We start from the raw sequence: 57,046 nt of genomic DNA, 5'->3' as shown, positions 1-57,046 counted from the left end.
GTGGTCGAGCCGCCCCGCGAGCGCACCTGCCGGGCGGCCGGCGGGTTCATCTCCTCGCCCTCGTGCCAGCCGCCGGTGCCCGCGCTCACGCTGCGCACCAGCTGGTCACCGACCTCGCCGACCCGGTCCCGCACAGCCCGGGCGAGCAGCCGCTCGGCCATCGGCGACCGGCAGATGTTGCCCATGCAGACGTGCAGGACGGTGAAGGGCGCCACCTCACGCCTCCGGAGCAAGGATCTCGGGAACCACGTCGCGCAGCTTCTCGAACGGAATCGCGCCGCCCCGAAGCACCCGGGGGACGTCGCCGCTCACGTCGACGATCGTGCTCGGTGCCGGGTCGTGCGCGGAACCGGCCTCGAGATAGACCCGCACCGAGTACTCGAGCTGCTCACGCGCCTCCTCGGCAGTGTTGGGCGCGGGCCGGCCGACCTTGTTGGCCGTGGTGACGGCCATCGGGCCGACCTCACGCAGCACCTCGAGCGCGACCGGGTGCAGCGGCATCCGGACGGCGACGCGGCCGCCGGTCTCCCCGAGGTCCCACTGCAGGCTCGGCGAATGCTCGACATAGAGCGTCAGGGCGCCCGGCCAGAACGCGTCGGCCAGCTCCCGGGCCGCCCGGGGCAGCGAATAGACCAGGCCGTCGAGCGTGTGCCGGGAACCGACGAGCACCGGCGGCGGGGCCGGTTCGGTGGCGCCCCGGGCATGATGAAGGGCAGTGATCGCATGCGCGGTGAACGCGTCCGCGCCGATGCCGTAGACCGTGTCGGTGGGCATCACCGCGAGCTCGCCGCTCTTGACCGCCTCGACGGCGGCGGCGATCCCGCGATCGCGGTCCGCGGTGGTACGACAGTCGTAGAGCATCACACTGTGCAGTCTGCCATGCGACGGCTCGAACCGATCAGCTGCGCCGGGCCGTCGCGAAGCGGGGCCGCCCGGTCAGGTCGCGGTGGGCGGTCACCTCGGTGAACCGGCCGTCGTCGGTGAGCAACCGGGGAACGATCGATCCGTGCACATCGTCATGCTCAATCCCGATATGTCCCCCCGGTTTGAGTAGCGTGCCGGCCAGCCCGATGACCGGCCGGATCACCGACAGGCCGTCGGCACCGCCGAAGACCGCCTCGGCCGGGTCGTGGTCGGCGACCTCGGGCGGCACCGGGGTCCCGGCGGGCACGTAGGGCGGGTTGCAGAGCAGCACGTCGACGCGGCCACGCAGGCCGGCGAGCACACCGGGATCGGTGACGTCGCCCTCGACGACCCGCACCACCGGGAACCGGGCGGCGTTGCGGCGCAGGAACGACAGCGCGACCGGGGACCGCTCCACGGCGTACACCTCGGCGGGTCTGCCCTCGTCCGCGACGGAGAGGGCGATGGCGCCGGTGCCGCTGCAGAGGTCGACCACGACCGCGCCCGGCCGCAGGAGCGCGATTCCCCAACCGGCCAGCAACTCGGTCTCGGGGCGCGGAATGAAGACACCGTCACCGACCGACAACTCGAGATGGCGGAAGGCGGCCGTGCCGAGCAGATGCTGCAGCGGGATCCGCCGCGCCCGCTCCGCCACCAACGACGAGAATCGGCGCAGCTCATCGGTGCGCATCGACTCGGCGAGCAGCAGCCGGCCGCGCGAGATGTCCAGCACGTGGGCGGCGAGCAGTTCGGCATCGACCCGGGGCGATTCCACCCCAGCCTCGGCCAAATCGACTGTCGCCCGCGCGATCGCGGCCGTAACCGAGTGTCGGGAGGGGTGTTCGTCGTCCGGGTCCACGGCATAATCATCAAACGTCACGTGCGACACCGACCGGCCGGGTCGGTGCATCGATACACGGGCACGCGGTGGGAGGCGCCCGGTGAGTTGGTTGGACCAGCTCCCTGAAAACGTCGAGGAGCTGAAGCGTGCCGGGCACCTGCAACAAAACGGTCGATCGGCCGAGGCGCTCCCGATCCTCGACCGGGTCCTGTCCATCGCGACGGACCCGACCACCCGGGCGTACGCGTTGGTCCAGCGCTTCGGCGCACTGATCAATCTGGGTCGGGTCGCGGAACTGTCCACCTCGATGACGATGGCCGCCAACGCGGTCCGCGAGATCCCCGACGCCTACCTGCGCGGCCAGATGCACGCGTTCGCGGCGCTCGGCGCGCACCTGCAGAGCAATCTGGACCGTGGCATCACCCACCTGGTGCAGGCGTCGCGGGCGCTGGCCGCGGTGCAGGAGAGCGACCGGGAGACCGCCTGGGGCTGGCACGACCTCGCGATGGCCTATTCCTATCTGGGCTTTCACGGCCACGCGCTGGTCGCGATCGAGCAGGCCCGCCAGGTCGGCGCCGCGGTCGGCCTGGCCCCCGAGATCTTCGCGGCGCCCGGGATCCGGCTGCGCAACGCGGTCTCCCTCGACCACCAGGGCGACACCGACGGCTGCCTGCGCGTGCTGCGCGACATCGACGCCGAGCTGAGCCGCTACATCGCGATCGGCGCCGACCAGATGCGCCCGGGGAGTCGCGCCGCCTACGGCTACGCCCTGGCCCGGCGTGCCGCCCTCGGGGAGGAGACCCAGGCGAACGCCGCCGAATGGCTCACCGGCGGCGGTGACAGCATCCGCAGCCGCGATCTCGGCCACCTCGGCCGCGTCTGCCTCAGCATCGCGGCCGGCCGGCCGCAGCAAGCGCTCACCATGTTGGACACGGTGCCGGTCTCACCGGAGATCCTCGGCGCGGCCGAGCCGGCCCGGCTGCGCAGCATCTGCCACGCGGCGGCCGGCGACCACGCCGCCGCCCACGCCGCCGACCGGTACGCGTTCCGCCTCGCCGCCCAGCGCATCGACCGCCTGCGCGACGGCTACCTCGACGGGGTGGCGGCCCGGCTGGACGCCCAGGAGACCGGTCGCGACTCCGCCCGCTACGGCGACGAGACCCTGACCGACCCGCTGACCGGCCTGCCCAACCGTCGCCAGCTGGAGCGCTACGTCGGGTCCATGCTCGAGCGCGGCGAACGCGCGGCGATCGGCGTCTGCGACCTGATCGGCTTCACCGCGGTCAACGTGCGCCACGGCCGGCACTGCGGCGACCTGGTGCTCCAGCGCATCGCCGGGGTGCTCAACCGGGTGATGCGCCGGGGCGATTTCGTGGCCCGGTTCGCCGGCGACGAGTTCGTGGTGGTGCTGCCGGGTGCCGGGGCCGCACAGGCGGCCGAGGTGTCCCGCCGGATCACCGCCGCCACCAACGCGGAGAACTGGCAGATCCTGGTGCCGGGCACGCCGATCGGCCTGGCCGCGGGCTGGTCCGAGGTGGGCTCCAAGGGGCGCACCCTGAGCGCGGCGCTGGCCGCGGCGGCGGCGAATCGCGCGCCGACGAAATGACCACGCGGGAGCCCGGCGGCGGTGTGCTGACGACGATCGACCTGGGCGAGGTCGGCACCGACGAGACCGCTCCCCCGCCGGCACCGCTCGACATCCCGCGGTTGCGCCGGGTCGCGCTGGCCGTGCTCGCGCTGGTGGGAGCGTTCGCCCTGGCCGGTTCGGCACCGGCGGACACGACCGGGGTGCACCAGTTGTGGGCCACGCCGCTGCGTCAGGGTGAGGCCTGGTCGCTGTCGGCCGACACCGCCTATGTCACCCGATCCGACAAGGTCTCGGCCTACAACCTGGTCACCGGCGAGCTGCGGTGGAGCGTGCCGGCCCGCACCGCGCTCGGTGGTCGGAAACCCCAGCGGGTCGGCGACCTGCTGCTGGTACCGGCCGACCCGGTGATGATCTCCGACGAGGAGGACGACGGGAGCCGCTCCTACTACGAGACCGTGCACACCACGATCGCGCTGGAGGCGGCAACCGGGGACGAGCGGTGGCGGGTCGACGGGGCGACCGATGCGACCGAGACGGAGAGCACCACACTGGTCGCGGACGACGACGAGCAGGCCCGGACCGTCCGGTTGCGGTTGATCCGGCTGGCCGACGGCGCCGTGCTCTGGAGCCGGTCGACGCCCGCGACGGTCTCGTGGACCCCGATCCGGGCCGGCGGCCGCACCGTCGCGTTCGGCACGGTCACCCAGGACGGCCTGGTAGATGTCTACGACTACGCGAGCGGCCGGCTGCGACACAGCATGCGCCTGCCCGGGAAGAGCACCAAGCAGCGGACCAACACCTTGCTGTCGGCCGACGGCTACCTGGTGGTGATGCGCGACCAGATGCTCGACACCGAGTCCCTCGTCTACAGTGCGGCCGACTTCCGGCTGCTGTGGCGCACGTCGGGAGACGCCGGCTACGTCACCACCTGCGGCCACCTGCTGTGCAGCGTCGGGCCCACCGGGATCGCCGGACACGACCCGCTCACCGGGCGGACGAAGTGGGAACTGGCCGGCGTGCGCGATCTGTGGCCGGCCGGTCCCGACCGGATCATGGTCAGCCAGGACGAGCGGGCCGGCGGCAGTTTCCTTCTCGACCCGGCCACCGGGGCGAGGATCGGCGCGCCGGTCCCGGGCCGGGTGGCATATCCGCAGGAGGCCGGCGAGGTGCCGATGTTCCTGCGCGGGGTCGTCGACCCGCCGGGCCGGACGGCGGTGATCGCGATCGACCCGGCCGACGGCGCGCAGCGCATGCTGGGTGCCGTCGCCGACGTCACGAACGACGACATCTGCCGGACCACGTCCGGTTATCTGGCCTGCGTGCGCGACAGCACGCTGGACATCACGGCCGTCGGCTGATCTCCGTGTCGCCGGCCAGCCGGGCCTGCCGGTCGGCCTCGCCGAGGGCGTCCAGCACGGCGTCGAGCTCGCCGCCGAGCACGAGGTCGAGGTTGTAGGCGGTGAAGCCGATCCGGTGGTCGGTGATCCGGTTCTGCGGGAAGTTGTAGGTGCGGATCCGCTCCGAGCGGTCGACCGTACGCACCTGGGCCTTACGCGAGTCGGAGGCCGCCGCGTTCGCCTCCTCCTGCGCCATCACCAGCAGCCGGGACCGCAGGATGCGCATCGCCGATTCCTTGTTCTGCAGCTGCGACTTCTCGTTCTGGCAGCTCACCACGGTGCCGGTGGGCAGGTGGGTGATCCGCACGGCGGAGTCGGTGGTGTTCACCGACTGCCCGCCCGGCCCGGACGACCGGAACACGTCGATGCGCAGGTCGTTCGCCTCGATGTGCACCTCGACGTCCTCGGCCTCGGGCAGCACCAGCACGCCCGCCGCCGAGGTGTGGATGCGGCCCTGCGACTCGGTGACCGGGACGCGCTGCACCCGGTGCACGCCGCCCTCCCACTTCATCCGCGACCAGACGCCGTGGCCGCCCTCGGGCACACCCTTGGTCTTGACCGCGACCGAGATGTCCTTGACGCCGCCGAGGTCCGACTCCTGCGAGTCGATCACCTCGACCACCCAGCCGTGCCGTTCCGCGTAGCGGGTGTACATGCGCAGCAGGTCGCCCGCGAACAGCGCCGATTCCTGGCCGCCCTCGCCCGCCTTGATCTCGATGATCACGTCTTTGGCGTCGCTCGGGTCGCGCGGGATCAGCATCTCGCCGAGCTTCTCCTCCAGCGGCGCCAGGGCGGCCGCGACCGCGTCCACCTCGCCGGCGAACGCCGGGTCCTCGGCCGCGAGTTCCTTTGCCGCGGCCAGGTCGTCCCGCGCCGCCTGGAGCTCGGCGTGGGCCGCGTAGACCGGGGCGAGCTCCGCGAAACGACGGCCGACACGGCGCACGAGGGCCTGGTCGGAGTGGATGGAGGGGTCCTCCATCCGTTTCTCCAACTCCGCGTACTCCTCGAGAAGCATGCTCAGCCGGTCGTTACTCATCCCAAACCCCCAGACACGAACGGCGCCCGCCCCCTGTAGAGCAGGGGTGCGGGCGCCGTTGAAGCAGTTACTTCTTCTTGGCCGCGTTTACCTTGGCGTACTTGGCCTGGAACTTCGCGACCCGGCCCGCGGTGTCGAGCACGCGCTGCTTGCCGGTGTAGAACGGGTGGCAGGCGCTGCAGGTCTCGACACGGATGTCGCCCTTGGCGGTGCTGCGGGTGTTGAAGGTGCTGCCGCAGGAGCAGATGACCTCAGTGGTCGTGTACTCCGGGTGAATTCCGCTCTTCATTGCTCTCGGTCCCTCTCTGAATGTGGTCGCCGGGTCGCTGTCAGCACCGCGCCGCCCCGCCAGGGCGGTGGGCTCGGGCGTGAACCGGAACCTTGCCGATTAACCAGTCTGCCATGCCCGGCACTCCGACGAGAAATCGGGCGACTTTCCTGATCCGGTGTCGATAACGTGAGTGGCCCTCGCAGCATTCCCGCCGGAAGGAAAGGTCCCATGACGCTGCTCGCCGACATCCTCGATCAGGTCGAACTGACCACGGCGGTGGAAACCGGACTGGTCCGGCTGCAGCGGCACCCCAGCCTGCCCCTGGTGATCTACAACTACACCGAGGCGTGCCAGTACGCGGGGGCGTGGACCCCGGTCACGCTCGCCTGCCGGGGCCTGATCGTCGACGACGCGGGGCGGATCGTCGCGCGGCCGTTCGCCAAGTTCTTCAACCACAACGAGTCGCACGCGCCGGAAGTCGACCTTGACATGAAGGTGCGCGTGACCGACAAGGCGGACGGCTCGCTCGGGATCATCTACCACGACGGGTCGCGACTCGCCGTGGCCACCCGCGGCTCCTTCACCTCCGACCAGGCGCGGCACGCCACCGAGGTGCTGCGTACGCGGTATGCCGGGGTTGTCCCGCCGGTGGGCCACACCGTGCTTGTCGAGATCGTCTACCCGGGCAACCGGATCGTGCTCGACTACGACGGGCTGGACGACCTCATCCTCCTCGGCGCCGTCGAGATGGCGACCGGCCGCAGCTACGGACCGGAGGCCGTGCCGGACTGGCCGGGACCGGTCGTGGAGAGCTTCACCTACCCGACGTTCGCCGACGCGCTCGCCGCACCGCCGCGCGCCGGTCGGGAGGGCCTGGTCGTGCACTTCACCGAGCTCGACCAGCGGGTGAAGATCAAGTACGCCGGGTACGTCCGGCTGCATCGGCTGGTCACCGGGCTCTCCGCCCGTACCGTCTGGGAAGTCATGGCCACCGGCGGTGACCTGGACGCCCTGCTCGAGCCGCTCCCGGAGGAATTCCATCCGTGGGTCCGCGGCGTCGCCGACGAGCTCACCGCCACCGTCGAGGCCCACGTGGCGGCGATCGAGGCGGCGTTCGCGGAGATCGAGGCCGGGCTGCCGGCGGGCTGGGGCCGCAAGGAGTTCGCGGCCCTGGCGGTGCGCAGCGAACACCGGGGAGCACTGTTCCTGCGGCTCGACGGCAAGGACTACCGTCCGATGATCTGGCAGCAGGCACGTCCGGACGGCGACCGGACCCCGCACGGAGTCAAGGTGACCGAGGAATGACGAGACTGCTGATCACCCGGGGGCTGCCGGCGTCCGGCAAGACCACCTTCGCCCGCAAGCTGCAGCCCCGGGTGGTCCGGGTCAACCGCGACGACCTGCGGCGGATGCTGCACGGCGACCGGCTCTTCACCCAGTGGGCCGAATCCCAGGTGACGCATGCGCAGCGGGCCGCGGTCGAGGCGCTGCTGCGGGCGCACGCCGACGTGATCGTCGACGACACCAACCTGCGGGCCAAGACCGTACGCGAATGGGCCGAACTCGCCGCCCGGCACGGCGCCACCTTCGAGGTGCACGACTTCACCGACGTACCGCTCGAGGAATGCCTGCGCCGCGACGCCGACCGGCCCGAGTCCGACCGGGTCGGCGAAGCCGGCATCCGGCGCATGCACGAGCGTTACCTGGCCGGCAAGAATCTGCCGTTGCCGGTGCCGTTCGTCGATCCGGCCGGGCCGGGAGTCGGCTACGAGCCCGATCCGGACCTGCCGCCGGCGGTGCTCGTCGACATCGACGGCACGGTCGCGCTGATGGCCGGACGCAGCCCCTACGAATGGTCGCGGGTCGGCGAGGACAACCCCAACCCGGCGGTCATCGCGGCGGTCCGGGCCATGCACGCGGCCGGCTACGCCGTCGTCTTCTGCTCCGGACGCGACGAGGTCTGCCGGCCGGAGACCGAGGCCTGGCTCGAGCTGTACGTCGGTGTCCCGTACGAGGCGCTGTTCATGCGCCCGGCCGGCGACAGCCGCAAGGACGCGATAGTCAAGCGGGAGATCTTCGATTCGCAGGTCCGGGACCGGTGGCGGGTCGCCGGGGTTTTCGACGACCGCCAACAGGTGGTACGCATGTGGCGAGCACTCGGCCTCACCGTGTTCCAGGTTGCGGAGGGAGACTTCTGACCTTGAAGTACCCACGCACCTTCCATCTGCCCGATTCGCCCGGAGCAACCGCCGACGACCGGATTCAGCGTGATCTGTCGTGGTTGGACGGTGAACTGGTGGTGACGGAGAAGCTGGACGGCGGCAACCTGACATTCACCCGCGACGCGATGTACGGCCGGTCGGTCGACTCCGGCACCCAGCCGTGGGACCGGCCGGCCAAGGCGTTGTGGGCGATGACCTCCTACCGGATACCCGACGACTGGCGGGTGTGCGGCGAGTCGATGTGGGCGCGGCGCAGCATCGCCTATTCCGATCTGCCCGGCGTGTTCATCGTCTTCGGCATCTGGGACGAAACCGACACCCTGCTGGGCTGGGACGACACGGTCGATTGGGCGCGCCGGCTGGAACTGCCGGTGGTGCCGGTGCTCTATCGCGGCGGCAGCCTCAGCGAGGCCCGCGCCGCCTGGGCGGCGCAACGCGACCCCGAGAGATCGGAGGGCTACGTGGTGCGTGCGGCCGGTCGGATCCCGGCCGCCGAGTTCACCCACAAACTGCTCAAATGGGTACGGGCTGAACATGTGCGCACCGACGCCGCGTGGCGCCACCGCGACGACTTCGCAGTGAACGAATTCGCCTAGCCCCGGCTCGCGGCGACGGCCAGTTCGTCGTGACTGCGCAGGATGCAGAACTCGTTGCCCTCCGGGTCGGCCAGCACCATCCAGCCGGAGCCGTCCGCCTTGCGCAGGTCGTCGATCGGCTTGGCGCCGAGGTCGATCAGCCGGGCCAACTCCTCGTCCCGGGTGCCCGCAGCCGGCCGCAGGTCGAAGTGGATGCGGTTCTTCACCGTCTTGGCGTCCGGCACCTGGATGAACAACACCGTGTGCGACCCGTCCCGCTTCATGATCGGGCACTCCTCGTGTCCGGGCAGGTTGGGGTCATCGGCGTTCTCCACGTAGTCGAGGACCTGCCCCCACCACTTGGCCAGCGCATAGGCGTCGGCGCAGTCCACTGTCGTGTGCGAGATGAACGAAGTCATTACCGAATGATCCCCTATTTTCGGTACGGGCACCGGCTTCCCTCCCGAGCCAGCCGGGCCGCCTCGTCGTCGAGGTAGAACGCCGGACGCAGGTCCATCTCGTCGTAGTAGCGGTGGAAGACCGGGGTGATCCCCCCGGACATCGGTGGCACGATCCACGACCAGTCGGCCGGCACCGGCCGCCCGGCCTTCTCCTCACTGCGGATGTGCGCGAGGAACCGCTGCGATTCGGTGTGGTGGTCGGACATCCGCACGTCGGCCCTCTCGAAACTCCACAGCACCGCCCGATTGATCTCGACGAGCGCCCGGTCCCGCCACAGCGTCGATTCCCTTGTGGTGTCCAACCCCATCCGCCGGGCGACGGTGGGCAGCATGTCGTAGCGGTCGGTGTCGGCGAGGTTGCGCGCGCCGATCTCGGTTCCCATGTACCACCCGTTGAACGGCGCCAGCGGATAGTGCACGCCGCCGATGGTGAGCCGCATGTTCGAGATGGCCGGTACGGCGTGCCAGCGCAGACCCAGCTCGGTGAACCAGTCGTACTCGGGGTGGGCCAGTGGAACCTCACGCACGGCCCGCTCCGGGAGCTCGTAGAGGCGTACGCCCTCGTGGGGTGTCTCGATCGCCAGCGGAAGCACGTCGAAGTGGTCGCCCTTGCCCTGCCAGCCGAATCCATTCATGGCGGCGGTGAACTCGACCTGCCCGCCGTCCCCGACCCGGCGCCCGCCCTCGTCGCGGTAGCCGGCATAACGGATCAGCTGCTCGTTCCACACCCGGGCGAACGGCTGGCCGGGCTGGGCCGCCGCGAAAACGCTGAGCACCGGCCGGAGCGGGCCGGCCCCGGCGGCCTGCAGGTGATGCACGAGCAGGGAGAAGATCTCGTCAGCCGTACGCGCCCGGCGCCGGTCGAGCACCACCAGACTGCGCCAGTAGAGCCGCCCGATGCAGCGACTCGCGTTGCGCCACGCCATCCGGGCACCGTGCGTGAGTTCCTCGGTGGTGTGCACGTAGGTACCGGTGGCGGCGATCTGCGCGCGGACGATCGCCAGTCGCGGTTCGACCGGCCCGAGCCGGGGGTTCTCGAGGTAGCAGCGACGCAGGAAGTCTTCCGCCTCGGCCGGATCGGCAGGCGCGGTCCGGTCCCACGGCTCGGTCGGATGGTCCCGGTAGCCGGGCACGATCATCGAGTTACCTCCCACGGTGAGCCGAGTGGTACTCGGAAACTTGCCCGACCCCGGGAGTGGGAAGTCAGACACCGTGTGCGACAAAAGGGACGCATCCTCATCGATGTGATGAGGATGCGTCCCTTTTGTGCGTGCTATTCGCCCGGCGTCGACTTCGCGATCTGCATCAGGAACTCGACGTTCGTGCGGGTCTGCTTGAGGCGGTCGAGCAGCAGGTCGAGCGCGGCGCCCGAGTCCAGCGAGTGCAGGACCTTGCGGAGCTTGTGGATGATCGCCAGCTCTTCCTTGCCGAGCAGGATCTCTTCCTTACGCGTGCCCGACGGGTCGATGTCGATCGCCGGGAACACCCGCTTGTCCGCGATCTTCCGGTCGAGCTTGAGCTCGGCGTTACCCGTGCCCTTGAACTCTTCGAAGATCACCGTGTCCATCATCGAGCCGGTCTCGACAAGCGCGGTGGCGAGAATGGTGAGCGAGCCACCGTTCTCGATGTTGCGCGCCGCACCCAGGAACCGCTTGGGCGGGTAGAGGGCGGTCGAGTCGATACCACCGGACATGATGCGGCCGGAGGCCGGCGCGGCCAGGTTGTAGGACCGGCCGAGACGGGTCACCGAGTCGAGCAGCACGACGACGTCGTGGCCCAGCTCGACGAGCCGCTTCGCCCGCTCGATGGCGAGCTCGGCGACCGTGGTGTGGTCCTGCGGCGGACGGTCGAACGTGGCCGCGATGACCTCGCCCTTGACCGAGCGCTGCATGTCGGTGACCTCTTCGGGCCGCTCGTCGACAAGCACGACCATCAGGTGGCACTCGGGGTTGTTGTGGGTGATCGCGTTGGCGATCGCCTGCAACACCATCGTCTTACCAGCCTTGGGCGGCGACACGATGAGCGCGCGCTGCCCCTTGCCGATCGGCATGACGAGGTCGATGACCCGGGTGGTGAGGATGTGCGGCTCGGTCTCGAGACGCAGCCGCTCCTGCGGGTAGAGCGGGGTCAGCTTGTAGAACTCGGGACGACGGCGAGCCTCGTCGGGCTCCATCCCGTTGATCGTGTCCAGCCGGACCAGCGGGTTGTACTTGTCGCGCCGGTTGTCGCCGCCGCTGTCGCGCGGAGTGGCTCGCACCGCACCGGTCACCGCGTCACCGCGGCGCAGGCCGTACTTCTTCACCTGCGACATCGACACGTAGACGTCGTTCGACCCGGACAGGTAACCGGTCGTCCGGACGAACGCGTAGTTGTCGAGCACGTCGAGGATGCCGGCCACCGGGACGAGCACATCGTCCTCGTTGACGTGCGGCTCACGGCCGCTGTCACGCTGGCCACCACCGTCGCGCTGGCCCCCGCTGTCCCGCTGGCCGCCGCTCTCCCGCTGGCCGCCACCGCCGCCGACACTGCCGGCGGTGTCGCCGTCGCGGTCACGGCCGCGGCGACGGTCCCGGAAGCGACTGCGCCGGCTGCGCCGACCGCCTTCGCCGCCGTCGTCGTCATCGTCGTGACCCTGGTCACTGGTCCGCGGGCCGCGGTCATCCCGCTGGTTGCGGTCACGGTCGTCACGCGGGCCACGGTCGCGGTCGTCGCGCTGGTTGCCGCGCTGCCGATCGCGGTTGCGGTCGCCCCGCTCCGGACGCTCGGCACGCTGCTCGCCGACCTCCGGCTGGGGCGTGGTGCTGACCGGCTCGGCAACGGGCGTGGCCGCCGCGGCGGACTCCCGCTCCCGGTCACGGTCACGCGGGGCGGTGTTGCGCTCGCGGCTGCGGCGGCTGTTGCCACCCTCGGTCGCCGGAGCCTCCGTCGCCGGAGCGGCGGCGGTCTGCGGCGCCTCGGCCGGCTTCCCGGCGACCGGTGCCTGCTCGGCAACCGGCGCCCGCTCGACCACTGGCGCCCGCTCGACGACCTGGGCCTGCTCGGCAACCGGCGCCCGCTCGACGACTGGCGCCCGCTCGGCAACCGGCGCCTTCTCGGCGATCGGGGCCGGCGCGGCCTCGGCGGTTACCTCACTGGCACGGGGGCGCGGCGCCTTCTCGGCAGCCGGCGCGCCACCACTCTGCTTCTCGGTGATGGCCGTGATCAGCTCGCCCTTACGCATCCGGGCAGTGCCGGAGATGCCGAGGGACGCGGCAAGACTCTGCAGCTCAGGCAGCAGCATCGCGGACAGCCCGGTGCCGCCCCGGCGGCGCTTCGTGGCGGTCGCGGTGGTGCCGGCGCCGTCGTCAGCGACGTCAGAAACACCCGACGTCACGTCGGTGGTGTCGCTCAATGGATTCCTTCCGTCGGAAAAAGCCCGTGTCCCCCGGTGTGCAGCCAAATCGGCCGGGAGGCTCGGAACCCGCTTCGCCGGAGCGGCGCGGGAGTTATGCAGCACAGCAGCCCGACGGTGTCCCTGCCCGTCTTACGTTGACGAGTAGGTCTCGGCGAGTGCAGCGACGTGGGAGAACTGCTACTTCGGCGTGTGCCTTGCTAGAGAGACGGCAGAACCGGCCGGAGTCTCGGGGGTGCGCGCCGAACCGCAGGAATCGCTTGCTTCGCGGCTGTGCTAGGTCCTGAGCGTAGTCAACTCTTACGACCTGCGGCAACAGGGCCCCGCTAGGCGAGTTCCACCATACTCCCTTTGACAAGAGCACCGTGCGCATCCACGCCCAACATCTCGACGCGCCATTCAGCTCCGGCGTGGAAATCGGCCGGGACCTCGGACAATGCGATCACGGTCGGGCCCGCGCCACTCACCACCGCGGCCACGCCGACCGATCGAAGCGCCGCCACCAGCGACGCGGTGCCCGGCATGGCCACGGCCCGATAGCCCTGGTGCAGCCGATCCTCGGTGGCCGGCAGCAGATGACCGGGATCGGTGGTGAGGGCGTGCGTGAGCAGCGCCGCGCGACCGGCGTTGAACGACGCGTCGGCGTGCGGAACCTCGAAAGGCAACGCGGCGCGAGCGCTCGCGGTGTAGCCACGCTCGGTCGGGATGAAGACCTTCGGCCGTACGGCCGGGTGTGTGTCCAACCGCACAGCGCGCCCGCCGGCGCCCTCGGTCCACGCGATGGTGAAGCCGCCCAACAGGCACGGAGCGACATTGTCGGGATGTCCCTCGAGCCGGGCCGCGAGGCGCAGGGCGGCCTCGTCGTCCAGCAGTCGGCGGCCGCCCGCGACCAGCCCGCGGGCCAGCTCGATGCCGCCGACGATGGCCGCCGAGGAGGAGCCGAGGCCGCGGGCCTGGGGGATGCGGTTGACGCACTCCACCGCCAGCCCGGCGGGACGCCCGCCGAGCTCGTCGAAGGCCGCCAGCATCGCCCGGACGACCAGGTGCTGTTCGTCGCCGGGCAACTCGCCGGCGCCCTCACCGGTCACGGTCACCCCGAAGCCGCCGTCGGTGACCCGGGCGGTCAGGTCGTCGTAGAGGGTCAGCGCGAGACCCATAGCGTCGAAGCCGGGGCCCAGGTTGGCGCTGGTGGCCGGCGTGCGCACGGAAACCGGCTCGGTCACGAAGGTCAGGCCCATCGGCACATGCTAAGCGTTGATCACGCACGGAAATGTCGCACCCGACCGGTACGGTTCGCCGGTGATCTCAGTTGGCGCGTTCTTCGGGACCTTCCTGGTGCAGGCACCGGTCTTCGGCGTGCTCGTGGTGGGTCTGGTCCTGCTCGGCACCCAGGGCCGCCGCCTGCCCCCGCGCAGCCGGCAGCTGGCCCGCCTCGGCCTGGTGATCATGCTGGTCGAGGGCGCCGCGTCGATGCTGTGGACGGCCCTGCTGCCACAGCTGCTGTCGCGGATGTCCTATGAGCGAGGCTTCGTGCAGACCTACGGCATCGCCAGCGCGATCTTCGGCATCATCATGTCGCTGCTGGTCGCCGCCGGCCTCGGCCTGCTCATCGCGGCTCTGCTGGCCGCACGCCAGCCGGCTCCGCCGCCACCGGGAGCCGCCCCCACCCCTTGGGGCCCGCCGCCGGGCGCCGCCCCGGCCACCTGGGGCCCGCCACCCGGTGCCGTCCCACCCGATTCGGCCCCACCCAGCCCGACCCCACCCAGCCCGACCCCACCCAGCCCGGCCGCCCCCGGCTCAGTCCCGCCCGTCGGCACCGTCCCGCCCGCTGATCGGTGACGGCTGGTCGGTGAGCGAGAGCTTGCGGGTCGCGATCCGCCAGCCGATCGCATAGACGGCGGTGACCAGGCCACAACCGGCCAGGATCACCCGCTCGTCGACCCGGTCGACCACGGCGGTGGCGACCAGTTGGCTGATCGCGATGGCCATCGTCGCCAGCATCATGTCCAGGGCGAAGACGCGGCCTCGTAAGCGGTCCGGCACCTCGCTCTGCAGGGCGTAGTTCGACAGCGTCCAGTTGGCGCCACCGGCGAAGTGCGCCACGAAGACCAGCACGAGCACGAGCGGGAACCAGGGTGCGAAGGCCACCCCGAGATAGCTCACGCCGTAGAGCGCCATCGACAGCGCCAGGCAGGTCAGCAGCCACGAGCGGCGACCGAGCACCGGCCGCAACACGAACGGCCCGACCAGCGCACCGGCGCCGCGCACCGCGAAAAGCAGGCCGGCGCCCAGGAAACCGGCCCCGTGCAGGGCGGCGATCAGCGGAAACACGATGAGCACGCCGTTGCCGAGACCGGCCGCCGCCTTGACCGTGATGAGCGCCCGCACCAGCGGCCGGGCCCGGATGTAACGCAACGCCTCGCGCATCGCGTGCCACGCGGCCGGTCGTTCCGCCGAGCGGGGTGCCTGCAACGGGCGCCGGACCAGGGCGGTCAGGGTCGCGCCGAGCAGCAGGCAGACGGCGGTGATGCCGAAACTCGGGTACGGCCCCCAGACGCTGCCGACCACGCCACCCAGCGATGCGCCGACGATCGTCATGGTGCCCCACGTCGAGCCGGAGATCGCGTTCGCGGCGGCCAGGTCGGCCGGCTCGACGACGTTGGGCAGGGCCGCCGACGCGGCCGGCGTGTAGAACGCCTTGGCCACCGCCATCGCGCCGATCGCGACCAGGGCCAGCGGCGCGGTGGCCGCCGACCGCACCGCGAACAGCAGCAGCACCGCGGCGAACGCGGCGAGATTGGCGAGCATCAGGATGCGGCGGCGGTCGAACCGGTCGGCCACCGTACCGGTGAACGGCAGCAGCAGCGCGCTGATCCCGGTGTCGACCGCCAGCACCAGGCCGCCCCACACGCCGCTGCCGGTCAGCTCGGGCAGCAGCACCAGCAGCGGCACCATGACGAACCAGTCCGAGCCGAAAACCACCAGCTCGGCGCCGAAGAGGCGGCGGAAGTCGCGGTTGCGGGTAAGGACCGAAAGCATTGACGGCACGTACCGGAACGGTACGCGCCGTCAATTGCGGGCCCTACCTCATTTCGGCTCGTCCTTGCGCCGCGACACCTTCAGGACCTCGAACTGGTCGGTGTAGCCGCGCAACGCCCCGCTCGACGCGGCCGGCTCCACCACCGTGTCCGCCGGCAGCACGTCGCCCTTCTCGGTGGACTGCGGCGCCTGCGGGTCGGTCTCCGCCGGCAGGCCCTTGGCCGCCCGCTTCGCGGCCCGTTTGGCCTTACGCCGCTCCTTGCCGTTCTCCACCATCGTGTAGAGCGTCGGCACCAGCACCAGGGTCAGCAGCGTCGAGCTGACCAGGCCGCCGATGACCACAATGGCCAGTGGCTGGCTGATGAAGCCGCCCTCACCGGTGAGCCCGAGAGCCATCGGCAGCAGCGCGAAGATGGTCGCGATGGCGGTCATCAGGATCGGCCGCAGCCGGTGCCGGCCGCCCTCGACCACCGCCTCCTGAACACCCATCCCGGCCAGGCGGTAATGGTTGATCAGGTCCATCAGGACGATCGCGTTGGTGACCACGATGCCGACCAGCATCAGCACGCCGATCAGTGCCGGTACGCCGAGCGCGGTGCCGGTGACCAGCAGCAGGATGATGGCACCGGTGGCCGCGAACGGGATCGACACCAGCAGGATGACCGGCTGGATCAGGCTGCGGAACGTCGCCACCATGATGATGAAGACGATCGCGATGGCCGCGAGCACGGCGAGCAGCAGTTGCTGGAACGCCTCGGCCTGGTCGGCGCTGGCGCCGCCGAGCGACCACGACGCACCGGCCGGCAGGGTGAGCGCGTCCAGCTTCTTGCGCAGTTCCTTGGTGGTCGCACCGACGTCGGAACTGGTCGCGGTGCCGGTGACCGACGCGCTGCGGTTGCCGTCGACCCGGGTGACCTTCTCCGGCCCGGACACCTCGTTGACCTCGGCGACCTGGTCGAGCCGCACCGGGCCACGAGCGGTGGTGAGCGGCATCGCCTTGAGCGCGGCGGCGTCGGCCGGCGCTTCGCCGAACGAGATGACCACCTTTTCGCTGGCGCCGTCGACCGACACCTGACCGGCCGGGGCATCCCGGAACGCGGCGGCCACGCTCTGGCCGATCGACGCCTCGGTGAGGCCGTAGCTCGCCGCCACGTCCCGCTTCACCTTCACGTCGAGCCGCGGCACACTCGCGGCCAGCGTGGTCTTCACGTCGGCGACCCCGCCGGTGGCCGACATGGCCTGCTGCACCTGCTGCACGGCGGTCGAGAGCACGTCGTTGTCAGCCGCCTTGACCTGCACGGACAGCTCGCTGCCGCCCAGGCCGGAACTGTCGCCGCCGATGGTGACGTCGCCGACGTCGGTCATCGACTCGAACTGCTTGCGCAGCTCGCCGGTGACCTTCTCGGCGTCGGCGTCCTCGTCGAGCCCGACCTGGAAGCTGGCCGCGCTCGCGCCGGCGGAACCGGCGAACGGGTTGAAGTCGCTGCTGTTGCCGATCGTGACCTGGTAGGTCTTCACGTCGTCGCGGGCGGCGAGGACCGCCTCGATCTTCTTGGCCGCGGTGTCGGTGGCGGCGAGGCTGGTGCCGACCGGCATCTCCTGGGAGATGCTCAGCGAGTCCTGCCCCGACTGGTCCAGGAAGTTGGTCTTGAGCTGGCCCGCCAGCACGCCGGTGCCGAGGAGCACGAACACGCCGATCAGCAGGGTCGCGACGCGCCGCTGGGTGGCGAACCGGATCACCGGGAGGTAGGCACGCTGCAGCGGGCTGCGGAGCTCCTTCTCCTCCGCGGCCTTGCGGACCGCCTCGGTGTCCGAACCGGCCGGCGGCGGCTTGAGGAACCAGAACGCCAGGACCGGAACCACGGTCAGCGCCACGAACAGCGACGCGAGCAGGGCGACGGTCACGGTGATCGCGAAGGACGAGAAGATCTGCCCGACGAAGCCGCCGACGAGCGCGATCGGCAGGAAGACTGCGACTGTGGTGAGGGTCGAGGCGGTGACCGCACCGGACACCTCACGGACCGCCGCGATGATCGCGTGACCCTTCTGTTCCCCGTACTCGAGATGTCGTTTGATGTTTTCCAGGACGACGATCGAGTCGTCGACCACCCGGCCGACCGCGATCGTCAGCGCGCCCAGGGTGAGCAGGTTGAGCGTGTAGTCGCCGACCCACAGCGCGATCAGCGCGATCAGCACGGACAGCGGGATCGACACGGCCGTGACGAGCGTCGAGCGCACCGAGAGCAGGAAGATCAGGATGACGATCACGGCCATCACCAGGCCGAGCAGGCCCTCGGTGGTCAGGCTCTCGATCGACCGCTCCACGAACGGCGCCTGGTCGGTGACGACGGTGAGCTTCGCGCCGGAGTCCTTGGCCAGGTCGGCGAGCTTGTCGCGGACCGCGTGGGAGATCTGCACCGGGTTGCCGTCGGGTTTGGCCGTCACCGCGATGCCGAGGCTGTCATTGCCGTCGGTACGGGTGTAGGCGGTGGCGGTGGGCAGCTTGCTCTCCACCGCGGCGACGTCACCGAGCTTGACCGGGCCACGACTGCCGGTGAGGAAGAGGCCCTTGATGTCGTCGACCGACGTGATCGGGTTGCCGACCTGCACGTTCAGCGAACGATTGCCGTCGCTGACCGCACCGGCCGGGATCGAGATGCCGTTGGACTGCAGGAGCGTCGTCAACGCCTGCGGGCTGACTCCCGCCGCCGTCATCTTGGCCAGGTCGGGCGTGATGACGACCTGCTTGGCCCGGGCGCCGGTCACCTGGGTGTCACGCACCCCGGCGATCGCGTTGAGCTCGGGAACCACGATCTGGTTAAGCTTGTTGAGCAGGTCGCTCTCATCGGTGCCGCCGGAGGCCGCGAGGATGATCGCGGGGATGTCGTCGGTGCTGCCGGAGAAGATCTGCGGCTCGACGTTGTCGGGCAACTGCGGCTGGAGCCGGTTGACCGACGTGGTGAGCTGGTTGACGGCCTGGTCGATGTCCGTGCCGTAGACGAAGGACACCACGACCGTGGCGAAGCCCTCGCTGGTCGTCGATTGGACGGAGTCGATGCCGTCGGCACCCTTGACCGCGTCCTCGATCGGCTTGGTCACCTGGTCCTGGATGATCTCGGGACCGGCACCGGGCAGCGCCGCGCTGATGAACGCGGCGGGCAGCTCGATCGTCGGGAACAGCTGCTGTTTGAGAGATGGGATGGCGTAGACCCCGAAACCGCTGATCACGATCGCGATCAAGGCCACGAGGCCTCGGTTGGCGAGACTGAGCCGGGTCAGGAATGACATGGACGCTCCCCCCGTAAAAGTTCGGCCTGCACGAATAGTTTGCCTGACGCGAACAAATGATTTTTCGCCGGGGTCCGCTGGTACCGTCCGGCCATCAGAGCTTCACGAAGAAGGGTTGTCATTGGCCGGGAACGAACAGCTCATCGCGGACATTATGGGCACGCAGCAGCGTCTCCAGCAGTTGTTCGGGTGGGACCGCTCCGATCCGCTCTTCTCGTCCCACCTGACGCTGTCCCAGCTCAAGATCCTCATGCTGCTCGCCCGGCACGGCAATGTGTCGGGCGGCGAACTGGCCGGCCTGCTCGACGTCGGCCTGGCCACGCTCAGCGGCATGGTGGACCGGCTCGTCCAGCAGGACCTGGTGGCCCGCACCGAGGACGCGCACGATCGACGCGTCCGCCGGATCGGCCTGTCGAGGAAGGGCAGCCAGCTCATCGGGAGCATCTTGAACGCCGGCGAGTCGAAGATGCGCGCTCTCCTCAGCCGCCTCTCAGACGAACAACTCGAGATCGTGGCTCAAGCGTCGCTTCTTCTGCTGAAGGCGGCTGAGGAGGAGTCAGGCCAGGCCTAGCTCCCGCGCGGCGATCATCACGTCGTTCTGGATGGTGGTGGGCGACGGGGCGGTCGAGATCGCCCACTCCGGGTCCTTGAGGCCGTGCCCGGTGACCGTGCAGACCACCGTCGAACCGGCCGGCACCTTGCCCGCCTGCGCCTGCTGGAGCAGACCGGCGACGCTGGCCGCGCTGGCCAGCTCGACGAAGACGCCGACCTCACGGGCGAGCAGGCGGTAGGCGGAGAGGATCTCCCGGTCGGTGACCGCCTCGATGAGGCCCCCCGAGGTGTCCCGGGCGTCCAGTGCCTTGGTCCAGCTCGCCGGGTTGCCGATGCGGATGGCGGTGGCGATCGTCGACGGCTCCGGAACGACCTCGCCGTTCACGATCGGGGCCGCGCCGGACGCCTGAAACCCGTACATCTTCGGCATCTTCGTGGCGTTACCGGCGTCTTTGTCCTCGAGATAGCCCATCCAGTAGGCCGAGATGTTGCCGGCGTTACCGACCGGCAGGCAGTGGATGTCGGGTGCGTCGCCGAGGGCCTCGACGATCTCGAAGGAGGCGGTCTTCTGCCCGTGCAGGCGGAAGATGTTCACCGAGTTGACCAGGGAGACCGGGAAGTCCTGCGACAGCTTGGCGGCAAGCGCCAGGCAGTCGTCGAAGTTGCCGTTCACCTGGAGCAGCTTGGCCCCGTGCACAAGGGCCTGGGCCAGTTTGCCGAGCGCGATCTTGCCCTGCGGCACGAGCACCGCACAGGTCAGGCCGGCCCGGGCCGCGTACGCCGCGGCGGACGCGCTGGTGTTGCCGGTGGAGGCGCAGATGATCGCCTTCGAGCCCTCCTCGACCGCCTTGGACACGGCCATCGTCATGCCGCGGTCCTTGAACGAACCGGTCGGGTTGGCTCCCTCGACTTTGAGGTAGACATCGGCGCCGACGCGCTGGGACAGCACCGGCGCGGGCACGAGCGGGGTGTTCCCCTCGTGCAACGTGACCACCGGGGTGGTGCCGGTGACCGGCAGCCGGTCCCGGTACCGCTCGATCAGTCCCCGATACATGGCCATTCTCAATCCCTCACTCCGGACGGTGGCTTACAGCCTCGACATTGTTGCCGTCCGGATCGCGGACGAACGCCCCGTAGTAGTTCTCGTGGTATTCCTCGTGGATGCGGGGCTCGTGCAGCACCTCGGCGCCGTTTTTGACGGCGGCCGCGAAGAAGGCGTCGACCTGGGCCCGGTCGGCCGCGACGAACGCGATGTGCGACTCGCGGAAACCCTGGCCCTCATTGAACTCGCCGATCCAGAAATCCGCGTGCTCACCGGAGCCGTAACCGAGCGCGACCCGGAAGTCGGCCAGCCGGCGCACCCCGAGCGGCGCCAGCACGGCGTCGTAGAACGCCCCGCTCGCGGCCAGATCGGCGCATTGGAACCCCACGTGGTCGAGCATGGCTCAGGCCCCTCCCTCGACGCGCAGCACGCTGGCGATGGATCGGACTATGTCCAGTTGCGACAGAGACTCGACCGTAGCGGCAAGGTTCGCGTCGGGGGCGCCGTGGGTGACGATCACCAGCTTGGCGTCGTCTTCCCGGCCCGACTGGCGGACCGTGGCGATGGACACCTCGTGCTTGGCGAAGACGCCGGCGACCGCGGCCAGCACGCCCGGCTTGTCGTCGACGTCGAGGTTGATGTGGTAGCGGGTGACCGCCTCGCCGATCGGCCGTACCGGCAGGTGGGCGTAGTTGCTCTCGCTCGGCGCCCGGAAGCCGCCGAGCCGGTTGCGGGCCGCCGCGACGATGTCGCCGAGCACCGCGCTCGCGGTCGGCGTGCCGCCCGCGCCCCGGCCGTAGAACATCAGCTGACCGGCCGCGTCGGCCTCGACGAAGACGGCGTTGAAGGCGTCGCCGACACCGGCCAGCGGGTGCGAGTACGGAATCATCGCCGGGTGCACCCGCACACTCACCGACTCGTGGCCGGCCGAGTCGGGGCCGCGCTCGGCGATGCACAGCAGCTTGATCGTGCAGCCCATCTCCTTGGCGCTGGCCATGTCGCCGGCGGTCACCCCGGTCATGCCCTCACGGAACACGTCGGCCGCGGTGACCCGGGAGTGGAACGCCAGCGAGGCGAGGATGGCCGCCTTGGCCGCGGCGTCGAAGCCCTCCACGTCGGCGGTCGGGTCGGCCTCGGCGTAACCCAGCTCGGTGGCCTCCTCGAGGGCCTCGCTGAAGCCGGCGCCGGTGCTGTCCATCGACGAGAGGATGAAGTTGGTGGTGCCGTTGACGATGCCGGTGACCCGGGTGACCCGGTCGCCGTGCAGCGACTCGCGCAGCGGCCGCAGCAGCGGGATCGCACCCGCCACCGAAGCCTCGTAGTAGAGGTCGGCGTTGCCGTCGGCGGCGGCGTCGTGCAACGCGGCGCCGTCCTCGGCCAGCAGCGCCTTGTTGGCGGTGATCACACTCTTGCCCGCGCGCAACGCCTCCACCAGCCAGGTGCGCGCCGGCTCGATGCCGCCGACCACCTCGACGACCACGTCCACGTCGTCCCGCTTGACCAGGCCGAGCGCGTCGGTGGTGAACAGGTCCGGGTCGACCGGGAGATCTCCGCGCGCCCGGCCGAGCCGCCGCACCGCGACGCCGACGATCTCCAGCGGTGCGCCGATCCGCGCGGTGAGGTCGCCGGCCTGGTCGTGCAGCAGGCGGATGACTTCGGAACCGACCGTCCCGCACCCGAGCAGCGCAAGGCGGAGCGGTTTCTCGTCGCTTCGGTTCCGGGGTTTGCCGCTGCGGGCAGACTCAGAGCTCATCCAACATCCAATGCGAGCAGGTCGTCCTCGGTCTCCCGGCGCACGATCACCCGGGAGGCGCCGTCGCGCACCGCCACCACCGGCGGCCGAGGCACGTGGTTGTAGTTGCTGGCCATGCTCCGGCAATAGGCGCCGGTTCCCGGCACCGCGATAAAATCTCCGGGCTGCACGTCAGCGGGCAGGAATTCATCCTTCACGACGATGTCCCCGCTTTCACAATGCTTTCCCACGACGCGGGCCAGCATCGGCTCGGCGGCGCTCGCCCGGTTGGCCATCGTCGCCGAGTAGGACGCGTCGTACAACGCGGTGCGGATGTTGTCGCTCATGCCGCCGTCGACACTCACGTAGGTCCGGATGCCGTCGACGTCCTTGACCGTGCCGACCTCGTAGAGGGTGAAGACGGCGGGGCCGACGATCGCGCGACCGGGCTCGATGGAGAGCCGGGGCCGGCGCAGATTGGCCAGCTCGCACTCGGAATCGACGATCTTGTTGATCCGCTTGGCCAGGTCGCCCGGCGTGGCCGGGTCGTCCTGGGTGGTGTAGGCGATGCCGAAGCCGCCGCCCAGGTCGAGGTCGGGCAGCTCGACCCCGCGGGCGTCGCGGATCTGCGCCTGCAGCTCGACGATGCGGCGGGCGGCCACCTCGAAGCCGCTGGTGTCGAAGATCTGCGAGCCGATGTGCGAGTGCAGCCCGATGAGGTCGAGGACGCCGTCGTCGAGGATGCGCACGGCGGCCGCGAAGGCGGCGCCGCCGGCCAGCGAGAAACCGAACTTCTGGTCCTCGTGCGCGGTCGCGATGAACTCGTGGGTGTGAGCCTCGACACCGACCGTCACGCGGATCAGCACTCGGGGTCGTTTACCCTGCTCACGCGCCAGCTCGGTGAGCCGGGTGATCTCGTCGAAGGAGTCGACGATGATCCGGCCGACCCCCGCTTGCAGGGCCCGTTGCAGCTCGCGGGGCGACTTGTTGTTGCCGTGGAAGCCGATCTTCTCCGGCGGGAAGCCGGCCTTGAGGGCGACCGCCAACTCGCCACCGGTGCACACGTCGAGGAACAGGCCCTCCTCGTGGACGATCTTGACGACCGCCTTGCAGAGGAACGACTTGCCGGCATAGAAGACGTCCGCGTCGGCGAACGCGGCCACGAACTCCCGGCATCGCGAACGCAGGTCGGCCTCGTCGAGGAAGTAGGCGGGGGTGCCGTACTCCTCCGCCAGCTCGGCCACGCTGACCCCGCCGACCTGCAAGAACCCGGTCTCGGCGCGGGTCACTGTGCGCGGCCAGAGTTGCGGCACGAGGGCGTTGACGTCCCCGGGCGTACGCAACCAGGCGGGCCCGGTGTATCCGAGGTCGCCGTGCAGCGCCCCGGCCTCATGAGCTCGCATGCCCTACATCCTTTCGGGGGCCGAGACCCCGAGCAGGGCCAACCCGTTAGCGATCACCGTACGGGTGGCGTCGTTGAGCCAGAGCCGCGCACGGTTGCCGTCGCCGATCTGTTCGTCGCCCTTGGGCAGGATCCGGCACGCCGGCTCGTCGTAGAAGCGGTGATATTCCCCCGCGATCTTCTCCAACAGGCGGGCGACGTGGTGCGGTTCGCGCAGCTCGGCCGACCGGGACACCGTCTCGGGGTATTCCTCGAGGGCCTTGAGCAGCTCGGTCTCCTTGGAGTTGACCAGCAGCTCGGGCCGGAAGTCGGCCTCGTCGCCGCGGCGCAGACCGACCGCCTCGGACTGCCGGGCCACGCTCGCCGTGCGGGCCGCCACGTACTGCACGTAGTAGACCGGGTTCTCCCGGCTCGCACTGGTCCACAGGTCGATGTCGATGTCGATGGGCGAGTCGGAGGAGTACCGGGCCAGGGCGTACCGGGTGGCGTCCACGCCGAGCGCGTCGACGAAGTCCTCCAGCGTCACCACCGTGCCGGCCCGCTTGCTCATCCGCATCGGCTCGCCGTCACGCACCAGGTTGACCAGCTGACCGATCAGGATCTCGATGTTCTTCTCCGGGTCGTCGCCGAAGCAGGCGGCCATCGCCTTCATCCGGCCGACGTAGCCGTGGTGGTCGGCGCCGAGCATGTAGACGCAGCGCTCGAAGCCCCGGTTGCGCTTGTCGAGGTAGTAGGCGCAGTCGGCGGCGAAGTAGGTCCAGTCGCCGTCCGACTTGCGCAGCACCCGGTCCTTGTCGTCGCCGAAGTCGGTGGTGCGCAGCCAGACCGCGCCGTCGGTGTCGAACACGTGGCCCTGCTCGCGCAGCCGGTCGAGGGCCTGCTGCAGCTCACCGCGCGCGTGCAGGTCCTTCTCGTTGAAGTAGGTGTCGAAGTTGACGCCGAAGTCGTCCAGGGACGCCTTGATCTCGGCGAACATCAGGTCGACGCCCACCCGGCGGAACGTCTCGACGGCTTCGGCCTCATCAAGATCAAGAACATCGGGCGCCTGCGAGCGTACGGCGGTGGCGATCTCGGCGATGTAGGCACCGCCGTACCCGTCCTCGGGGGCGGGGTCGCCCTTCGCGCTCGCGTACAGCGATCGGGCGAAGCGGTCGATCTGCGCCCCGGCGTCGTTGAAGTAGTACTCCGTGCCGACCTGCGCGCCCGCGGCGCGCAGGAGCCGGGAGAGAGCGTCACCCACCGCGGCCCACCGGACACCGCCGATGTGTACGGGCCCGGTCGGGTTCGCCGAGACGAACTCCAGATTGATGCGCTCCCCGGCCAGCGTGTCGGAATGCCCGTAGTTCGCGCCCGCCACCAGGATGTCGCGGGCCGCCTTGGCGATCTCCGCGGGGTCGAGCCGGATGTTGAGGAAGCCCGGACCGGCGATGCCGACCTCCTTGACCGCCGGGTGCTTCTCCAGCTCCGCGGCGAGCGCCTGGGCCAGCTCACGCGGAGCCACCCCGGCCTTTTTCCCCAACTGCATCGCCAGGGTGGAGGCGTAATCGCCGTGCTCGAGGTTTCGGGGTCGCTCCACCGAGGTGATCTCGGGCAGCAGCGCGGTGTCGAGCCCGCGGGTCTCGAACACGGCACGAGCAGCTGAGAGAACGGTGGCAGCAAGCTTGGCGGGAGTCACTCAACCATGCTATCGGGGGTAGACTTCCGCATTCGGCGGCCTCCCGCGCCCCGCCCCACCGGCTTTCACGAATCGACGAGGCACGATGAGCATGAGCACGCCGGGTCCCGAACGGGTCCCGTCCACGGTCAAGGTCGGCAAGACTTCCGGTCAGGGCAAACCGCCCGTTGCCAAGGCCGGCGCCAAGCCCGCCGGGCCCCGGCCCGGCGCCGGCAAAGGCCCTGCCAAGGGTGGCAAAGGCCGCAAACCGGTCACGCCGGTAAAGGTCAGCGGCGGCCGCAGCTGGGGCCCGATCGCAGTGATCGGCCTGGTCGCGGTGATCGCCCTCGGCATCATCGGCTTCGGCGTCTTCAGCGTCGTCAAGGGCTCCAAGAGCTGGGAGGACAAGGCCGCCGCCATCAAGGGCGTCGTCGACTACCGCGCCCAGAAGAACAAGGCGATCGACGACCGCACCCACAAGGACGGCACGCTGTCCTACGTGACGAGCCCGCCGGTCGGTGGCGCACACAACGCCACCCCACAGAACTGCAACGGCGACGTCTACACCGCCCCGATCGCCAACGAGCACGCGGTGCACAGCCTCGAGCACGGCGCGGTCTGGGTCACCTACAAAGAGGGCCTGGCGCAGGACCAGATCGACCTCCTGAAGAAGAAGGTCCAGGGCCAGGACTACACGTTCATGTCGCCCTACGCGGGCCTCGACAAGAACGTCTCGGTGCAGGTCTGGGGCTTCCAGCTCAAGACCGACGACGCCGGCGACTCGCGCATCGACGAGTTCATCAAGGACACCCGCGTCGTGTCCGCCCTCGAGCCGGGCATCTCCTGCTCCGGCGGTAACACCACGACCGGCCCGGTCACCGCCGCCGCCAACGGCACCGGCATGACGGGCGCCGGCAGCTGATGACCATCTCCACCGACTCGGATGCGGCGGACCACGCCGCCGCATCCGCGACCGGCACCGGCGCCGCCACCGGCCGCAACCGGCTCACCTGGCTGCTGGTCGCCGCCGCACTCGTCGTCGGCACCGCCCTGGGCCTGGGCATCGGCCTCGTCGTGCCGCACCTGCGCACCCCCGGCGACGACTCGGTCGAGGCCGGCTTCCTGCGCGACATGGCCGTTCACCACGCCCAGGCGGTGGAGATGTCGATGATCGTCCATCAGAAGTCCGACAACCCCGAGATCGTCTACCTGGCCAACGACATCGCCCTCACCCAGCACGGCCAGATCGGCTACATGCAGGCGTGGCTGCGCGACTGGCACCTCGACCTGACAAGCACCCGGACCCCCATGTCCTGGATGCCGAACTCCGAGGGTTCCGTGGTCAACGGCCTCATGCCCGGCATGGCGACCCCTGAACAGCTCGCCGCCCTGCGCCAAGCCACCGGCAAAGCCCTGGACATCCAATACCTGACCCTGATGCGCCAGCACCACCTGGGCGGCATCCACATGGCCCAGGAAGCCCAACGCCTCGCCGGCAACGACGACGTGAAGTGGCTGGCCGGCACGATGGTCCAGTCCCAGCAGGGCGAAATCAAGCTGATCGACGACCTGCTCAAGAAGGCCCAGGCGTCGTAATAACCCGGTTGGCAGTGGTTCCCCGGGGCCTGCTAGGCTCTGAAACCACTGAGCCCCCGTAGCTCAGGGGATAGAGCGTCGCCCTCCGGAGGCGAAAGCGCAGGTTCGAATCCTGCCGGGGGCACGATCTCGGGAGCTCCCTGTCCGCACTTCGCGCGGAACTGGGAGCTCGTGCTATTTCTGCTCCGGGGCCGAGCCCCGGACGCCCCACGTTCCCGTGGTGCTCGGGGAGCTGCCGGTGGCGCTCACAAGAGCAGGGGCACGCGGAGCAGTAAAGGGCGTGCGGAGCAGCCCGGAGGCACGCAGAGCAGCAAAGGGCGTGCGGAGCAGCCCGGAGGGCGCACGAAGCAGCCAAAGAGCGGCGCGGAGCCGCCGGAGGCGTGCGGAGCAGCCAGAGGCGTGCGGAGCAGCGAGCGCATGAAGCAGTCCGGAGGGCGCGCGAAGCAGCTGGAGGTGCGCGGAGTAGCCCCGGAGGGCATGCGGGGCAGCCAAAAGGGTGCGCGGCGGGACTTTGGGTTCAGGTGACTGCGGAGCCGAGCTTGGTGCTGACGCGGCAACATCAGGTGCGACGGCGTCGGCACTGGCTGGGGAGTGAGCCTCGTTCGGGGCGACTGCGGTGATGGGGTCGAGGCAATGCAACTTCAGGGAAAGATGGGGTCTCCCGCACGAAGGAGGCCCCATCTTCACCGAAGGGGTGTCGATCCCCCAAGCCGACGCCAACGCGGGTGATGAAACGGGCAGAACTAAGAGGGCCGACCTCAGGCTGAGCTCGCTCGCGATAGCCGGCACCCATTAGGTGGGGCGAAGGACGGTGGTGAGTTGGCGTTTGGCCTGCTGGGCCTGGGCCTGGTAGGCGGGCAGGCGTTCGGCGAGCTGGGTGATCACCTGGGTGCGCTGGGCGAACAGGCGGCGCAGGCCGGTGACCAGGGTGGGGCCGTCCACGGTGGCGATGTCGTAGACCCACTCGTCCAGGCCCAAATCGTGCATGATGCCGGAAGTCTTGTGCTCGTATTCGATGGCGAGCACTGGCACGGAGGCGGTCATGGCGAAGATGACCGAGTGGAAGCGGGTGCCGATGAGCAGGTCCAGGCCGCCGTACAGCGCTTTGATGGTGTGGTGGTCGAAGCTGTCGGCCAGGACCGCGGCGGGGCGGCGCATTCGGGCGGCTACCCGGCGGCCGGCTATGCGGTCGTCGTCGCCCTGGCGTTCGCTGGTCACCTGGGGGACGAAGACGACGGTGGCGCCGAATTCCTCGACGGCGGTGTCGGCGGCTGTGGCGATCGCTCGTTCGTAGCGTTCCTGGCCGGCCGGGTCGAGCCACTGCCGGACGGTGATGCCGACCAGGGGACGGTCGGGTTCGGCGCCGACCCGGCGCCGGATGTCCACCTGGGTCGCGGTGTCGAAGGCAAATCCGGAATCAACCGATCGGCGTACGTTGGTGGTCGCACCCAGGCCGGCCAGGATGCCGAGGCTGATGTCCTCGCGGGCGATCACCAGGTCGATTTTGCGCAGCACGTGGCCGGCCATCCAGCGCTGGGCCCGGTTGGCGAACGGCCCGACCGACTGGGCGTAGAGCACTGTCGGGATCTTCATCCAGCGGTACAGCATCAGCGGTTGAAGCAGCAGACTCAGCTCGAACGTACTCGACAAGGCGGGCTTTCCTCGCAGGTAGCCGCCGCCGACGCAGACCACCAGGTCGCTTTCGCGGCAGAGCCGGAGGTATTCGGCCAGCTCGCGGCCGATCAGCCGGCGCTGGGCCAGCGCCGGCACCCGGGTGGCGAGCGTGGTCGAGGCGAGGGTGACCAGGCAGTGGCCCAGTTTGGCGGCTCGGGAGGAGAACCGGTGCAGGGCCCGGTGGGTGGGGAACGGCCGGACCGGGACCTCGTCGAAGGTCTCCCCCGGCCGCACCTCGTCCATCATCAGCACGGTCAGGTCGGCGTCGGGGTAGACGTCGCGTACGTCTTGGATCAGCACGCTGAGCAGGGCGGCGTCGCCGGCGTTGTGGCGGGAGTAGGCGTGCGACAGCAGGATTTTCACAGTCGGACCTTCCAGACGGAGCGCCGGAGCAACGCCCAGGCAGGAATGACGAGGGAGATGGCCTCGCCGGCCACGTAGGCACCGGCGACGCCGATCAGGCCGTGTGGCATCAGGACGACGGCGAGCAGGCAGATGATGCCGTTGCGCAGGGCGGTGGCGTAGACCAGCGCGCCGAGTTGCCCGGTCAGCTTGAGCAGCGCGGCCGACAGGGCGGTCGGCGCGACGACGACCGCGCCGAGGCTGAGGACCACCAGGGGTCCGGTGCCGCCGGCCCGGTATGCGGGGCCGATCACGCCGAGGACGTACGGGCCGACGCCGGCCAGCACGAGCCCGCCGAGCGGGGCGAGCAGCAGCATCCGGGCCGACCGGCCGGCCAGCTCGCGCAGGCTGTCCGGGCGGCGGCACCCTTCGGCGAAGGTGGCCTGGGTGACCGCGTAGATGCCCGAATACAGCAGGTTGGCGATCTGGAACGCGATCAGGAAGTAGGCCGTCGACTGCGGTCCCAGCGAGCGGACGATGAGCAGGGGCAGGATGAGCGGCGGGACCAGGTCGAACAGTTCGGCCACGTAGGTACGCGACGAGAAGGCGAGGTCGCGCCGGACCGCACCACCGTCCACTTCGGGGCGGGGGCGGTAGCCGAACCGGCGGACGAGGACGATCAGGCTGGCCGCCACGGTGGCGGCGGTGGCGATGGCGGCCGAGAGGAAGACGCCGTACGCCCCGAGCCAGACCAGGGCCGGCATGACGGCCAGCTTGACCGCGTTCTGCAGCAGGCCGTTGATGGCGAAGTTGAACCGGGCCCGCTGGTGGGCGACGAATATCGCGTCGGTGCCGAGGTTGACCCCGGTCAGGGCGGTCACCAGGACGAAGGCGAGGAACACCGGCACGTCGTGGAGGGCCGCGAGGGCGGGCACGAACGACGGGACGACAAGCGCGTAGCCGGTGGCGACCACGAGCCCGGCGCCCGCGATCAGCACCAGCGAGGTGTTGATCAACCGGCTCGGGGCCGCGCTGCCGGGCAGGCGCCGGACCAGGGTCTGGTTGAGCCCGAGCAGGCTGCACCAGGCGAGCGTGCCGCAGGCGCTGAGCAACGCGCTGGCCAGGCCGATCTGGGCGGGGTTGAAGAGCCGGGCACTCAGCGTCCAGAACAGGAATCCGCCGGCTCCGGTGGCCACGCTGGTGGCCAGGATGAAGAACGAGTTGTCGAGGAGCATGTCCCGCCGGCGCTCGGGCGTGGGACCGGACCGGCGCACCGGCAACGGTTGCGCTGCCACCGGGCGGTCAGCCCTCGCCCAACAGCCGGGCGACCCGGCGTGAGCACCATTTGCGGAACTGCAACGGCAGCCAGGACAGCGTCCGCGCGCCGAGGCGCTGCACGCCCAGGACGACCCGGTGCCACCGGGGTGCCGCGTCGCTCGTACCGATCACGATCTTCGCGGTGCGGAACCACTCCAGGTGCGCACGGATGTACGGCACGGCACACGGGCCGGTCAGGGTCGCCGGCACGTCGAGTTGGAGCCGCCGCCAGGCCGCGCGATGGCCGTCGTCGCCGTGCCAAAAACCCCGGGTCAGCGCCCGGCGGCCGGCCGCCAGGGACTGCGGCGAGATCGGCAGCCCGACGGCGTCCGGCGCGATCCCGGCAAGCAGCAGCTGGGTGATCGTCTGCTGGCATTTCTCGCACCGCCCGCAGTTCAAGCCGTCCGGGCCACGCCCCGGCTGGTAGCAGATGGCGAGATTCAACCGGCCGCCACCGCGGACGTACGGGGCGATCACCTTGGTGATCTTGTCGGCTCTGGACAGGTCGGCCTGGTCGTGCTCGACCTGGCCGCCCGACCAGCGGATCTGGTTGTCGGTGCGGGGCGAGGACCCCCACGGCAGGTCGAGGCCGCCGAAGTCGCTGCCGGCGATCAGCACCCGGGACAGGCCCAGCGCCGTGGCGGCCGGGACGGTGACCGAGGTCAGGGCCAGTCCGTGCTGCACGGAACCCCACCAGGTGCCGTCGATGAACCCGCTTTCGAACTTCCGGGTCAGCGCCGGGCCGTCGATGAGGTCCTGCAGGTTGGCCCGGGCCACGATCAGCCGCCGGTCGGCGGTCAGCTCGGAGTCGCGGACCACGCTGCACAACTGGTCCCACAGCGTCTGGTCGGTCAGCCGGACGTCGGCACCCCACACGGTGACCAGGGCGCGCACCTCACGCCGGTGCTCGATGAGCGAGGAGCTGGAGTCGGCGCCGCCGGAGAAGAGCAGCAGAGCCGGATCGGTCTTGACCGTGACCGTGACCGGGGCCACCGGCCCGACCCGTTCGCCTCGCAGCTCGAATCCCTTGACGTCGAACCGCGGGTACATCGCGCCGAACGTCTCGGCCAGCCGGTCGGCGGCGGCGGCGTACGCGGCGTCGACCCGGTCCACCTCGATCGGTATGCCGAGGGCATAGGCGAGCGTCAGGATGTTGCCGAGGGCGGGCACCACGAGCACCGCCGGGTCCAGGTCGGCCAATCCATCGAGGTTCGAGTATTCGACCCGGAATGCGTCGTCCCGAAACCACTGGCGAGCGGCCCCGGGATCGACTGGAACGGTGAGCTTCGCGCCGTTGATCGTCGGCCGGCCCAGAACAATCGGTTGCAATCCATACCTCACACGGGAATTTTTGATCATGGCTGAGTTCCGTCCGGAATGCGTACACAACTTTGTCCGATCCCCATCAGATTTGTGATCAGTAATACGTCCGCGATTGTGTACGCGCAAATCCCATAGATGCACCGGTCCGGCTTAACCCGCGCGGGTGGCGCCCCGTGTCCACTGTGTCGAGCAGGGATAACGACCCAACGGCGGAGCGGATACGGCGTACTTCGGTCCGATCCGGTCCGCCTTGAATGCATTCTCCGGCAGCACCGATAAGCGCCTCCGTCGGGTGAGGTCATCGGGTGTTCACCGAGAACGGTTCACGAATGGTTCGGTTGCGAAGAACCAGGAATCGACCGTTCGGCCATCCGCCCTGTCGATTCGTCGTCCCCCTCCGGGAGGATGCTAATCGATTCGCCGAGCCCCTATTCTCGGCCGTGGGCTGGGACCGGGCCGAGGTTGAACCGGCCGTTCCGGCGAGATCATCAGGAATGGCGGGCCCTCGCAATCCAATGGGATGCCCGCCCATTCTTCGGATGAGTCCATCAATTGGGGAGACGCATTGCAAACGCTGTCCATCGTTATCCCGGCGCTCGACGAGGCGTTGAACCTGCCACCGCTGATGAAGGCGATCCCGGTGGCGGAGCTGAGGTCCGCGGGCTGGGAGTCGGAGGTGGTGGTGGTCGACAATGCCTCGACGGACGGCACCGGCGACGTCGCCCGCAGCCTCGGCGCACGGGTCGTGCTGCAGCCGAAGCGCGGTTACGGCAACGCCTACCGGGCCGGCCTGGCGGCCGCGTCCGGGGACGTGATCGCCACCGGGGACGCCGACCTCACCTACCCGTTCGACGCGCTGCCGCAGCTGCTGCGGACGTTCACCATGAACAACATCGAGTTCATGACGACGAATCGGCTGCTACCCCGCAACCGGGCGGCGATGAAGCCCTCGCACGCGGTCGCCAACCGGGCGCTCAGCCGGCTGAGCCGCTCGCTGTTCCACAACTCGGTACGCGATTCCCAGTCCGGGATGTGGGTCTTCCGCGACTACGTCTGGCGTGGCCTCGACGTCCGTTCGACGGGCATGGCGTTCTCGCAGGAGATCAAGAACTCCGCGACCATGGCCGGTTACCGCTGCCTCGAGGTTCCCATCGACTACCGGGTACGGGCCGGCGAGGTGAAGCTGAACGCACTGCCGGACGGCGTCGCCAACGTCCTGCAGCTCTTCGAGCACCGGTTCCGCCGTACGCCGCAGATGCCCGTCGTCCCGTCGGTCGGCCGCCATTGCAGTCCGGACGTCGTCGCCGCCTCGCCCGCGGAGGAGTTGACCAGGGCATGACCGGCCGACTGAGCCGGCCAGGACCCGGTGCCGGGCGGAGCGGAGGCCGGCGATCAGCGCGACTTCTGATTCTGCCGGCCCTGGTGGTCGCGGTGGTGGCGGCGTGGACCCCGGCCGGGCGGCTGGAACTGCGCCGCTCCTTCACCCGGCTGCCGGCCGAGTACGCCGAGCTGTACTTCACCGGCGTACCCGCCATCCGGCCGGACGGCGCCGGGTCGGCCGTCGTCGTCGCCGTGACCCTGCTCGAGCACGGTGCGGCGGACCGCGACCGCCAAGTCCGGTTCACCCTCGCCGGCCCGAGCGGGGCCGTGCTGAACACCTCCACCGCCGCGCTGCGGGTGCGGCCGGAGGTGCCCGCCGCGGTGACACAGCGGTTGCCGATCCCCGGTTCGGCGCCGAACGGCTCGTACCTGGTGCGGGTTGCCCTGATCGGGCAACCGCAGACCTTGCACTACCGAATCGACCGCAAGGAGAACACACCGTGACCGAGGCGCCGCCCCGCCAGGTTGTCGTCACGACCAGCTGGGACGACGGGCATCGCCTTGATGACCGGCTCGCCGCCCTGCTGGCGAAGTACGCGATCCCCGCCACCTTCTACCTCGCCCCGCGCAACGTCGAATGGCGCCCGGCCGACCTGCTGTCCCCGGCCGGGGTCCGGGATCTCGCGGACCGGTTCGAGATCGGCGGGCACACCATGACGCACCGGCGGCTGCCCACCCTGTCCGACGCCGCTGCCCGGGCCGACATCCAGGCCGGCAAGGAACACCTGGAGGACATCATCGGGGAGCCGCTGACCAGTTTCTGCTATCCGTGCGGCGACTACACCCAGGCGCACGTACGGATCACCGGCGAGCTCGGCTTCACGCTGGCCCGTACGGTTCGGCGCAGCACCCTGCAACCCGGCTCGCCGCTGGAGATGGACACCACGGTCAACGCGTACGCGCATCGGGTCGACGGGCCGCTCGCGTTGCGGATGGCCCGGGGCCGGCCGTGGACCGCGGCCAAGCTGTTCCTGTCCTGGGACGAGCTGGCGATCAAGTGGTTCGAGACGTGCCGGACCGAGGGCGGCGTCTTCCACCTCTGGGGCCACAGCTGGGAGGTCGACGCCCGTGGCGACTGGCAGCGGCTGGAGCGGGTGCTCGAGCACGTCTCCGGCCGGCCGGACGTCACCTATGTGGCGAACCGCGACCTGCTCGCGCTGGGTGTCTGAGCCGATGAAGACGATCATGCAGATCACCCCGTACTACCCGCCGCATCTGGGCGGACTGGAACGGGTCGTCGAGAATCTGGCCACCGGGCTCGGTGACCGGCACGACGTGCGGGTGCTCACCACGACCATCGGATCCGGCGACGCGCCCCGCCGGTCGCGGGTCGGCGCGGTGCAGGTCCGCCGGCACCGCTCGATCGAGTTCGCGCACACGCCGCTGGCCCCGGGCCTGTTCGGCTCGCTGTTGCGGGCCCCCCGATCGGCGGTGCTGCACCTGCACACCGCGCACGCGGTCCTGCCCGAACTGGTCGCGCTCGTCGCCCTGATCCGCCGGCAACGGTTCCTGGTGCATTTCCATCTGGACGTGGACGGCAGCGGTCGACTCGGGTGGCTGCTACCCGCGTACAAGAAGCATGTCTTCGCTCGGGTCCTGCGGGCCGCCGCCGGGGTCATCGTGCTCACCCGGAGCCAGGCCGCGTGGTTGCACGAGACCTACCGGGTCCGCGAGGAGCGGATCTTCGTGGTTCCGAACGGGGTCGGGGCCGCCTACTTCATGGCCGCCCGGCCGCTGCGGCGGCTGTCGGACGGGCCGCTCGAGCTGCTGTTCGTCGGCCGGCTCAGTCCACAGAAGAATGTGTCCCGGCTGCTGCAGGCGATGAGCCTGGTGCGCCGTCCGATCCACCTCACGGTGGTCGGCGACGGCGAGTTGCGAGCCGAACTGCGCGAGCTCGCCGCCCGGCTCCACCTGACGAACGTCACCTTCGTCGGGGCCCGGCTCGGTGCCGATCTGGCCCGTTCCTACGCTGACGCCGACGCGTTCGTCCTGCCGTCCGACAAGGAGGGCATGCCACTGGTGGCACTGGAGGCGATGGCGGCCGCGCTGCCGATCGTGGCCACCGCCGTTCCCGGAAACACCGACCTGCTGGGCGACGTCGCGCTGATGGTCCGGCCCGATCCGGCTTCGCTGGCCGAGGCGCTGGACGCGATCGCCGGCGATCCGCTGCTGGCCCAGGCGCACGGCGACCGCAGTGTGACCGCAGCCCGCCAACACGACTGGGCCACGGTCGTCCGGCGGGTCGAAGATGTATACGCCGAAGTGCTGTCGTGAGTCCGTTGGCCACCGTCGACCGGGGGCCGAACATCCCGGCCCCGCCCCACCCCAGCTCGGCCCAGCCCAGCCCGGCCCGCCCACCGCAATGTCATTCCGCCTGCTCGGGTCATGTGCACCGGGGTTCGCGGCCGGGCTGGCGGGTCGTGCTGAGCCGGCTCACCGACCGGCCGGCCCTGCTCGGCGGCACCGCGTTCGCCGCGCTGCTGGTGTCGCTGCCGTGGACCCCGGCCTTGGTGGTGCTGGTCGCGGGTCTCTGGCTCGTGCTCGGCGCCCCCGCGACGTTGTGGTACTCGATAAGCGCGCGCGGGGTCAGCACCCGGGACGGCCGGGTGCTGGTCTCGATCGGCCTGACCGTGCTGACCGCGATCCTGCTGGCTCTGCTGGTCAACACCGCGCTGCCGGCGATCGGTGCGCCGCATCCGCTGACCCGGCTGCCGCTCGGCGCCGGGATGCTGCTCGTCGTCACCGGGCTGGCCACCGCCGCCCCGATCACCGGCCGGTGGACGTGGTCGCGACTCGCGGTCCCGGCCGGCGCCGGCCCGGTTCTGCTGCTCGGAGCCGCCGCGATCATCCTCGCGGTGGCCGGCGCGACCCGGCTCAACAACGGCCTCAGCGGGGCCGTCAGCGTGGTCGCGCTGCTCGCGGTCGCGGCCCTGCTGATCGTGTTGTTCCGGCGCCGGGAAAGGCACTCTTCCACGGTCACCGGACTCGGACTGGTCCTGGCCGCGGCGGCCGTGCTGCTGCTGAACTCGCTACGCGGATGGTTCATCACCGGACACGACATCCAGCTCGAGTACGAGGTCTTCCGGCTCACCGACAACCTGGACCGCTGGGACATCAGCGCGTTCCGGGAGCCGTACAACGCCTGTCTGAGCATCAACCTGTTGCCGGTGCTGCTGTCCCGGCTCACCGGCATCCCCGGCGAGTACGTCTTCAAGGCCGTCTTCCCGCTGTTGTTCGCGTTGACCCCGGTGCTGGTCTACCGCTCGGTGCGCAACGTCGCGTCGCAGGCCATCGCGCTGCTGTCGGCGATGTACTTCATGGCCTTCCCGACGTTCTTCACCGACATGACCTTCATGGCCCGCCAGGAGATCGCGTTCCTGCTGCTCGGCTGCGTGATGGTGGTGATCACCGACGCCGCCCGGCCGTTGCGCGCCCGCCGTCCGCTGGTCCTGGTGCTGTTGCTCGGCATCGTGCTGTCCCACTACTCCACGACCTACCTGGTGCTGGTCACCTTCGGGATCGCCCTGGGCATCGATTACGGCGGCCGGCTGGTGCGGCGGGTCCGCTCCCGGCCGCCGACCGGCACCACGGGCTTCGTCACCTGGTGGATGATCGCGCTGGTGGCGGTGGGGGCGGTGGCCTGGACCGGGCCCGCCACCGACACCGGCGGCCAGGTGCGGGTCACCGTCGCCGCGACGGTCGGCAACCTGCTCGGCAAGTCCAGTGCGACCGGTTCCTCGGACACCCGCTACAGCCTGTTCGGCGGCGCGGCGGTAAGCGCGGAGCAGCGGTTGCGCGACTATGTCGCGTTCACCGAGCAGCAGACCGGCGCCGAGCGGGCGAGCGGGGCCCTGCTGCCGCTGCCGGTCCTCGCCGGCCACCCGATGAGCGTGGTCCCGGAGTCGGCCATGCCGCTCACCGGCTTCGGCGCGTTGCTCGACCGGATCGGCGTGAACGTGCCGGGGTTCAACGGCCTCGTCCGGCAGGCCGCGGCCGGAGTGCTCCAGCTGCTGTTGCTGGTCGGCCTGGTCGCGGCCACGTTCGCCAGGCGCCGCACGTTCCGGGCGCCCCCCGACCAGATCCGGCTCACCACCGGCGCGCTGGTCCTGCTGGGCGTGCTCACCGTGCTGCCGCAGCTGTCCGTCGACTACGGCGTGCTGCGGGCCTTCCAGCAAGGGCTGATCTTCTTCGCCCCGTTCGTCGCGGCCGCCTCGGTCTGGAGCTTTCGCTGGACCACCACCCGGCTGTCGGTGCGCCTCGCGTTCGGCCTGGTGATGGCGCTGTTCCTGGACCTGACCGGGGTGGTGCCGACGCTGCTGGGTGGTTATCCGGCGCAACTGCAGCTCGCCAACAGCGGGCAGTACTACGACATCTACTACGTCCATCCCGAGGACCGCAGCGCCGCCCGGTGGCTCGGCGAGCGCACGTCGGCGACCGATGTCCGGGACACCTTCCCCACGCTGGTGCGCACCGACAGCTACGTGTTGCTGAGCTACGCCACGGTCCACAAAGGAGAGGCAACCGCGTTCTACCGCGGCGACGCCATGACCTACCGCTATCCGTTCGGCGTGCTCGACGCGACCAAGAACAAGATCTACAGCAGCGATGGAGCGGCGATCTACAGATGACAATTCGGGTGCTGCTCGTCAGCCACTACTACCCACCGCACGTCGGCGGCATCGAGAACGTCGTCCACCAGCAGGCCACCCATCTGGCCCGGCAGGGCGCCGACGTCACGGTGCTGACCAGCGGCCCGCGCTCCACGTCCACGACCGACGGCGGCGTACGCGTGATCCGGCAGGCCGCCTGGAACGGCATCGAGCGGCGTACCGGGGTGCCGTTCCCGGTCCTCGGTCCCGGCCTGCTCGCGACCGCCCGGCGCTGGGCCCGCTGGGCCGACGTGATCCACGTGCACGACTGCCTATACCCGACCTCGTGGGCAGCCGGCCTCGCGGCCGTGCTGACCCGGACGCCGTACCTGCTCACCCAGCACGTCGGCCTGGTCGCGCACCCGTCCGTCCTGGTCCGCGGCGGGCAGCGGGTGGTCTATCGGATCGCCGGCCGGCCACTGCTGCGCCGGGCGGCCAGGGTGCTGGTGGTCAACGGCAAGGTCGGCGAGTTCGTCCGCGACCAGGGCGTACGCCAGGAAGATGTGGCGTTGTTCGCCAACGGCGTCGACTCGACGCTGTTCCGGCCGATCCGCTCCGACGCCGACCGGGTCGCCCTGCGGCAACGCCTCGGACTGCCGGCCGAGAAGCTGCTCGTGCTGTTCGTCGGCCGCCTGGTCGAGAAGAAGGGTTACGACCTGCTGCTGAACGCCGCCGACCCGGCCTACGAACTGGTCTTCGCGGGCGACGGCAGCGACCTGCGCCGGTTCGCGGGCCGGCCCGGCGTGCACCACCTCGGTGCCCTGCCGCCGGCCGAGCTCGCCGACGTGTACCGCGCCTGCGACGTCTTCGCGTTGCCGTCGGAGTCGGAGGGCTTCCCGCTGACCGTGCAGGAGGCGATGGCGAGCGGCCTGCCGGTGGTCACCACCGACGATCCCGGTTACGCGCCCTACGGCCTGGCCCGCGAGCACGTCACTCTCCTGCCGCGCGACGCCGGCCGGCTGCGCGCGGCGCTGCGGGCGATAGCCGGGGACGCCGCCCGCCGGGAACGGGCGGGCGCCTGGTCGCGGCGGTTCGCGATGACCAATTTCGCCTGGGACGAGCACGCCACCGGCCTGCTGCGCACCTATGACCTGGTGGGTGGCGCGTGACCACGACCCGTCGACAGGCGATCCTGCTCGCCGCGCCGTACTACCCGCCGAAGACCGGTGGGGTGGAGAACTACGTGTGGAACCTCGCACACCAGTTGCGGACCCGGCACGACCGCCGGGTCGTCGTCGCCACCACGGCCACCGCGGGTGCGCGAGCCGGGCGCTTCGACGGCGAGCACGGCCCGGTCTATCGGCTCGGCGCTCCGCTGCGGTTGTCCAACACCCCGCTCGGCCTCGGCTGGGTTCGGGCGCTGCGCCGGATCATCCAGGACGAAGGGGTCGGCCTGGTCAACGGACACGCGCCGGTCCCGGTGTACGCCGACGCGGCCGGCCGGGCCAGCGGCGAAACCCCGTTCGTGCTCACCTACCACACCGGCCGGATGCGCCCGGGGAGCCGGCCCGCCGACGCGGTCTGTGCGACCTACGAACGTACGCTGCTGGCCCGCACCGCGGCGCGGGCCCGGGAGATCGTGTGCGCCTCCGACTACGTCGCCGCCGATCAGCCCCGGCTGTTCGCCGGCCGGTCGACCGTCATCACCCCCGGCGCGGACCTCGACCTCTACCGGCCCGGCCCGGTGCCGGCCGGGCCGCGGATCGTCTTCGCCGCGTCCCTCGAGCCGAGCACCGCCTACAAGGGACTCGCCGACCTCCTTCGGGCGGTCGGCCAACTCCGCGTGAAGCGACCCGAGGTGCACCTCGACGTGCTCGGCACCGGCTCGGCGATCGGCACCTACCGGGAGCTGACCGACCGGCTGGGCCTGCGGGGCCACGTCACGTTCCACGGCCGGCTGGAGGGTCTGGCGCTGGCCGCCGCGTACACCCGGGGGCGGGTGCTCGCGCTGCCCACCCGTTACGACAGTTTCCCGACCGTCCTGATCGAAGCGATGGCCTGCGGCCGGCCCGTGGTCTCGACCCGCGTCGGCGGCATCCCGGCCCTGGTCACCCACGGCCGCAACGGGCTGCTGGTGCCGCCCGGCGACATCCCGGCACTGGCCGGGGCGCTCGGCGAGGTGCTCGACTCGGACGAGTTGGCCACCCGGTTGGGCCGGGCCGGCCGCTCGCACGTCGAGGCGGAGCTGTCCTGGCAGCGCCAGGCCGACCGTACCGTCGAGGTTTTCGATCGGGTCATGGCCGCTCGGCGCGCAATCCGCTGATCGCGGCGCGGAAGGCGGCGAAGGCCGGCTTGGCCGAGCCGTCGGCCCGGCGCAGTCCGTAGAAGTTCTCGTTCGACGAGCGATCGGTGCTCGGGTCCCGGTCCGCGTACCAGACGAGGGCGGCGACATTGGGGTCGGCCGCCGCGGTGCGCACCGCGTCCGCCGCGATCTGGGCCTGCCGGTGCTCGGTGACGTGCGTCGTGCCCGACTTGATCGACGCCAGGGTGCCGTCGGACACGCCGCCCGGTCCGCCGGTGGGCGCGCCGATCTCGGTGACCCAGATCGGCATCTCCGCGGTTCCGTGCGCGCGCAGCACGCCGCGCAGGCTGCCGGGGCCGTGGTCCATCCACTCCCACGGGGTGCGGAAAGTGGTGCGGGCGCTGCACAAATAGGGATAGGTGTAGGGGTGGTAGCCGATCGCGTCCACCACCCGGTTGCCGCCCAGCGCGGACACCTGATCGAGAAATTCGGATTGCGCGATGTTGTGGTCCCGGGTCGACAACGACGCGAGGCCACCGAGCACCAGCTTCGCCGCCGAATCGACCTTTCGGATGGCTTTCGCGGTTGCCTGAAGCAGCGCGTTGTATTCGGCCGGGGCCGGTTTCGGCAGCCAGAAAGTGGCGAGGTTCGGTTCGTTCCAGATCTCCCAGGTGTGAATGCCTTTCGCGGCATACCGGGTGGCCGCCTCCCGGGCAAACGCCGCGAACTCGGCCGGCCGGGCGGGGCCGCACGAAGGCGAGTCACAGTTCGCCGGGCGGGCCCAGGGCGGGGTGTAGGCGAGCACCGGCAGGATCTTCAGATGCCGCTCGCGGGCGGCGGCGACGACCCGGTCGAACAGCTTCCATTTGCGTACGCTCGGGCCCTCGTGCTGGATGTTGTTCCACGACAGGTCGGCCCGGATCCAGCCGGTTCCCAGCGTCACCGCGTCGTCCAGGGCAGCGGCCAACTCGGCGTCGGACATCCAGACGAGCCGGTCGCCGTACGAGACCCCGAGCTTCAGCGATCGGGTCGCCGGTCCGGTGGCCCGAGAATTGTCGATCACGAAATTGAGCACCACCAACGACAAGATCAAAACAAATGCGAAAACCAATTTGTGGCGCCAACTCAAGGACCGAGTCATGCGATAAAACCTATCTTGATCGTCAGCGAATACGCGGCCGAACGCGCACCGCAACCGATCGCCGCCGGAACGGTGGACAGGTCCAGCCGGACGGCCCATGGACGTGCTCGGCCCGGCGAAAGATCCTCGGGTGCTTCTGTTCGTGAAGCCGACGGAGGGGCTTTCCATGCGAGTACGCACGAGGTGGGCGGTAGCGGCAGTCGGGGTCGTCGCGGGGGCGACCTGGCCGGTGGTGCCGGCGATGTCCGCGTCCGCCGCCGAAGTGACCACCAGCCTGCCGGGGACCTCGTTCTCCGCGGTGCTCGTCGACGACGCCCACGGCCACGTCTATGTGACCGGCGCGGACAAGCTCGCCGTGCTCGACCCGTACGGCGCGCTCCAGCAGCAGGTTCCGCTGAGCGGGGCGGCCGGGATGACGCTCGACGGCTCGACGCTCTACGTCGCGCTGGCCCAGAACGGGATCGCCGCCCTCGACACCGCCACGCTCGCCGTCGAGCGGACCTTCCCGACGCCGGCCGGCAGCGGGATCTGCCCGGCCCACCTCGCGGCCACCGGCGGCCGGGTCTACTTCACCTACGGATGCGCCGACTCGCACGGCGGGCTCGGCTCGCTCGACCCGGCGACCGGCACGATGACCCTCGGCCTGGGGGCCGCCACGCCGGACGCGCGCCCGGTCGCGGCCGCCGGCGGCAAGCTGGTCACGTCGGCCGACGACGGCATCGACCTGTACGACCTCAGCGGTGGTACGCCGGCCCTGATCACCTCGGCGACGCCGTGCACCGCACCGAACACACTGGCGTTCAACAGCGGCCGGATCCTCGCCTCCTGCCAGGCGCCGTCGAAGGGCCTCGCGCTCTCGGCCACCGACCTGAGCGTGACCGGCGAGTACGGCTCGAACAACCAGCCGCCGGTCGGCATCGCGGGCAGCGCGGACGGCTCGACCGTGGCCGTCGTGACCACCACCGATTACGCCCCCACCGTCTGGGTCAGCTCGGCAACCGGCGCAGCGTTGCACGACTTCCCGCTGCCGGCCGGCGAGACGATCGATTACCGGGGTGTCGGGCTGAGCGGGACCGGTTCCACCGCGTACGCCGTCTCGCACCTCTCACACGCCTACAAGCTGCATGTCTTCACCGCCGAGGCGCAGACGCCGGCCCTGACCCTGACCGGTCCGGCGAAGCTCGACGCGGGCAGGCCGGTCACGCTCACCGGCACGTTCGGTGGCGGCGCCGGCAAGCAGCTCGCAGTCACCCGCACCGACCTGGCCGGCCGGCACAGCCTCGCGGCGGTCACCACCGCGGCGGGCGGCGCGTTCACCGTCACCGACAAGCCGGGCGGTGGCGACAACGTCTACGCCGTCTCGTTCGCCGGCGACGACAAGTGGGGTCCGGCTCGGGCGAGCGCGACGGTGGTGGTCGCCCGGCGCGCCACCGCGGTCTCGCTGCGCACCGATCACTCGCTCTACTCGTACCGGGCGGCGGCCGAGGTGACGATCCGGCTGGCCGGCACCTCCGGCACCGTCTGCCTGGCCAACACCACCGGCCAGTCCACCTGCACCGGCACCGACCGGGCCGGCGTCGCGCGTCTGTCGTTCCACCCGATGACCCACAACACGGTCCTGACCGCCTCGTTCGCCGGCAACTCGACGTTCGCCCCGGCGTCGGCGAAGGTGCGCGTCCACACGTCCGCCCAGGTCCAGGAGACGCTCCGGGGCACCCGCCTCGGTGTCCTGGTCCAGCCGTACCGCCCCGGCGCAACCGTGCGCTTCACCGAGCAGGCCGTGGTGCACGGCAAGTGGCGCACGGTCGGCACCCGCACCGCCCGGCTCGACGGAAACAGCCGGGCCATCAGCGGCGCGCTCGGCACGATCGGGCGAGATCGCGTGTACCGAGTTCGTGCTTCCTTCGTCGCCGACGGCCTGAACGCGGCGTCCGACGGCGCCTGGAAGACCTTCAGGACCCGCTGATTTGCCGGACCTCGCGATTTTCGGAGTCATCCGCTCCCGGCGGCAAAGTGGTGTGGGCCAGCATCCGCCGGTCAGTGGGTCAGGCGCTCCGTCGGTCCCGACTTTCCTTGCTCCCCGCCATTCGAGTCCGCCACCGGGGTCACCCCGCGCCAGCGCTGACTGAGCCGATAGGCGAAGGTCCGGACACCGTGCACCAGCCACCCGGCCGACGGTCAAACGGCGGCGCTGAGGACGGCTCCGGTACGGAAAGTGTCCTTGCCGGCGCCCTTGGCCTCGTACAGGGCGGCGTCCGCGTCCTGAAGCAGCCGGTCCAGGTCGTGCCCGGCGCCCTGGCACACCGCGATGCCGATGCTGGCCCGCACCCGTAACTCCCGGCCGGCCACCGTCATCGGCTCGGCGATGTCGTGCAACAGCCGGCGGGCCACCTCGTCGGCCTGGTCGGGGCCGGTCAACCCGGGCAGCAGCGCCACGAACTCGTCACCGCCCAGCCGAGCCGGGGTGTCGACGGCGCGCAGGGCGGATCCGAGCCGGCGGCCGACCGCGACCAGCAGCGCGTCCCCGGCGGCGTGCCCCATCGTGTCGTTCACCTGCTTGAAGCCGTCCAGGTCGAGCAGCAGCACGGCGGTGTGCTGCTCGGCCACCCTCAACGCGGCCGCCGCGACCTGGTGGAACGCGGCCCGATTGGGCAGGTCGGTGAGCATGTCGTGATGGGCCTGATAGCGCAGGCTGCCGATCAGTCCACGGATGGTGAACAGCAGCAGGAACTGCCGCAGCATCGCGAGCGTCACGGCGGCCAGCAGGAACCAGACGAGCACCGGGGCGAGGGTGCCGTTCTTGACGTACGCCCGGAGCACCTCCGCGAGGGCCAGCAGCACCGGGATGTAGGGCAGGGCCGGCCAGATCCCGGCGAAGATCCGCTCCCCGGTGCGGTCGGCGGACGGCAGCACCGTGCGGCTGGCCAGCCCGATCAGCAGGACGGCGATCAGGTAGCCGGCGCCGGCCCCGGTCGCATACCACGACAGGCCCGTGGCGTTGTTGTGCGCGGCGAGTCCGGACGTCACGGCGAAGGTGGCCAGGCCGCCGGCGAGCAGGCGCAGCGCGTACCCGTTGGGGGTGGGTTTGCTGCGGGACATGAGCACCAGGGCGAGCGCGGCGGCAACCGCCTCGATCGCCAGGATCACGGTGAACATGAGGTAGGTGCCCGGGTCGAGCCGGGCCTGGACATCGTCCAGGATGAGTTGCCAGGCCAGCGCGAACAGGGCGCCCGCGACCGCGGTGACGTCCAGGGCCACGGCCAACCGGCCGGACACGTCCGACTGCCCGGGTGAGGCCAGCACGAGCGCCGCCGCGGCGAGGACGGCCGCGACGATCGACAGTCCGTCACCGGCGTCGTCGAGTGGCCGATCAAGGATGGCGGCGGCGGAGTAGAAGATGTATGCGATGCCGAAGATCCCGGCGGCGAGCGAGCCGAGGAACCAGCCGGCCCGGCGCCGGCCGACCTCCCGGCCGGCCCACCGGGCGAAGCCGGCGACCGCGAAGAAACTGGTCGCCCCGATCGGCACGCTGGCGACGACGATGCCGGCCCGGTCGGACAGCCGGGGCAGCACCGCCTGGAGCACGAAGCCCGCGAGCACGACAGCGGCCACGCGCGGCAGAAGCAGTCGCTTGAGCCGCTTTTCCACCTGCCTACGATCGGCCTGATCGGGCGATAGCTGAGCCGCGGCGTGCCGCCACACTCCGCTCGGACCGCATCGGGGCTCCGATAGTTTCGGCGATGCTGATTGTCGAAGCGCTTCGATCAGCTGATCAGGGCGGTCGCAACTTTCGGCCACCGGGCGAACCGAAGAGTTGACTTTCGCCTCCCTGACAACGACGCTTGTCTATCAGATCCCCACCGGGGTTCTCGGGAACGCCCGTGCGGCGCGGCAGTGGGTGGTCGCGTCGCACGGGTCCACCATCGGCGCGGGTCCACTATCGGCGCGGCGGCCGTTGCCACGGCCCGGTCCCGGCGGCAAGGTCGGGTCATGACCACCGTCCTGCTGATCCACGGCCACCCGTTCGACCACACCCTGTGGGACCCGCAGGCCGCCGCCCTGCGCGCGGCCGGCCACCGAGTCGTCGTCCCCGACCTGCGCGGCTACGGCCACGGACCGGCCGCCGGCGACGTCACCCGGCTCGGCGACTTCGCCACCGATCTGGCCGCCCACCTCGACGCCGAGGGCATCGACCGGGCGGTCGTCGGCGGTGTCTCGATGGGCGGGCAGATCGCGATGGAGTTCTACCGCCGGTTCCCGGCGCGGGTGGCCGGCCTGATCCTGGTCGACACGTCCCCGGTTCCCGACGACGAGGCGGGCCGCGCCTGGCGCTACGAGATGGCCGAGCGGCTGTTGACCGAGGGCATGACGGTCTACGCCGACGAGGCGCTGGAGAAGATGATCACGCCGTACCACGTGCTGGCGAAACCGGACGTCGCGGCGCACGTCACCCGGATGATGCTGGCGACGCCGCCGCACGGCGCGGCCGCCGCGTTGCGCGGCCGGGCGCGGCGTCCGGACTATCGCCCGACCCTCGCGTCCGTGCGGGTGCCCACCCTGGTGCTGGTCGGGGCCGAGGACGTGTTCACCCCGGTGGCCGACGCCGAGCTGATCCACGAACTGGTGCCGGGCAGCGAGCTCGTCGTGATCGAGCGGGCCGGCCACCTGCCCGGCCTGGAACAGGCCGAGCGGGTCAACGAAGTCATCCTGAAGTTCCTGGCCGATTAGCTCACGGCCGCTCGGCCAGCATCCCGTTCAGCTCGCCGTAGGGCAGGCCGCCGGCGATCGAGGTGTACGTGCCGGAGCCGAGCGCCTCCCGCACCGCCGCACGCATCACCGCGTACGCCGCCTCGGCCACCCCGGAGCCCAGGCTCACCCGGGCCACGCCCACCGCGGCGAGCTCCGCCACCGTCGGCGCCCCCGGCCACACCAGGATGTTGACCGGCGCCGCGATCCGCGCCACCAGGGCCTTGACGGTGTCGAGCTCGATCGCCCCCGGCACGAAGATCCCGTCGGCGCCGGCCGCGAGGTACGCCTCGGCCCGCTCGACCGTCTCCTCGAGGTCCTTGCTCCCCCGCAGGTAGGTGTCGATCCGCGCGTTGAGGAACAGGTGCGGCCCGGCCTCGCGGGCCGCTTCGAGACGCGCCACGTAATCCGCGATCTCCCGCCCTTCGTCCTCCAGGTTGAAGCCCGCCGCACCGGCCGCGACCAGGCCACGAATCGTCTCGGCGACGTCGGCCGGAGCCGAGCCGAAGCCCGCTTCGATGTCGGCGGTCACCGGCACCCGGACCGCGCCCACCACCCGCCGCACCGCCTCGACGGCCGACGCCCGGTCGAGGGCGTCACCGTCGCGTGCGCCCAGGCTCCAGGCCACCCCGGCGCTGGTGGTGGCGACCACCGGCGAGCCGGCCTCCTCGGCGACGCGGGCGCTGGCCACGTCCCAGGCGTTGGCGAGCACGAGTGGCTGCCCCGGCACGTGCAGGGAACGGAGAAGTGCTGCTTGTTCGGTCACGCCGGTAAGTCTTCGCCGGTTGTCGTCAGCGGCGTAAGGTTTCAGCGCCGGCTAAATCCACGGAGGCGGAATTGGCCACCATCGGCCTGTCAGCGGCGGCCGCGACGGAGATCCGTTTCGCCCTCTCCAGCCTGTGGGAGGTCGTGGCGGGCGTCCGCATCCGGCGCGGCCCCGGCGTTCCCGCGGTGCACCGCGCGTGGTCCGGCCGGCTCTCCGAGAAGACCCTGCTCTGGCATCTGGTCGCCCCGGCCGGCGGATATACACCCGATTTCCTCACCCCGCCGCCGACCAGCCTCTCCGCCGACCTCGAACGCGAGCTGGCCGAGCTGCGCGCGACCCCCGCCGCCCTGGTGCGCGCCCACCTCGACCTGCTTCCCACGCGGCCCGCCCCGCTGCGCGACCTGCATGCCGATCCCGAGGCGGGCCTGACCCGGCTGGCCGGCGAGATCGCCGACTTCTGGCAGGCGGCGATCGCCCCCGACTGGCCGCGGATGCGCGCCCTGCTGGACGCCGAGGTGCAGCGCCGAGCCCGGCACCTGGCCGAGCACGGGAGCGCCCGGATCCTCAACGACCTGCACCCCGCGGTGTCCTGGCACGACGGCGTCCTGTCGATCGACCAGCCGCACTGCCTCGCCCCCGACGTCGCGCGGGGCACCGGCCTGGTGCTGATCCCGTCGGTCTTCGTCTGGCCGTCGGTGCTGACGGTGACCGCCGGCGACGTACCCCAGCTGGCCTACCCCGCGCGGGGGGTGGCGACGCTGTGGGAGCGTTCGGCCCGCCCGACCGAGCCGTTGGCCGCGTTGCTTGGCCGGGGACGAGCAACGGTGCTGCGTGAGATGACGACCGCGCTGTCCACCACGGAGCTGGCAAACCGCACCGGCCTGACGCCGGGCGGGGTTTCCCAGCACCTGACCACGCTGCGAGCGGCCGGCCTGGTGGTCACTCATCGTCAGGGCCGGGCCCTGCTGAACACCCGGACCGAAGTGGCCGAAGCTCTGCTGGCCGCCTCGTCGTAGCCGCCTCTACAGCGGCAGGACGACCGCTGTCGGACTGCCGGCCACGCAGGTTACTGTCGTCCGATAGCGCGTGAACATGCTCCGGAAGATGGCTGCCGGGGCCAGGGAGGGCCCCGGATCGACGTCCTCGACGCTGTAGCCCGGCTTGGCCTCCCACCAGGTGAACTCCGCTCTCCCGGTGCCGCAGACGGCGAAGACGATCCCGCCCGGCGATTCGAGGAGCTTGCCTTCGGGCTCCGGCGGCGGGGTGGCCGAGGGGGTCGGCTTGGCCGTGCCCGGCGCGCTCCTCGACGGGGCCGGCCGCACCGGACTGACCGAGGTGCTCGGCTCACGCCCGCGCACCTGCGGGCTCGCCGACCCCGCGGTCGCCGAGGGCCGAATGACCGCACTGCTCCGACTGACCGTAGGCACTCCCGCCTGCCTGCTGACGCTCGGTGCCACGGTCGGGCCGGCGGCGGCCTCCGGTTCCGCGCTTCGCGCCCCCGTGCTCCGCTGCAACCCCAGCCCGACAAGGGCGGCCACGACCAGAGCGACGATCACCCCGACCAGAACGAACTGCTTCTTCGGTACGCCTCGGACCCAGCCCCCGGAACGAGCCTTCGACTGCGCGCGCAGAACCTCGGTCTCCGCCGCCGCGGGTCGATTCCGCGCCCCGCGCCCGGTCAGCCCGGCGGGCCTCGCGTCGGCCGCGTGCTCCCGATCGTGCCCGCCACCGGCCCGCTCCCCCGGCCCAGCGCCTCGATCCGCCCGCGGCCCGGCTGACAGGACCGCGCCCGGCCCGGAACCCGGGCCCGCGTTCAGCCCGGCAGCCCGCTCCGCTTCCGGCCCGGCGTCGACTCCGACGGCCGAGCCACCAGGAGTGGAGCCGGGGGGCCGGGCCGGCTCCCACACTCCGGTCTCGGCGGCGAAGTCGTCCGGCTCACCCGCGGCGACGCTCGCCGGCGAGGGCGGGGGGCTTGCGTCGACTCGTACCCGACCGGGGTCTATCGCCAGGGACGCCTCGGCCGCGTCCCCGAGAATGGCCGACACCTCGGTCGCGCTCGGGCGGGACGCCGGGTCCTTGGCCAGGCAGCGGGCGATCAGCGCGATCACCGCCGGGGGCACGCCGGGCGTTTCGGGCAGCGGGGCCGGTTCGACGTAGACGTGCGCCCGCAGCATCTGGGTCGTGCTCTCGACCGACCACGGCGATCCGCCGGCCAGCAGGCGGTAGAGCAGAACCCCCAGGGCGTACACATCGGACGCCGGCACGATCGCGTCGCCGGTCAGGCGTTCGGGGGCCAGGTAGGCGGGGGTGCCGACAAGCATCTCCTCCGGCGCCGCCGGGCCGGCCGCGGCGGCGATGCCGAAGTCCACGACCTTGGCACCGGCCGGGGTGACCATGATGTTGGCCATCTTGATGTCGCGGTGCACCAGGCCGTCGGCGTGCGCGGCGGCCAGCGCGGCGGCCACCTCGCCGCAGATGCGGAAGACCGAGCGCGGCGGGAGTTTGCCGGTGGCCACCCGCTGCTGCAGGGTCGGCCCGTTGATCAGTTCCATCACCACGTAGGGCGTGCCGGTGTCGGCGGCCTCGCCGTAGTCGTAGACCTGGGCGATGTTGGGGTGGGAGAGGGTCGCGGCGGAGCGGGCCTCGTCGCGGATGCGCGCGCGGGACTGCGGGTCGCCGGCATAGCGGCCGGCGAGCAGCTTCACCGCGACCGGGCGGCCGAGCACCTCGTCGCGGGCACGCCAAACGACGGCCATGCCACCACTGCCGAGCTCATCGAGCAATTTGTAGCGGCCCCCGAGCGTTTGCTGAACCTCCACCGTGGCAGTGTGCCCGTCCGAACAAGAAATCGCACATCGAAGACCACTCGAATGCCATTCATGTTTCATTTTCCGGGACCGTTGAACCCGATATGTTTACGATCCGTACAAATGATCAACGCCCCTATTGATCAACTTTCGGGTGCGGCATCGACCATTGGGTGAACTGCCGGGCGCGACCGAGTTTGTCCAGCCGCAGGAGCCAGAGGTTGCTGACCACCCGGTCGGGGAAAGTGCTGGTGCCCTCGATGACCGCGAGCCCCTCGGTGATCAGCACGGGATGCCAGTCCAGGGCCATCAGATCCGGCAAATGCCGAAATTTCGCCCACTGCTTCACTATCTGGTCACGACCGCGCCACGGCGCCGCGTACGGCTCACTGAAGTACGTCGCATCAAGGGCGAAGAGCTCCCCGATCGCGTACGCGTCATTGGACTCCCACGCCTTGCCGAACCTCGACACCCATGCCGACACCACGTCGAGACTTCCCACCTGCGCCCCCGCTCCCTTGCTGCGGGTCAAACCCTAAAGTCGCAGGTCAGAGCGCAACTCATGCGGGTCGCCGGAACTTGTCACCCGGTCGGCCGGTGGCACCTGGACCGCCGGCCTGCCCGCTACCCCTCGGTCGGGTGCCGCATCCACCACTCGGTGAACTGACGGGCCTGCCCCAAATTGTCCAGCCGGAGCACCCACAGATTGCTGTACGTCTTGTCGGGATAAGTCGTCGTCGCCTCGATGATTGCCAAATCCTCGGTCACCAGCATCGGATGCCACTCGAAAGTGGTCGAACCCGGCACATCCCGGATTTTCAGCCAGTTCTCCACGATTTTGTCGCGGCCCAGCCACGGTTCCGCGTAAGGCTCGGTGAAATAGGCGGCATCGTCCGCGAATAGGTCGCCGATGTCGTGCGGATCATTCGACTCCCACGCCTTGCGATAGTTCGCCACCCACGCCGTCACCGCATCGAGACTGCTCATCCGCGCGCCTCCCCAGGTCGTCCCTGGTGCGCAGCGTAGGCGAGCTTGCTGAACTCCGGCAGTGCGCCGTTCCACAACAGATCGGTGACCTGGCTGAGCAGGATCACGGTCAGCCCCTCGGCCGGATCGTTGAACCAGTCGGTGCCGTACCCGCCGGACCACCCGTACCGTCCGGGGCCGGCCACCTCGTCCGCCCGGACCGCCACCGCCATGCCGTAACCCCAGCCCTGGCCGCCGAGCAGGAAGCCGCCCGACTCGATCTGCTCGGGGGTCAGGTGGTTGGTGGTCATCGCCGCCACCGACTGGGCGGAGAGCAACCGGGTGCCGCCGGTGACGCCACCGTTGAGCAGCAGGCGGGCGAACGCCAGGAAGTCGTCGGCGGTCGACACCAGGCCACCGGCGCCGGACGGGAAGATCGGCGGCTCGATCCAGCTCTCGGGGGCGCTGCCGCCATCGACGATCCGCCCCGTCGACTGGTCGGTCCGGTAACAGGCCGGCAGTTCCTCGGCGCGGTCGGCGGGCAGCCAGAAACCGGTTCCGGTCATGCCGAGCGGCGCGAAGACGCGGTCGTGGAGCAACTCGGGCAGCGGCCGGCCGGACGCGCGGGCGAGCAGCACACCGAGCACGAGGCTGCCGGAGTTGTAGAGCCATCGCTCGCCGGGCTGGTGGATCAGCGGGAGGGTGCCGAACCGGCGGATCCACTCGTCCGGGTGGTGCGGGGTCGGCGGGTCGGGTTCCGCCATCACCAGGTCGAGATCGCGCCAGGCCCGCACGATCGGCCAGGACGGGTCGACCTGACCAGCGGAGATGATCGTGCCGAAGCCGAAGGTGAACGTCAGCAGGTCGGCCACGGTGACCGGGCGGGCCGCCTCGACGGTGTCGTCGAGCGGGCCGTCGGGGCGGCGCAGCACCCGCTGGCCGGCCAGCTCGGGCAGCAGCTTGGCGACCGGCTCCTCGAGGTCGAGCACGTCGTCCTCGGCGAGCATCATCGTGACGGCGGCCAGCACCGGCTTGGTCATCGACGCGATGCGGAACGGCGTGTCCCGCCGCATCGGCACGTCGCCGCCGAACCGGGTGACGCCGACGGCGTGCACGGCCACCTCGTCGGCGCGGGCGACCAGCACGACGACACCGGGGAACTCGCCGCGCTCGACTCGGGCGGCGATCGCATCAGATAACGAGGTCATGGATACAGCCTGCCAGCACCGTTAGGGTCGGCGCATGGAGCAGAACTGGCGGCACCTTCCGCCTGTGGCCCGGCCGATCGCGGCCGCGGCCGGCGCGGCGGTCGAGGCCGCCCAGCAGCACGACAGCGAGGCGCTGGCCGATGCCGTGGCCGGCCTGGCCGCCCTCGACGCGGCCCGGACCGGCCTGATCCTGGGCGTGGCGGTGCGCCTGCTGCTGGAGGCCAACCACCCGGACGGCATCGACGCCGCGAGCATCCGCGACGTCCTCACCCATGCCGTCGGCAGCGCCGGGTGGCAGGCCGAGGTGGACCCGCACGTCATGTTGCTGCTGCTGGCCGGCGCGCTCGGGGTCTCGGATGAGGACGACGACACCCCGCCGCCCAAGCTCGACGAGTGGTCCCGCCACGCCGCGCTGCTGCTGGCCGACCTGCTCGGCACCCGCCCGGTCCGGCCGTTGCTGACCGCCGCCCTCGCCGAGATCGAACACACGCAGCTGAACGACTGATCGGTCGTTGAACACGCCGGGTGTTCGGCGTCGGAGGAGACGATCATGGAGTTGCGTCCGCTGGTTCACGTCGGTGACATGGGCTCCTCGCTCACCTTCTACGAGAGGCTCGGGGCCGAGATCATTCACGGTGGACGCGATTCCGAGTGGGTGCTGTTGCAGCTCGGCACCGTCCAGATCGGCCTGCGTGCCCGGCCGGCCGACGAGACCCGGGGCGAGACCCCGATCGAGCTGCATTTCGGCGCCGAGGGGCCGCTCGAGCAGTGGGAGCGGCGGCTGCACCGGTCCGGCATCCCGGTCATCGAGGTGTCCGCCGATCAGGACCTGGGCGAGCAGCTGTGCGTACGCAGCCCGGACGGCATGCTCATCAAGATCAGTCAGCGCGAGCCGTAGACGCGGGCCCAGTCGCAGATCGCGGCGAGCGGCTCCCGCAGGGTCAGGCCGAGCGGGGTGAGCTCGTACTCGATGTGCTGGGGAGGCTCGGCCTTGAGCACCCGGCGGGTGACGAGGCCGTCCTCGGTCATCCCGCGCAGCGTCTCGGTGAGCATTTTCTGGGTGATGCCGGGCACCCTCCGCCGCAGGTCGGCAGGGCGACGCGGCCCCGGCAGAAGCGAATAGATCAGCAGCACCCGCCACTTCGCGGCGAGGCGCTCGAGCGCCTGCCGGGTGACGCAACTCTCCTCGAGCACGTCCGGAACCACCAAGTCCACGGCCACCCTCCCCATGGGTACGCGGAAGTGCCTTCTGTCCTCCCGCGATCCGGCCAGCCTAGTGTCACGACGTGACCGAACGAGTGACGTTTCGTAGCGAGGGCCTGCGCCTGGCCGGCCTGTTGCACCGCACCGACAATCCCCTGGCGATCGTCCTCACCGGACCGTTCACCGGCGTCAAGGAGCAGGTGACCGGCGACTACGCCGCACGGTTGGCGGCCGAGGGCTTCACCACCCTGGCCTTCGACCACCGCGGGTTCGGCGAGAGCGAGGGCCGCCCGCAGCACGAGGACAGCCAGGGCAAACTGGCCGACCTGCGGGCCGCCGTGGGTCTGCTGGCCGACAACGGCTACCGGGTGGCCGTGGTCGGGATCTGCCTGGGCGGCGGTTACGCGATGAAGGCGGCCGCCACCGATCCGCGGGTGACCGCGGTGGCCGGCGTCGCGGGCGCCTACAACAGCCCGGCCTGGTTCGCCGAGCGGATGGGCCTGGCCTCCTACCGCGAGGCGCTGCGCGGCATGCTCGAGCGTTACGACGAGTTCCTCCCGGCGGTGGCGGCCGACGGGGAGGCCGCGATGCCGGGCGAGGAGCCGTGGTCGTACTACTCGAAGAACACTACGAACTGGGTCAACCGGGTCACCCGCGGATCGCTGCACAGCCTGATGACGCTCGACGTGCTGTCCGCCCGCCCGCTGCTGCCGCCGAGCCTGGTGGTGCACGGCCGCAAGGACGACTACTGCTCGCCGGAGCTGGCCACGGCACTGAATGCCGACGAGACCGTGTGGCTTGACTGCGAACGCCACGTCGACCTGTACGACGCCGAGCCGTACGTCAGTCAGGCGGTCGCCGCGATCACCAAGTTCTGCAGTCGATAAAAGTTTGCAGCCTCTGAAACTTTGGCCGTAGTCTTGCGGTCGTGGGCCTCCGCGATCGCAAGAAGGAACTGACCCGCGCCTCGTTGACCAGCGCCGCCCTGCGCCTGGCCGACGAGCGCGGGCTCGACCACGTGACTGTCGAGGAGATCAGCGCGGCGGCCGACGTGTCGTCCCGGACGTTCTTCAACTACTTCGCCACCAAGGACGACGCGATCCTCGGCGAGCCCGCGATGGCGCCCGAGGTGTTCCGCGAGCGGCTGCTGGCGCTGCCGGGCGACGTGCCGATCCTCGACGCCGTGCAACGGATCTTCGCGCCGGTGCTCGAGCAGATCCAGGCCGACCGCGCGCTGTGGCTGCTCCGGCTGCGCGTGATCAAGAACAGCCCGTCGCTGCTGCCGGCCCTGTTCGCCCGCGGCCTCGCCGAGGAGCAGCAGTTCGTGGCGGCTGTCGCCACCCGGGTGGGACTGTCCCCGGACGACACGTTTCCCCAGCTCGCCGCCGTGACCACGGGAGCCGCGTTCCGCGTCGCGATGATGCGCTGGAGCGCGGCCGAGCCCGGCGCCCAGCTCGCCGACTTCGTTCAGGAGGCCTTCGGCATGCTCGCCGGCGGCCTCACCGCTCCCAACCCGAACAAATAAGGAAGTTGTGACATGTCGGTCACCGAATCCGCCCGGATGACGCCCCGCGAGGTGATCCAGGCGCTCTCCGGCCTCATGCTCGGCATGTTCGTCTCGATCCTCGCCTCGACGATCGTCTCCAACGCCCTCCCCCGGATCATCGCCGACCTCGGTGGCAGCCAGTCCGTCTACACCTGGATCGTCACCACCGAACTGCTGGCGATGACCGCGACCGTCCCGCTCTGGGGCAAGCTCGCCGACCTCTACAGCAAGAAGCTGCTGATCCAGCTGTCCCTGCTGCTGTTCGTGGCCGGTTCGCTGATCGCCGGCTTCACCCCGGACGTCGGCGTCCTGCTGATCAGCCGGATCGTGCAGGGCGTCGGCGCCGGTGGCATGACCGCACTGGCCCTGATCGTGATGGCCGCGATGATCCCGCCGCGCGAGCTCGGCCGTTACTCCGGCCTGTTCGGCGCGGTCTTCGGCGTGGCCACCATCGCCGGCCCGCTGATCGGCGGCGTCCTGGTCGACACCGACTGGCTGGGCTGGCGCTGGTGCTTCCTCATCGGGGTGCCGTTCTCGGTGGCCGCGATCGCCCTGCTGCAGAAGACCCTGCACCTGCCCCCGACCGCCCGGCGCGAGGTGCGGATCGACTGGCTGGGCGCCTTCCTGATCACCGCGGGCGTCAGCACCCTGCTGATCTGGTCGACGCTGGCCGGCCAGCACTTCGACTGGGCCTCGTGGCAGACCGTCGCGTTCGTCCTCGGGGGTGCCGTGCTCCTGGGCCTGGCCGTGCTGGTGGAGGCCCGGGCGGCCGAGCCGATCATTCCGCTCGGCATCTTCCGCAACCGCACGGTCAGCCTCACGATCGTGGCGAGCGTGCTGGTCGGGGTGGCGCTGTTCGGCGGTACCGTCTTCCTGTCGCAGTACTTCCAGGTCGCGCTGGGTAAGTCACCGACCGTCGCGGGCCTGATGAGCCTGCCGATGATCTTCGGGCTGCTGGTCTCGTCGACCGTCGCCGGACAGCTCATCACCAAGTTCGGCAAGTGGAAGATCTACCTGGTGTCGGGGGCCGTGGTGATGACCGGCGGCATGCTGCTGCTGGCCCAGATCAACGCGCGGACCAGCGTGCCGGCCGTGTCGATCTACATGCTGGTGCTCGGCATCGGGGTGGGCATGCTCATGCAGAATCTGGTGCTGGCCGCGCAGAACGACGTACCCGCCGCCGAGCTGGGCGCCACCACCTCGGCGCTCACCTTCTTCCGCAGTCTGGGCGGGGCGATCGGCGTGAGCGCGCTGGGCGCGGTGCTGGCCAACCGGGTGACCACGATGTTCGCCGAACGGTTCGGGGCCGCCGCGGGCTCGGCCGGGGAGGGCAAGGTGCCCGACCTCGCCACCCTGCCGCCCCAGGTGCTGGCCGTGGTCAAGGACATCTACGGCGACGCGACCGCCGACCTGTTCCTGGTGGGTGCGCCGATCGCGTTCCTGGCGATCATCGCGGTGCTGTTCGTCAAGGAGAAGCCGCTGTCGACCCTCTCCGGTGACGAGCGCCTGGCCCAGGAGAAAGCGACCGCGCTGCACTGAGTGCGGCGCGGTGGAACGGGCGGGGCTGGGCCGAATCGGTCCGCCCTCGCCCGGACGGGTGAATCTCAGGACGGACGCAGGCCGACCTGAGTGCGCGGTGATGGGGGTTCGGCACAGCCCAGCAGGCCGACCAGCCCGGAGACCCAGAGCTGCCGGTAGACCGTCGGGCTGGGATGGCTGACCACGAGTTTCACGCTGCTTGCGGCGGCGGTGTGGAAGCAGGCCACCAGAATCCCGATGCCGATGCTGTCGATGAGCATCACGCGTTGCAGGTCGAGGCAGATCTTGGTGGGTGTGCCACTGGTCAGCACGTCGTTGACGGCGTCCCGCATCACGTGGGCGTTGTCCAGGTCGATCTCTCCGCTGGGCGCGATCTCGACGGTGCCATCGGCCAACTGGCGGGTAGTGATCGGCAGATACACGGCTGCCCTCTTCCTGGCGTCGAGCCGACCCGACGCCGAACAATTCCACGCGGAGTCACGCCCGCCGGCCCGTGAGCCCAACCGGGCGTCGGCACCTCGCCCAGGTGCCACCCTCCAACCGCGTCCCTACAACAATCCGCTGGCCTGCAAGTTACGCCACGTAGGCGCGGAACGCCAGAGTAGTTCATATGGCCTGAATGTGCGGGAACGGTCAGCGCGCGGCGGGAACGTTGACGTTCCACGTATCCGGGCCGAATACTCACGGCATGCGATGGAGTCCGCTTCGGTATGTATGACGTCTTTCCGAGGCCCGGTCTCACGTGTCCCGAAGTGCCCGACATCCTCCACTTCAGCAGCGTAGATATCGATCAGGCGCGCACGGCGCTGAATCGCTTCTACTACCCCGTGGCAGTCGGCATCCCGGACGACGGCGAGGGCTTCGGCCTCGGCATAGAAGTGATCCAACTCGGACCACTGACGGTCGGGCAGCTCAGCTATGCCTCGCCGATGACGCTCGCGGTCGCCGAAATCGACGCATACCACGTGAGTCTGCCCATGGTCGGCCAGATGCAGGCCCGGCATGCCGGGCACGAGATATTCGCCGACCCGTCGACGGCCGCCGTCTTCGGCCCGGGCAACCCGGTCTACACCATGCACGACGGTAATTCGGCCGAGCTCGCCATCAAGATCGAACGAGTTGCCCTCGAACAGGAACTCGCCCGCCTGCTGGGTCGCCCGATCGAGGGACCCATCGACCTCCCCCCGCAGATCGACGTGTCGAGCGG

General features: G+C 70.5%; 53 protein-coding genes and 1 tRNA gene (2 of these 54 running past the window's edge). 26 read left to right on the top strand and 28 right to left on the bottom strand.

What is annotated here, in order from left to right; translation table 11 throughout:
• The 3 genes in view from Afe05nite_RS03840 to prmC are tightly spaced (at most 37 nt apart) and all read right to left on the bottom strand, a layout consistent with a single transcriptional unit that may run on beyond the window.
• Positions 1–215, bottom strand: the start of a protein-coding gene (locus Afe05nite_RS03840; protein ID WP_203815533.1) for an arsenate reductase/protein-tyrosine-phosphatase family protein. It extends 379 nt beyond the left edge of the window; 215 of the gene's 594 nt are visible here — the first part of the coding sequence; the start codon lies at positions 213–215; the stop codon falls past the left edge of the window.
• 1 nt (position 216) lies between these two features.
• On the bottom strand, positions 217–861 hold the full coding sequence (locus Afe05nite_RS03835) for an L-threonylcarbamoyladenylate synthase (RefSeq protein WP_203815630.1): 645 nt from the start codon (positions 859–861) through the stop codon (positions 217–219).
• Positions 862–898: 37 nt separating this feature from the next.
• On the bottom strand, positions 899–1,762 hold the full coding sequence (gene prmC, locus Afe05nite_RS03830) for a peptide chain release factor N(5)-glutamine methyltransferase (RefSeq protein ID WP_275407442.1): 864 nt from the start codon (positions 1,760–1,762) through the stop codon (positions 899–901).
• Positions 1,763–1,844: 82 nt separating this feature from the next.
• On the opposite strand from prmC, the gene Afe05nite_RS03825 reads away from it, so the two are divergent.
• Positions 1,845–3,350 carry a GGDEF domain-containing protein gene (locus Afe05nite_RS03825; protein WP_203815531.1) on the top strand — a complete coding sequence of 502 codons (1,506 nt, stop codon included), beginning with the start codon at positions 1,845–1,847 and terminating at the stop codon, positions 3,348–3,350.
• A complete protein-coding gene (locus tag Afe05nite_RS03820; RefSeq protein ID WP_203815530.1) occupies positions 3,347–4,690 on the top strand; it encodes an outer membrane protein assembly factor BamB family protein in 1,344 nt (447 codons plus the stop codon). Before Afe05nite_RS03825 ends, Afe05nite_RS03820 begins: the two co-directional genes overlap by 4 nt.
• Here Afe05nite_RS03820 and prfA read toward each other — a convergent pair.
• A complete protein-coding gene (gene prfA / locus Afe05nite_RS03815) occupies positions 4,674–5,765 on the bottom strand; it encodes a peptide chain release factor 1 (RefSeq protein WP_203815529.1) in 1,092 nt (363 codons plus the stop codon). The two genes, Afe05nite_RS03820 and prfA, sit on opposite strands and share 17 nt — an antisense overlap.
• A 67-nt stretch (positions 5,766–5,832) precedes the next feature.
• Positions 5,833–6,054 (bottom strand): 50S ribosomal protein L31, encoded by a 222-nt coding sequence (gene rpmE / locus Afe05nite_RS03810; RefSeq protein ID WP_203815528.1) that lies wholly within the window; start codon positions 6,052–6,054, stop codon positions 5,833–5,835.
• Between the two features lie 210 nt (positions 6,055–6,264).
• Here rpmE and Afe05nite_RS03805 point away from each other — a divergent pair, with 210 nt between their 5' ends.
• The 3 genes from Afe05nite_RS03805 to Afe05nite_RS03795 are packed head-to-tail and all read left to right on the top strand — an operon-like array spanning position 6,265 to position 8,854.
• Positions 6,265–7,341: an RNA ligase gene (locus Afe05nite_RS03805; RefSeq protein WP_203815527.1), complete on the top strand. Its 1,077-nt coding sequence runs from the start codon at positions 6,265–6,267 to the stop codon at positions 7,339–7,341.
• On the top strand, positions 7,338–8,234 hold the full coding sequence (locus Afe05nite_RS03800) for a phosphatase domain-containing protein (protein WP_203815526.1): 897 nt from the start codon (positions 7,338–7,340) through the stop codon (positions 8,232–8,234). The genes Afe05nite_RS03805 and Afe05nite_RS03800 overlap by 4 nt, the downstream gene beginning before the upstream one ends.
• Before the next feature lie 2 nt (positions 8,235–8,236).
• Positions 8,237–8,854 (top strand): RNA ligase family protein, encoded by a 618-nt coding sequence (locus Afe05nite_RS03795; protein WP_203815525.1) that lies wholly within the window; start codon positions 8,237–8,239, stop codon positions 8,852–8,854.
• On the opposite strand, the gene Afe05nite_RS03790 is transcribed toward Afe05nite_RS03795, so the two are convergent.
• From Afe05nite_RS03790 to thrB, 4 genes are all read right to left on the bottom strand, one after another.
• On the bottom strand, positions 8,851–9,252 hold the full coding sequence (locus tag Afe05nite_RS03790; protein ID WP_203815524.1) for a VOC family protein: 402 nt from the start codon (positions 9,250–9,252) through the stop codon (positions 8,851–8,853). The genes Afe05nite_RS03795 and Afe05nite_RS03790 overlap by 4 nt on opposite strands.
• A 14-nt stretch (positions 9,253–9,266) precedes the next feature.
• Positions 9,267–10,433 (bottom strand): nitric oxide synthase oxygenase, encoded by a 1,167-nt coding sequence (locus tag Afe05nite_RS03785; protein WP_203815523.1) that lies wholly within the window; start codon positions 10,431–10,433, stop codon positions 9,267–9,269.
• Between the two features lie 134 nt (positions 10,434–10,567).
• Positions 10,568–12,685: a transcription termination factor Rho gene (gene rho / locus Afe05nite_RS03780; RefSeq protein ID WP_203815522.1), complete on the bottom strand. Its 2,118-nt coding sequence runs from the start codon at positions 12,683–12,685 to the stop codon at positions 10,568–10,570.
• Positions 12,686–13,011: 326 nt separating this feature from the next.
• Entirely contained in the window at positions 13,012–13,923 is a 912-nt protein-coding gene (gene thrB, locus Afe05nite_RS03775) for a homoserine kinase (RefSeq protein ID WP_203815521.1), read from the bottom strand.
• A gap of 61 nt (positions 13,924–13,984) precedes the next feature.
• Between thrB and Afe05nite_RS03770 the strand changes: the two genes are divergently transcribed.
• On the top strand, positions 13,985–14,524 hold the full coding sequence (locus tag Afe05nite_RS03770) for a hypothetical protein (RefSeq protein WP_203815520.1): 540 nt from the start codon (positions 13,985–13,987) through the stop codon (positions 14,522–14,524).
• On the opposite strand, the gene Afe05nite_RS03765 is transcribed toward Afe05nite_RS03770, so the two are convergent.
• The gene (locus Afe05nite_RS03765) at positions 14,483–15,733 is read right to left on the bottom strand and encodes an MFS transporter (protein WP_203815519.1); all 1,251 of its coding nucleotides are present in this window, start codon (positions 15,731–15,733) and stop codon (positions 14,483–14,485) included. The genes Afe05nite_RS03770 and Afe05nite_RS03765 overlap by 42 nt on opposite strands.
• A 39-nt stretch (positions 15,734–15,772) precedes the next feature.
• Positions 15,773–19,012, bottom strand: coding sequence for an efflux RND transporter permease subunit (locus tag Afe05nite_RS03760; protein ID WP_203815518.1), 3,240 nt, complete (start codon positions 19,010–19,012; stop codon positions 15,773–15,775).
• 121 nt (positions 19,013–19,133) lie between these two features.
• Here Afe05nite_RS03760 and Afe05nite_RS03755 point away from each other — a divergent pair, with 121 nt between their 5' ends.
• Positions 19,134–19,583: a MarR family winged helix-turn-helix transcriptional regulator gene (locus tag Afe05nite_RS03755; protein WP_203815517.1), complete on the top strand. Its 450-nt coding sequence runs from the start codon at positions 19,134–19,136 to the stop codon at positions 19,581–19,583.
• Here the strand turns inward: Afe05nite_RS03755 and thrC are convergent.
• From thrC to argS, 5 genes are read right to left on the bottom strand one after another with little or no spacing between them, the layout of a single operon-like run.
• Positions 19,569–20,618, bottom strand: coding sequence for a threonine synthase (thrC, locus tag Afe05nite_RS03750; protein ID WP_203815629.1), 1,050 nt, complete (start codon positions 20,616–20,618; stop codon positions 19,569–19,571). The two genes, Afe05nite_RS03755 and thrC, sit on opposite strands and share 15 nt — an antisense overlap.
• 16 nt (positions 20,619–20,634) lie before the next feature.
• Positions 20,635–21,006, bottom strand: a complete 372-nt coding sequence (locus Afe05nite_RS03745; protein ID WP_203815516.1) for a VOC family protein — start codon at positions 21,004–21,006, stop codon at positions 20,635–20,637.
• Between the two features lie 3 nt (positions 21,007–21,009).
• A complete protein-coding gene (locus Afe05nite_RS03740; protein WP_203815515.1) occupies positions 21,010–22,359 on the bottom strand; it encodes a homoserine dehydrogenase in 1,350 nt (449 codons plus the stop codon).
• Positions 22,356–23,741 (bottom strand): diaminopimelate decarboxylase, encoded by a 1,386-nt coding sequence (gene lysA, locus Afe05nite_RS03735; RefSeq protein WP_203815514.1) that lies wholly within the window; start codon positions 23,739–23,741, stop codon positions 22,356–22,358. Before lysA ends, Afe05nite_RS03740 begins: the two co-directional genes overlap by 4 nt.
• A gap of 3 nt (positions 23,742–23,744) precedes the next feature.
• Positions 23,745–25,415 carry an arginine--tRNA ligase gene (gene argS, locus Afe05nite_RS03730; RefSeq protein ID WP_203815513.1) on the bottom strand — a complete coding sequence of 557 codons (1,671 nt, stop codon included), beginning with the start codon at positions 25,413–25,415 and terminating at the stop codon, positions 23,745–23,747.
• A gap of 85 nt (positions 25,416–25,500) precedes the next feature.
• Here argS and Afe05nite_RS03725 point away from each other — a divergent pair, with 85 nt between their 5' ends.
• The 3 genes from Afe05nite_RS03725 (at position 25,501) to Afe05nite_RS03715 (ending at position 27,114) form a co-directional block, all read left to right on the top strand.
• Positions 25,501–26,316, top strand: a complete 816-nt coding sequence (locus Afe05nite_RS03725) for a thioredoxin-like domain-containing protein (protein ID WP_239117526.1) — start codon at positions 25,501–25,503, stop codon at positions 26,314–26,316.
• A complete protein-coding gene (locus tag Afe05nite_RS03720; RefSeq protein WP_203815512.1) occupies positions 26,316–26,990 on the top strand; it encodes a DUF305 domain-containing protein in 675 nt (224 codons plus the stop codon). Before Afe05nite_RS03725 ends, Afe05nite_RS03720 begins: the two co-directional genes overlap by 1 nt.
• A gap of 52 nt (positions 26,991–27,042) precedes the next feature.
• A tRNA-Arg gene (locus tag Afe05nite_RS03715) sits at positions 27,043–27,114 on the top strand.
• Positions 27,115–27,782: 668 nt separating this feature from the next.
• On the opposite strand, the gene Afe05nite_RS03710 is transcribed toward Afe05nite_RS03715, so the two are convergent.
• From Afe05nite_RS03710 to Afe05nite_RS03700, 3 genes are read right to left on the bottom strand one after another with little or no spacing between them, the layout of a single operon-like run.
• A complete protein-coding gene (locus Afe05nite_RS03710; RefSeq protein ID WP_203815511.1) occupies positions 27,783–29,027 on the bottom strand; it encodes a polysaccharide pyruvyl transferase family protein in 1,245 nt (414 codons plus the stop codon).
• Positions 29,024–30,301, bottom strand: coding sequence for a lipopolysaccharide biosynthesis protein (locus Afe05nite_RS03705; RefSeq protein ID WP_203815510.1), 1,278 nt, complete (start codon positions 30,299–30,301; stop codon positions 29,024–29,026). Before Afe05nite_RS03705 ends, Afe05nite_RS03710 begins: the two co-directional genes overlap by 4 nt.
• Before the next feature lie 7 nt (positions 30,302–30,308).
• On the bottom strand, positions 30,309–31,523 hold the full coding sequence (locus tag Afe05nite_RS03700; protein ID WP_203815509.1) for a hypothetical protein: 1,215 nt from the start codon (positions 31,521–31,523) through the stop codon (positions 30,309–30,311).
• Between the two features lie 688 nt (positions 31,524–32,211).
• On the opposite strand from Afe05nite_RS03700, the gene Afe05nite_RS03695 reads away from it, so the two are divergent.
• Genes Afe05nite_RS03695 through Afe05nite_RS03665 form a run of 7 tightly spaced genes read left to right on the top strand, consistent with a single transcriptional unit; the run spans position 32,212 to position 39,938 of the window.
• Complete coding sequence (locus tag Afe05nite_RS03695) at positions 32,212–32,985, top strand: glycosyltransferase family 2 protein (RefSeq protein ID WP_239117525.1); 774 nt, start codon at positions 32,212–32,214, stop codon at positions 32,983–32,985.
• Complete coding sequence (locus Afe05nite_RS03690) at positions 32,982–33,470, top strand: hypothetical protein (protein ID WP_203815507.1); 489 nt, start codon at positions 32,982–32,984, stop codon at positions 33,468–33,470. The genes Afe05nite_RS03695 and Afe05nite_RS03690 overlap by 4 nt, the downstream gene beginning before the upstream one ends.
• A complete protein-coding gene (locus Afe05nite_RS03685) occupies positions 33,467–34,195 on the top strand; it encodes a polysaccharide deacetylase family protein (RefSeq protein WP_203815506.1) in 729 nt (242 codons plus the stop codon). Before Afe05nite_RS03690 ends, Afe05nite_RS03685 begins: the two co-directional genes overlap by 4 nt.
• A gap of 4 nt (positions 34,196–34,199) precedes the next feature.
• Positions 34,200–35,300, top strand: a complete 1,101-nt coding sequence (locus Afe05nite_RS03680; protein WP_203815505.1) for a glycosyltransferase family 4 protein — start codon at positions 34,200–34,202, stop codon at positions 35,298–35,300.
• Positions 35,297–37,654, top strand: a complete 2,358-nt coding sequence (locus Afe05nite_RS03675; protein ID WP_203815504.1) for a hypothetical protein — start codon at positions 35,297–35,299, stop codon at positions 37,652–37,654. The genes Afe05nite_RS03680 and Afe05nite_RS03675 overlap by 4 nt, the downstream gene beginning before the upstream one ends.
• Positions 37,651–38,784, top strand: a complete 1,134-nt coding sequence (locus tag Afe05nite_RS03670) for a glycosyltransferase family 4 protein (protein WP_203815503.1) — start codon at positions 37,651–37,653, stop codon at positions 38,782–38,784. Before Afe05nite_RS03675 ends, Afe05nite_RS03670 begins: the two co-directional genes overlap by 4 nt.
• Positions 38,781–39,938, top strand: a complete 1,158-nt coding sequence (locus Afe05nite_RS03665; protein WP_203815502.1) for a glycosyltransferase family 4 protein — start codon at positions 38,781–38,783, stop codon at positions 39,936–39,938. The genes Afe05nite_RS03670 and Afe05nite_RS03665 overlap by 4 nt, the downstream gene beginning before the upstream one ends.
• On the opposite strand, the gene Afe05nite_RS03660 is transcribed toward Afe05nite_RS03665, so the two are convergent.
• Positions 39,910–40,995 carry a cellulase family glycosylhydrolase gene (locus Afe05nite_RS03660; RefSeq protein WP_203815501.1) on the bottom strand — a complete coding sequence of 362 codons (1,086 nt, stop codon included), beginning with the start codon at positions 40,993–40,995 and terminating at the stop codon, positions 39,910–39,912. The genes Afe05nite_RS03665 and Afe05nite_RS03660 overlap by 29 nt on opposite strands.
• Before the next feature lie 229 nt (positions 40,996–41,224).
• Here Afe05nite_RS03660 and Afe05nite_RS03655 point away from each other — a divergent pair, with 229 nt between their 5' ends.
• On the top strand, positions 41,225–43,024 hold the full coding sequence (locus Afe05nite_RS03655) for an NHL repeat-containing protein (protein ID WP_203815500.1): 1,800 nt from the start codon (positions 41,225–41,227) through the stop codon (positions 43,022–43,024).
• Between the two features lie 212 nt (positions 43,025–43,236).
• Here Afe05nite_RS03655 and Afe05nite_RS03650 read toward each other — a convergent pair whose 3' ends face one another.
• Positions 43,237–44,706: a GGDEF domain-containing protein gene (locus Afe05nite_RS03650; RefSeq protein ID WP_203815499.1), complete on the bottom strand. Its 1,470-nt coding sequence runs from the start codon at positions 44,704–44,706 to the stop codon at positions 43,237–43,239.
• A 342-nt stretch (positions 44,707–45,048) separates the two neighbouring features.
• Between Afe05nite_RS03650 and Afe05nite_RS03645 the strand changes: the two genes are divergently transcribed.
• Positions 45,049–45,786, top strand: a complete 738-nt coding sequence (locus Afe05nite_RS03645) for an alpha/beta fold hydrolase (protein WP_203815498.1) — start codon at positions 45,049–45,051, stop codon at positions 45,784–45,786.
• 1 nt (position 45,787) lies between these two features.
• Here Afe05nite_RS03645 and Afe05nite_RS03640 read toward each other — a convergent pair whose 3' ends face one another.
• Complete coding sequence (locus Afe05nite_RS03640) at positions 45,788–46,570, bottom strand: isocitrate lyase/PEP mutase family protein (RefSeq protein ID WP_203815497.1); 783 nt, start codon at positions 46,568–46,570, stop codon at positions 45,788–45,790.
• 71 nt (positions 46,571–46,641) lie between these two features.
• Here Afe05nite_RS03640 and Afe05nite_RS03635 point away from each other — a divergent pair, with 71 nt between their 5' ends.
• Positions 46,642–47,586 (top strand): ArsR/SmtB family transcription factor, encoded by a 945-nt coding sequence (locus Afe05nite_RS03635; protein ID WP_203815496.1) that lies wholly within the window; start codon positions 46,642–46,644, stop codon positions 47,584–47,586.
• Between the two features lie 6 nt (positions 47,587–47,592).
• Here Afe05nite_RS03635 and Afe05nite_RS03630 read toward each other — a convergent pair whose 3' ends face one another.
• From Afe05nite_RS03630 to Afe05nite_RS03615, 4 genes are all read right to left on the bottom strand, one after another.
• A complete protein-coding gene (locus tag Afe05nite_RS03630; protein ID WP_203815495.1) occupies positions 47,593–49,389 on the bottom strand; it encodes a serine/threonine protein kinase in 1,797 nt (598 codons plus the stop codon).
• 124 nt (positions 49,390–49,513) lie between these two features.
• Positions 49,514–49,879 carry a nuclear transport factor 2 family protein gene (locus tag Afe05nite_RS03625; protein WP_203815494.1) on the bottom strand — a complete coding sequence of 122 codons (366 nt, stop codon included), beginning with the start codon at positions 49,877–49,879 and terminating at the stop codon, positions 49,514–49,516.
• A 122-nt stretch (positions 49,880–50,001) separates the two neighbouring features.
• Entirely contained in the window at positions 50,002–50,364 is a 363-nt protein-coding gene (locus Afe05nite_RS03620; RefSeq protein ID WP_203815493.1) for a nuclear transport factor 2 family protein, read from the bottom strand.
• Positions 50,361–51,551 (bottom strand): serine hydrolase domain-containing protein, encoded by a 1,191-nt coding sequence (locus tag Afe05nite_RS03615; protein WP_203815492.1) that lies wholly within the window; start codon positions 51,549–51,551, stop codon positions 50,361–50,363. The genes Afe05nite_RS03620 and Afe05nite_RS03615 overlap by 4 nt, the downstream gene beginning before the upstream one ends.
• 34 nt (positions 51,552–51,585) lie before the next feature.
• On the opposite strand from Afe05nite_RS03615, the gene Afe05nite_RS03610 reads away from it, so the two are divergent.
• On the top strand, positions 51,586–52,056 hold the full coding sequence (locus Afe05nite_RS03610) for a hypothetical protein (RefSeq protein WP_203815491.1): 471 nt from the start codon (positions 51,586–51,588) through the stop codon (positions 52,054–52,056).
• Between the two features lie 45 nt (positions 52,057–52,101).
• On the top strand, positions 52,102–52,449 hold the full coding sequence (locus Afe05nite_RS03605) for a VOC family protein (protein WP_203815490.1): 348 nt from the start codon (positions 52,102–52,104) through the stop codon (positions 52,447–52,449).
• Here Afe05nite_RS03605 and Afe05nite_RS03600 read toward each other — a convergent pair.
• Positions 52,434–52,766, bottom strand: a complete 333-nt coding sequence (locus Afe05nite_RS03600) for a winged helix-turn-helix transcriptional regulator (RefSeq protein WP_203815489.1) — start codon at positions 52,764–52,766, stop codon at positions 52,434–52,436. The genes Afe05nite_RS03605 and Afe05nite_RS03600 overlap by 16 nt on opposite strands.
• 71 nt (positions 52,767–52,837) lie before the next feature.
• Between Afe05nite_RS03600 and Afe05nite_RS03595 the strand changes: the two genes are divergently transcribed.
• Genes Afe05nite_RS03595 through Afe05nite_RS03585 form a run of 3 tightly spaced genes read left to right on the top strand, consistent with a single transcriptional unit; the run spans position 52,838 to position 55,839 of the window.
• Positions 52,838–53,641: an alpha/beta hydrolase gene (locus Afe05nite_RS03595; RefSeq protein WP_203815488.1), complete on the top strand. Its 804-nt coding sequence runs from the start codon at positions 52,838–52,840 to the stop codon at positions 53,639–53,641.
• 41 nt (positions 53,642–53,682) lie between these two features.
• Positions 53,683–54,279 carry a TetR/AcrR family transcriptional regulator gene (locus Afe05nite_RS03590; protein ID WP_203815487.1) on the top strand — a complete coding sequence of 199 codons (597 nt, stop codon included), beginning with the start codon at positions 53,683–53,685 and terminating at the stop codon, positions 54,277–54,279.
• 12 nt (positions 54,280–54,291) lie between these two features.
• Positions 54,292–55,839 (top strand): MDR family MFS transporter, encoded by a 1,548-nt coding sequence (locus Afe05nite_RS03585; RefSeq protein ID WP_203815486.1) that lies wholly within the window; start codon positions 54,292–54,294, stop codon positions 55,837–55,839.
• A gap of 65 nt (positions 55,840–55,904) precedes the next feature.
• Here Afe05nite_RS03585 and Afe05nite_RS03580 read toward each other — a convergent pair whose 3' ends face one another.
• Positions 55,905–56,261 (bottom strand): STAS domain-containing protein, encoded by a 357-nt coding sequence (locus tag Afe05nite_RS03580; RefSeq protein ID WP_203815485.1) that lies wholly within the window; start codon positions 56,259–56,261, stop codon positions 55,905–55,907.
• A 330-nt stretch (positions 56,262–56,591) separates the two neighbouring features.
• Here Afe05nite_RS03580 and Afe05nite_RS03575 point away from each other — a divergent pair, with 330 nt between their 5' ends.
• Positions 56,592–57,046, top strand: partial view of a helix-turn-helix transcriptional regulator gene (locus Afe05nite_RS03575; protein ID WP_239117524.1) — the beginning only. It continues 508 nt past the right edge of the window; only the first 455 of its 963 coding nucleotides appear in the window; its start codon is at positions 56,592–56,594; its stop codon lies off the right edge, out of view.

This window comes from Paractinoplanes ferrugineus (assembly GCF_016862195.1).
GTDB lineage: Bacteria > Actinomycetota > Actinomycetes > Mycobacteriales > Micromonosporaceae > Actinoplanes > Actinoplanes ferrugineus.
The sequence above is the reverse complement of the archived record's forward strand: the minus strand, read 5'-3'. Positions and strand labels throughout refer to the sequence as shown.

Bases quoted from the DNA above. Each gene is read 5' to 3' on its own strand.
- Afe05nite_RS03835 (WP_203815630.1), bottom strand. From the start codon at position 861: ATGCTCTACGACTGTCGTACCACCGCGGACCGCGATCGCGGGATCGCC.
- Afe05nite_RS03820 (WP_203815530.1), top strand. From the start codon at position 3,347: ATGACCACGCGGGAGCCCGGCGGCGGTGTGCTGACGACGATCGACCTG.
- prfA (WP_203815529.1), bottom strand. From the start codon at position 5,765: ATGAGTAACGACCGGCTGAGCATGCTTCTCGAGGAGTACGCGGAGTTG.
- rpmE (WP_203815528.1), bottom strand. From the start codon at position 6,054: ATGAAGAGCGGAATTCACCCGGAGTACACGACCACTGAGGTCATCTGC.
- Afe05nite_RS03805 (WP_203815527.1), top strand. From the start codon at position 6,265: ATGACGCTGCTCGCCGACATCCTCGATCAGGTCGAACTGACCACGGCG.
- Afe05nite_RS03800 (WP_203815526.1), top strand. From the start codon at position 7,338: ATGACGAGACTGCTGATCACCCGGGGGCTGCCGGCGTCCGGCAAGACC.
- Afe05nite_RS03790 (WP_203815524.1), bottom strand. From the start codon at position 9,252: ATGACTTCGTTCATCTCGCACACGACAGTGGACTGCGCCGACGCCTAT.
- Afe05nite_RS03785 (WP_203815523.1), bottom strand. From the start codon at position 10,433: ATGATCGTGCCCGGCTACCGGGACCATCCGACCGAGCCGTGGGACCGG.
- thrB (WP_203815521.1), bottom strand. From the start codon at position 13,923: ATGGGCCTGACCTTCGTGACCGAGCCGGTTTCCGTGCGCACGCCGGCC.
- Afe05nite_RS03760 (WP_203815518.1), bottom strand. From the start codon at position 19,012: ATGTCATTCCTGACCCGGCTCAGTCTCGCCAACCGAGGCCTCGTGGCC.
- thrC (WP_203815629.1), bottom strand. From the start codon at position 20,618: ATGTATCGGGGACTGATCGAGCGGTACCGGGACCGGCTGCCGGTCACC.
- Afe05nite_RS03745 (WP_203815516.1), bottom strand. From the start codon at position 21,006: ATGCTCGACCACGTGGGGTTCCAATGCGCCGATCTGGCCGCGAGCGGG.
- Afe05nite_RS03740 (WP_203815515.1), bottom strand. From the start codon at position 22,359: ATGAGCTCTGAGTCTGCCCGCAGCGGCAAACCCCGGAACCGAAGCGAC.
- lysA (WP_203815514.1), bottom strand. From the start codon at position 23,741: ATGCGAGCTCATGAGGCCGGGGCGCTGCACGGCGACCTCGGATACACC.
- Afe05nite_RS03725 (WP_239117526.1), top strand. From the start codon at position 25,501: ATGAGCATGAGCACGCCGGGTCCCGAACGGGTCCCGTCCACGGTCAAG.
- Afe05nite_RS03720 (WP_203815512.1), top strand. From the start codon at position 26,316: ATGACCATCTCCACCGACTCGGATGCGGCGGACCACGCCGCCGCATCC.
- Afe05nite_RS03690 (WP_203815507.1), top strand. From the start codon at position 32,982: ATGACCGGCCGACTGAGCCGGCCAGGACCCGGTGCCGGGCGGAGCGGA.
- Afe05nite_RS03680 (WP_203815505.1), top strand. From the start codon at position 34,200: ATGAAGACGATCATGCAGATCACCCCGTACTACCCGCCGCATCTGGGC.
- Afe05nite_RS03670 (WP_203815503.1), top strand. From the start codon at position 37,651: ATGACAATTCGGGTGCTGCTCGTCAGCCACTACTACCCACCGCACGTC.
- Afe05nite_RS03655 (WP_203815500.1), top strand. From the start codon at position 41,225: ATGCGAGTACGCACGAGGTGGGCGGTAGCGGCAGTCGGGGTCGTCGCG.
- Afe05nite_RS03645 (WP_203815498.1), top strand. From the start codon at position 45,049: ATGACCACCGTCCTGCTGATCCACGGCCACCCGTTCGACCACACCCTG.
- Afe05nite_RS03620 (WP_203815493.1), bottom strand. From the start codon at position 50,364: ATGAGCAGTCTCGATGCGGTGACGGCGTGGGTGGCGAACTATCGCAAG.
- Afe05nite_RS03615 (WP_203815492.1), bottom strand. From the start codon at position 51,551: ATGACCTCGTTATCTGATGCGATCGCCGCCCGAGTCGAGCGCGGCGAG.
- Afe05nite_RS03610 (WP_203815491.1), top strand. From the start codon at position 51,586: ATGGAGCAGAACTGGCGGCACCTTCCGCCTGTGGCCCGGCCGATCGCG.
- Afe05nite_RS03605 (WP_203815490.1), top strand. From the start codon at position 52,102: ATGGAGTTGCGTCCGCTGGTTCACGTCGGTGACATGGGCTCCTCGCTC.
- Afe05nite_RS03585 (WP_203815486.1), top strand. From the start codon at position 54,292: ATGTCGGTCACCGAATCCGCCCGGATGACGCCCCGCGAGGTGATCCAG.